The following is a 57,671-nucleotide window of genomic DNA, read 5'->3' as shown; positions in this document are numbered from 1 at the left end:
CTGGACGGAACGAAGACCAAGTCTAATCTGGGCGCCAACGCTATGCTGGGCGTCTCGTTGGCAGTAGCCAAAGCGGCAGCCAACTATCTGGACCAGCCCCTTTACCGCTATATCGGCGGAACGAATGCATACGTGCTGCCTGTCCCGATGATGAATATTATCAATGGCGGTTCACACTCCGACGCGCCGATCGCATTCCAGGAATTTATGATCCGTCCGGTGGGAGCTTGCTGCTTCCGCGAAGGTTTGCGTATGGGAGCCGAAGTGTTCCATGCCTTGAAGAAGGTGTTGCACGACCGCGGCCTGAGCACAGCCGTTGGTGATGAAGGAGGTTTTGCTCCTGCATTGGACGGCACGGAAGATGCCCTGAACTCCATTATGGCCGCTATCAAAGCCGCCGGATACGAACCGGGCAAGGACGTGACGATCGCGATGGACTGCGCCTCTTCCGAATTCTATCACGACGGCGTATATGACTATACGAAGTTCGAAGGCGACAAGGGCGCTAAACGTACGGCCCAACAGCAGGTGGCTTACCTCTCCGAACTGGTTGCCAAGTATCCGATCGACTCGATCGAGGACGGTATGGACGAAAACGACTGGGCAGGCTGGAAGATGCTGACGGAAGCGTTGGGTAGCAAATGCCAGTTGGTGGGCGACGACCTGTTCGTGACGAACGTTGAGTTCCTGAAGAAGGGTATCGAAGAAGGCTGTGCCAACTCTATCCTGATCAAGGTGAACCAGATCGGTACACTGACTGAGACTCTGGATGCTATCGAGATGGCACACCGCAACGGCTACACTTCTGTTACTTCCCACCGTTCCGGTGAGACGGAAGATGCAACGATCGCCGATATTGCCGTGGCTACCAACAGCGGACAGATCAAGACCGGTTCTCTGAGCCGCTCCGACCGTATGGCGAAATACAACCAGCTGCTCCGTATCGAAGAAGAGCTGGGCGACCTGGCTGTTTATGGCTATAAGACTTACAAGAAGTAACCGACGGAAAGAAGGTATATAATAACAAAAAGGCCTGCCAATCACTGGTGGGCCTTTTTTCATGTGTCAAAAAATTTTACCTAATCAGAGAGTGAATGTTTATTCGTTTCATCATCATTCGTCATCCGGGTCGTAATCGTATGGATGCAGTTCCCAGATGTCGTCGAACCGGTAAGTACCGCTTTTGCCCGTTGCTATAAAGCCTCTTGTCCCGTTGGAGAAAGAGACTGCTACTGTACGCGCCGACCCTTTGAAGGCATGTACCTCTTCCCACAGGTCGGTAGAAGGATTATACTTCCATGTGTCGTTTCGGACGTTTCCGCTTTCCCCGCAGGTCAGATAGCTGCGCCGTCGATAACGAAGGTGCTGGCGTTCATGCGTACAATACTATAATCGTCGTCATAGTCTTCATCCGAAGTGTTGGCTATGTCGCGAAGTTGTGTCCATTGTCCTGTCGACGGGTCGAACTTCCAGAAGTCGCTGATATATTCGCCGTTGTTGACGCCGCCGCATACATAGGCGATATTGTCGATCACGAAGCTGGAAGCGCCCATACGCTTGCTTCCCCCGATACTGATAATCTGTGTCCAGGTGTTGTTGGCAGGGTCGAAGGAGTAGAAGTCTTTCAGGTAGTTGCCGTCGTATCCGGCGCCGATATATCCTTTACCGGAGACTCCGAAGGAGACGGCGCTGTATCGTCCTACGCCTGGGAAGTCAGCCTTTTGTGTCCAGGTATTGGTTGCCGGATCGTATTCCCAGAAGTCGTTCAGCTTGTTTTCGCCGTCGTAGCCGGTACCGAAATAGCCTTTGCCGTCGATCGCGAAGGCGGTTGCGTTACTGCGGGCGGTGCCGGGGAAGCTGGCTTTCTGTGTCCAGGCGTCCGTTGTCATATCGTATTCCCACAGGTCGCCCAGTCGCGCATTGCTTTTGCTACCGTCATATCCGCAGACCAGGTATCCTTTATTGCCGATGGAGAAGCAGGAGGCTTCCCCGCGGGCAAGCCCGTCGAAGTCAGAGGTGCGTACCCAGTTACCGATCAGATCGTCGTCATCGTCGTCGCTGCAAGAAGAGACGAAGACGGGAAGCAGAGCTATCAAGAGAGCAAATAATCTTTTGTGTGTCATTCTTAAACGTGTTCTTTTGTTGTTTACGGTTGCAAAAGAACGAGGCTTTCCTTTCTCCCGCAAATGAAATCGGTGAACAGGCGTTCTTGTCCGGTGAACGGACGGATCGGGGAGGTAAATGCCTTTTTCACCTGCTGAAAGACATTGGCAGGCGAACAGCAGCCTTTTATTGAGAGAAACCGGCCGTTGGCAGGTTATTCTTGCAGGACAAAACCGGATTGAAGTTCTTTGCAAGCCGAAATATATCGTATATGTATGAATAAGATTCTGATTCCTTTTGGGCTGCTTCTGCTGTGCAGCGCTCTCTTTTCCTGTTATGACGAGAATAATAGTTACGGGGACAACTTGGTGGACAGTGTTTTTCGGAATGTGCTGGTGGACAGTTGTACCGTCACGGTGACTTCCACCATTATCGATTCGTTAGAGACGACCGGACAGGGACTTGCACTGGTGGGACAGTACACCCATTCGCTCTGGGGAACGGTCTCCGCCAGTGCCTATCTGCCTTATTCGTCTCCTTCCTATACGACGGAGGCGGACGAGGTTGTACGGTTGGATTCCCTTGTGCTGGCCCTCTCATACGGCGGCTATTCGATCGGCGACACGGCGCAACCGATGCGGCTTACTGTACACCGTCTTTTAGAGAAGGTCATCCTGAACGATAACGACTACCTTTATAACAACAGCTCTTTCGCTTATGATCCGGAGCCGATCGCCACCTGCACCTTCAAGCCGAAGCCGGGTGACAGCGAACGGTTGGAAATCCGTCTGCCGGACGACTTGGGCGAAGATATGCTCACAAGGTTGCACAGTCGCGACGACGGCCTGTCGGGCGACCGTTTCGAGGATTACTTCAAAGGGCTGGTCGTTGTTCCCGACCTCGACGTATGCCGGAATATCGTTTCCTTCAGTGTGGGCGACACGGCTTCCGCCCTGATTCTGCGCTATCGTATAGAAGATGCAATCGCGCAGGAAGCAGAGTGTGTGATCTATCCGAACACCGAGACGCAATTCTACCATGTCGACCACGACCGGACAGGGACGGCTATGGAAAGCCTGCCGCTTAAGAATCTCGAAGTCGCTTCCTCCGAACTGGATAACCGGGGCGTGCTCTTCGGAGGAATCGGCTGGTACAGCCGGCTTGGCTTTCCCCACCTGAACGAGATCCTGCAACAGGGCGAACGTATCTCGATCGAATCGGCCTATCTGAAGATCTATCCCGAACCGGGTTCCTGGTCTGAGTTCAACCCTCTTCCCGACAGCCTTTTCTTGTATATCGTAGACGAGAACAACGTGGTGACGGATGCCGTCACCGACTATTTAGGCACCGAAGTGCAGAGCGGGACGCTGGTCAAGGACGAGAGCTTCTCGGAGAACACGTATTACTACTTTGACGTCAGTACCTTCATGCAAGAGGAGTTAGGCGCTTTCGGGAAGTATAAGCACAGCCTGCAACTTGTCTTCGGCGAGGACGATTATACCCAGACATTCCGCAACCTGACTTTCAGCGACCAGGCGGGACGTTCTCCCATTGTCTTACAACTAACTTATAAAATATATGAGAGTTACTAAATACGGATGGCTGCTTGGCCTGCTGCTCCCCCTTTCTGCCGCAGCCCAGAATGTGATGACTTCCTCGCCCTATTCGATGTTCGGGATCGGGGAGATTACGACCGGGCTATATGGCTCCAATACGGCTATGGGAGGCGTTTCGACCGGTATGCGGGGGAAGATGCTTCTCAATATGGATAATCCTGCCGCCCTGACTGCCATCGATACGTGCCGCTTGCTGGCGGAAGTCTCTGCTTTTGCCAAGTGGGAAATGTATCGCTCGAAGGGAGACGACAACCAAGCTTTTACGGGCAACTTCTCACGCTTTGCGATGGCCGGGCGTATCATTCCCCGCTGGTATATGGCGGCGGGACTGACGCCTTACAGCTCGGTCGGCTATTATTTCCAGAGCACGCAGGAGCTGGAAGGTTCTCCCGGCTCTTACTATACGAGTGTGTTCTCCGGTGACGGCGGCCTTTCGAAGGTGTATCTCTCGAATGCTTTCCAGGTCTTGCCCTCGCTGTCGGTCGGTGTCAATCTGGGCTATATCTTCGGGAATATGACACAGGCGGAGACGCAGAGCACGATGGCGATCTCCCAAAAACTCTTCGGGCAGTCTTTTACGGCCGATTTCGGCGTGCAGTACTCCCGCCGTCTCGGCCGCGAACTGAACCTGACGCTCGGTGCTGTCTACGGCCTGCCCCAAACGATGAGCCTGGAGAAGACAAAGACGATGACGGATAATTCCACCTCCACCTCTTCCAATATGAAGAAGGTCAGCCAGACCTTGCCGCAGTATATCGGGGCAGGCGCTTCCGTGGAGTATAAAAAGATGACGTATGCACTCGACTATATGTACCGGCAGTACAGTTCGCTGACTTCGGCGGACACGCGTGTCACGTTCCACGATTCGCACGAACTGCGTGCCGGCGCCTGTTATTATCCGGATGGCTACAGCTCATCGAGCATCTGGCAAAGGATGGATTATAAGATCGGCCTCGGATTGTCGTCCCCTTATTATATGCATGTCAGAGGACAATCCGGTATGTCCTGGCGCGTCAGTGCCGGCCTCGGCTTCCCGCTGATGAACGGCCGCCTCCATACCGCCTTCTTCTACGACCGTGTCGACCTCAGCGGCAATGCGCTGAAGCGGGGCATAACCGGTTTCACGGTTACCTATACGCTGAGCGAGTTGTTCTATAAGGTTAAGTTGTAGAGGGATGTGTTGCCGGAAAAGAGCAAAAACATTAGAAGACTTGATAAATGAATTATAGTATCATATTAGGTAAACAAACTTATCCCTATCCATTAAGTCATTCCCCCTATTATATTATCCCTTTCATCGTAATCTATAAGTCGTCCGCTTGGCGTCGAACGATCGTTCGCTTGCCGCCGGACGATCGTTCACTGGGCGGCGGACGATCGTTCGCCACCAAGCGGACGACTTACGAATAGTAACCAACGGCCTAACATATACCGAAGAAAAGGCTAAAGGATAACGATCAAACGCTTAACAGCCGGTAGCCTTATTTGGAAGAAGTCCCGCTCTCCAGAATACTGACAATGGAGAAGAGCGTGAAACAGATGCCTCCCAATCCCGCCAACACACGTGCCGGCACGAAATAGTATCCGTGAACCGTCCCCATTTCGAACAGGAATGCCGCCAAGAAGAGGCAACCTAACGCCGTAAAGATAGGAATCAGCGGGATGCGGTTGGACAGCTTGAACTCATGCCGCCATATCTTCGACAACAGGATCACTTTGCTGGAAATACTGTAGCAGACCAGTCCCAATCCAATCATGATGTAGCCGGTCGAAGCGAGTCCCCTGTCGGCCGTACCCAATATCAGGATCAATCCCCAGATGACACACAGGCTTCCCATGATCAAGACCATCACCGGCCATATCCTTCGTTCGGAGGCGGAGAAGATGTTCCGTATCTGTCGGGCGATGGTGGCGACCAGCGTAATCAGGCAGGTACAAATCGAGGCGAGCCCGATCATGACGTGTCCCGCCACGAAATACTTCGGATGTAGTCCGCTCTTGGCAAGCAGCACGAACGCCCATACCCAGGCGACGACCGAGATGATGAGGGCAATGGAGATCAGCGTCAGCCCCTGCGTGCGTGTGAAGGCTTTGGGTGGTGGCTCGTGGTCGTTCTTCCGGGCGTTGACGGTTATCATTGTAAAGCGGGTGGATGAGGTCGCGGTTGTTGCCACACAGGCGGTGATAAGTCCGACGCCGCAGATGACATGCCCTGCCACAAACGAAGCCGTGTCCGTCGAAACATGCAGCAACCGGATTCCTCCGATAATCGTCAGGGCTGCCGACAGATAGCCCACTCCGGGAAGCACATATTTACTCACCGTCCCGAAAGTCCCGATTATCTGCCGTATGATGGTGGCGGCTGTCGAGAAAAGAGCAATGCAAATCATCCCTAACGAGAACACGACCGGACCGGCTAAAAAGCGGTTTGGGTCTGTCCCATACGACGTGATGAACAGCCCGTAACCGAAACAAAACAGGCCCATAAGCAGGGGAATAGCCCTGAACAGAACGCTAATACCGTAATTCATAGAATCATCTTTTTGAGTTTCCAGACAAACAACGCCTGCCGTAGCTTTGTTCCTGCTCTTTACATTTTATAAATACTTTTAGGGGTGGACGGTTTATGAATCCGATGCCTGTCCGTCCGCAAAGCGACAGGCATCGCATCCGGAACGGACAGGCATAACAAAAAAGCCGCCCGAAATGAATCGGACGGCTTTTTCGTATGGCAATCGAACCAGAGAGATTACACTCTTCTTTCTTTGATTCTTGCTTTCTTTCCGGTAAGAGCACGCAGATAATACAGCTTGGCGCGACGTACTTTACCAAATTTGTTTACAGTGATGCTTTCGATAAACGGAGATTCGATCGGGAAAATACGTTCTACACCTACGTTTTCAGACATCTTACGAACAGTGAAGCGTTTCTTGTCGCCGTGACCTGAGATGCGGATTACAACACCTCTGTACTGCTGGATACGTTCCTTGTTACCTTCTTTGATACGGTAAGCTACTGTAATAGTGTCACCACTCTTGAATGAAGGATATTCCTTCTTTGTAGCAAACGCTTCGTTTACAACCTTAATTAAATCCATTGTTTTATAGCTTTTTAATTGTATTTATTAATGAAACGCAATGTAACGGGCAACCTTGTCCCGACAGAGATTACGCAAAGCGGATGCAAAGTAACGAAATAATTATTTGATACGCAAAGAATCCGGATTGTTTATTTTAGATAAACTACAAGTATTGAGAGCACGTATGGTTGTTGGCTATGTTCTCTACTTCTGGTAAGAATAATACAACCATTAATCAAATAGGGCTTTGATACGGGGACGAAGGCGGTTGATTAATTCATCCGCAGTGATGGCGCGCTCCAAATCTATATCATAATCGACTTGGGATTGCATTCCTCTATGATTGTAGGAAACGATAGGTTCTTCCACTTTGAAGTGGCTTTCTTCCGGTTCTGGATATGTTTTATGTTCAGTCATTATGTGTTGTCTTTTAAGATGTCTCCAAAAGTACGGATTATAATCGGCATAGACAAATGAATCCGAATGGAAATCCAATTATGTTCGGATACAATTGGATTTCCGTTCGGAGTTATTATTCATTTCAACCACTTATCCGCAAACCGGATGTAATTCTCCCAGTCGAAATCCGTCACGTCGTGCACACCGGTACGGATGTGGTAGGCGACGCGGTCTCCGATCGAAGTGTTGACGGCCGGAAGGGTGGTTGTCTCCAGACCTTTCATGCCGTAGAGTTTGTAAACATCTCCGGCGTATGAGGTGGAAAGGAATTCTCCTTTCGGATCAGACCAGCGGTCGCCTTCGGCACTTGCCACATAAAGTGGGCGGGGAGCGATGAGGGCGAGCAGTTCGTGCTGGTCGATTGGCAGGTCGTTCTCTTTCTTATTATACAGGCGGAAGTTCTTGCAGAACCAGTGCGGGAATACGTTGTTGATGCGGTTGACCGTCTCGCCTACCTGCCGTCTGGACAAGGCTGCACCGCCACAACCGGATTCGTTGGCGACGACGATGGCAAAGCGCGTATCTAAAGCACCGGCCCAGAGTGAGGCTTTCCCCAAACGAGAATGGCCCATAAGGATCACTTTGGAGGCGTCCACCTGCCAATCTGTTTCCAGATAATCCATCACACGGCTGTTGCCCCAGGCCCAGGCGGCAATGGCCTGTCCGCCGTCTGCCGGGATATCATCGCCGGGTTTGTAGCCGAAGAGGGCGAGGATGCTTTCCGCATGCTTGTCTTTATCGTCGGGGAAGAAGTCGAAATAGTGGACGGTGGCAAGGCCGTAACCGGCATCGATAATCTTCTGCAATGGCCAGCGGGAGGCTTGGTTGCCCCGGGCTTCTTTGGAATATTGCGAAGAGATGATCTCCGGGTCTGCCGAGATTGTCTGGTTCCCCTGGAAGTTGAAGTGCAGGAAGACCGGGGCCTTGGTCTTGACATGATTCGGCAGGTACATCAGCAGCAGGGCTTTCCGTTCGACGCCGTTGCGGCTGAACGTGATCTCGATCTGTTTGCGGGTGGCACTGCCGTCGAGGGCGCTGTGGTTGTCGTCCAGCTTTTTATAGGAGACATCCACTTTGCCCTCAGGCATTTTACCATATACCTGTTCGGCAAAGATGGAAAGCAGTTCGGGACGCCTGGTCTGCTCCCATTGTTGCGAGGTGGTAACTTTCTGGCCGCTTGCTGTTTCCAGCAGGGCTGGCAGGGTGTACGGCGGAATCTTGCTTTCGTCGTAGTTGGCTTCTTCTGCATTCTGTGCGTGCAGGCCGAGCAGGCTGAATGCTAAAAGTAACAGGATGGATAATCTTTGCTTCATGGTATGATATATTAATTCTTAAATTGGCACATTAGCACATTATCCCATTGGCATATTATTTATATTTGCGAATAGGGCAATGGCGAAAGGAACAGGCTGGTGTTCCGGGTTGCCGTGTAGGCATATTCGGGCATATCTTTGATCCGTTGCCAGTCGGGATGCTTGCCGAACTTGTTCCAGGCTTCTGCGCGTGTCGGTTCGTCCTTGTACCAGGTGAGGTACATGATCGCCGGCATAATCGGTCCGGCCATTATCTCGCCGTAGCAGACGGAGTTGACGCCTACTTTGTCGAATATCTCGATCTCGTCGTTGTTGAACATGGCGATTTTCCGCTGGTTTGCCTCTTCGTTCGGGCTGTGGTAAGTGCGCAATTCCAGGAGCGTCCGGTTCTTGTCCGGCATCCGCATCACAGGGATTTTGTCGAATGCTTCACAGAGGTAGCTTTCGAAGTTGAAGTAGGCTGGCTTGGGAGCCGTCTGGTCGAAGAAAGGTTGGGCGGCTTTCCGGAACGTGGTGTCTTTCCATATATCCTTCTTTACCTTATAATAGGTGTCGATGTCGGGATAGACGAACAACAACAGGCGGCGTTCCTTTTCCTCTTTCTTGTAAGGGGCGAAAGCGCCGGCTTTGATATTCTTCCGATTATAGGCCGGGATCAATGTGTCACGGAAAAAGGCATCCAGACCGTCTCCGTCTCCTTCCAGTGTGTAGATGCGCCATTCGTAGATCTGCTTCTTTGAGGAAGCGGTTTTTTCTGTGGTCGCGGCTATTCCGTTGATTGCCGGGAGAGTGGCCAACAGGCCGGTCAGTTTCATAAAGTGTCTTCTCTGCATGGTTTGATAGAATTTGAATTAAAAAATAATTAGTAAACAGCCCAAAGGTAGGAAATATCAGGGTAAAATTCTTACTTTTGGTGTGCAATATTCTCGGGATTTGTTTAATATTTGATGAAGTAAGGAAGTTAAGATGAAGAAAATATATATCCTCCTGTTTAGTTGTGTCACGTTTTTATCCGCTCTGGCGCAGACGACACCGAACCTTTACCGGGCTGCGGACCAGGCGAAGATGAACCATTGGGTAGACTCTGTCTTTGATGCGATGAGCTACGACGAACGTATCGGACAGCTCTTTATGGTGATCGCCAATCCGAAGTCCGACACCCGCAATATGCAACGGCTGATGCGGTATGTCAATGAGGTCAAGATAGGCGGCATCCTGTTCCACAAAGGCGATCCGGTGACGCAGGCCGAGGTGACCAACCGTCTGCAAAAAGCCTCCCGCATCCCGATGCTTGTCTCGCTGGACGGCGAGTGGGGGCTATCGATGCGCCTCTCCGGTACGACACGTTTTCCGAAGAACATGATGTTGGGCGCAATCGAAGACAACAGCCTGATCACCGAATACGGGAAAGAGGTGGCCCGCCAATGCAAGGAGATGGGCATCCATATCAACTTCGCTCCGGATATGGATGTGAACAGCAATACCGATAACCCGGTGATCGGCCTGCGCTCTTTCGGCGAGAATCCGAATGCGGTTGCAGACAAGGGACTGGCTTATGCCCGCGGACTGGAAGGGCAGGGGATTATCTCCGTCTCCAAACATTTCCCCGGTCATGGCGATACGAACGAAGATTCCCATTACACCCTGCCTGCTGTCCACCACGACCGGGCGCGATTGGACAGTGTCGAACTGCTTCCTTTCAAACGTTATATCTACGATGGCTATGCCGGTGTGATGACCGGGCACTTGTATGTCCCGGCGCTGGATAAGGCTCGCAATAAACCTGTCTCCATGTCGCGTGCCGTCGTCACCGACCTGCTGCAAAAAGATTTAGGATTCCGGGGACTTTGCTTCACCGATGCGTTAGCGATGAAAGGCGCCTCCACCCGCAAATCCGATAACCCGTCCGTCATGGCTCTTCTTGCCGGAAACGATATCCTGTTGGCTCCTGCCGCTCCGATCAATGACTTTGCCGCCGTCAAGGAAGCGCTGGAAGAGGGCATTCTGGACAGGGAAGAGGTGGAAGCAAAGATCATCAAGATTTTGCAATACAAATATATCGCCGGACTGAACAACTACCGCCCCGTCGACACGAAAGGCCTGTCCGCCTGCCTGAACACGCCCCATGCCGCCTGGCTGGCGGCAAAGCTGAATGCCGAGGCGATCACGCTTATGAAGAATGAAGGAGACTTCGTGCCGCTGAAACAGTTGGACAAGAAGAAGATTGCCGCCCTCTCTATCGGAGATGACACCGGCAACGAGTTCCAGAATATGCTCTCCCGCTATGACTCGGTCGCTTGTTTCAGTATCGGCAGGAATGCGACGGCGCAGCAGGTGCAGAACGTGTATAGGAAACTGGAGAAATACGATGTGATTATCTGTGGCGTCCACACGGTGCGTATCCCGGAAAGCCTTGCCTTGCGCCAGTTGGCCGAGAAGAAAGAGCTGGTCTATGCCTTCTTCACCTTGCCCTATTTCTGTAAGGAATATAAAGCCTCCATTCTGAAAGCCAAAGCTGTGGTGATGGCTTACGAAGGGACGCCGCTCGCCCAGGAATACGCTGCGCAGGTAATCTTTGGCGGTATTGCAGCCAAAGGAAAACTTCCGGTCTCTATCCCGACCTTATACCAGGCCGGTACGGGTATCTTTACCGAAAAGACGCGCCTCGGTTATCATGAGCCGGAAGAGGTAGGCGCCAGTCCTGAGCGCCTCGATGTCATCGCCTCGATTGTGGAGGACGGACTGGAGCAGAAAGCCTTTCCTGGTTGCCAGGTCTTAGTTGCCAAAGACGGGATGATTATTTATGATAAATCGTTCGGCTATTTCAGTTACGACGGGAAACAGCCGGTTGAAGAAAACTCAGTTTACGACCTGGCCTCTTCCTCCAAAGCTGCCGGAACGCTTCTGGCAGTCATGAAGGCTTACGATGAAAAGAAGTTCACTCTGAACAATAAGATTTCCGATTTTGTCCCCGAACTGAAAGACTCCGACAAGAAGAATCTGCTTATTAAGGAACTGCTCTATCATCAGTCCGGCCTGACACCTACGATTAATTTCTACTTGAAAGCGATCGACAAGGACAGCTACAAAGGCAGCCTCTACAGCGGTGCAAAGAACGCTACACATCCCGTCCGCTTCGATGCCAAGACGTATGTCCGCAACGATTTCTCTTTCCTGCCTGACCTTGTTTCCAATAAGAAGAAACCGGGCTTTACGACAGAAGTTGCCCGGGGTATGTATCTGCACGATTCCTTTAAAGACACCATCATACAGGAAATAAAAGACTCCCGTTTGGGGGTGCGGGGCAAGTATAAATATAGTTGCATCAACTTCATCCTCCTGAAGATGATGGTTGAAAAGCAGACCGGGCAGCCGATGGATCGCCTGTTGCGCGACCGGTTCTTTAGTCGTCTCGGCGCCTGGCATACGACTTACAATCCGCTGCATGTCATGGACACGGCCTGCATTGTCCCGACGGAAAACGACCAGTTTGTTCGCCGCCAACTGCTTCGCGGTTATGTGCACGACGAGGCGGCAGCTTTCCAGGGAGGCGTTTCCGGAAATGCCGGGTTGTTCTCCAATGCGGACGATCTGGCGAAAGTCCTGCAACTCTACCTGAACCAAGGAACCTATGGCGGCGAGCAATACCTCTCCCCGGAGACCGTCCGCCTCTTCACGCAAAGCAAAAGTCCGACCTGCCGTCGCGGTCTCGGTTTCGACAAACCTGCTCCCGGTGCGGGCAAAGGTTCGCCATGCGGCAGTCTGGCGCCGGCCTCCGTCTACGGACATACCGGTTTTACCGGCACCTGCTTCTGGGTCGATCCGGACAATAACCTGCTCTATATCTTCCTGTCCAACCGCGTGAACCCGACACGGGCCAACAACAAACTAAGCTCGCTCGAAATACGGACGCGCATACAGGATGCTATCTATAAAGCAATCAATGGAGGGAAATAAAACAAAAGTCGTATCTTTGCCTCTCTATTACACGATAATTATTTACTAAAAACAGATATTGTATGCTATTCGGACACGGTGATGATTTCTATAATTCGCAGAACGAAGTAAAGATAAACTTCAGTTCAAACGTCTGGCATGGTGCTAACCTGGAAAAGCTCAAAGATCATTTGAATGAGCAGTTTGATAAACTGACACGCTATCCGGAACCGGATGCCGGCACCCTGAAGCGGTTACTGGCCCGCCGGTATGAGATGAAAGAGAATAATATTGTCGTAACAAACGGCTCGATCACGGCTTTCTACCTCCTGGCACAAGCCTGGAAGGGGGCGAAGTCGATGATTGCGATCCCCTCTTTCTCCGAATATGAAGATGCCTGCCGCCTGCACGGACATGAGATCAGCTTCTTCCCGACATCGGACGACCTGTCCGAACTCTCGCTTGAAGGACAGGACTTCTGCTGGATATGCAACCCGAACAATCCGGACGGCAAGCTGATACACCGTACCGAACTGCTGGCTCTGATCGCTGCCAACCGGCAAACTACTTTTATCATCGACCAGGCATACGTCGCCTTTACGACTGAAGATATGCTGAAGCCTTCGGATGTCAAGAATCATCCGAACCTGATCCTGGTGCAGTCCATCTCGAAAGCCTACAACATTCCGGGGCTGCGCATCGGTTACCTGATCGCCTCTCCCGAGAAGACGGAAGAGATTAATAAATACATCATTCCTTGGTCGGTCAATGCGATCGCTATCGAGGCAAGCAAATATATCCTGATCCACCCGGCACAGTTCACCTTGCCTATTCGCAAATGGCAGCGCGAGACAGCCGAACTAATCTATCAGCTGAATAAACTGGACGGTCTCGAAGTGCAACCCACTTCCACCACCTTCTTCCTGGTCCGCCTGAAGAAAGGTACTGCCGCTGCATTGAAACAGTATTTGTGGGAGAATCACGGCATACTGATCCGCGACGCTTCCAACTTCCGCGGCCTCGATGAAACCTATATCCGTGTCTCTACCCAGACCACTGCCGAGAACCAGGTGCTGGTCGATGCGGTAAAGGAATGGCTGGCGTTGATCCCGTAGAGATGCACGGCTGTGCATCTCTGCAACACAAATAAATGATGATATGAAAAACATTTGTCAATGTTCTGGTTGGTAAAGACGGACATCCGTCCGTCTCTACTTTTCCCACTCGATCATCTTCCTCTTTCTCTCGCTTCCCCAATGATATTCTCCGTATTCCCCGGTGGAACGTATGACTCTATGGCACGGTATAAACAAAGAGACCGGATTGGCTCCTACTGCCGAACCGACGGCGCGGCAGGCTTTCGGCTTTCCGATATGGTTGGCGATGGCGGAATAGGTGGTAAGTGTGCCGGCGGGAACCTTAAGCAATTCTTCCCAGACCTGTATCTGGAAATCAGTTCCCTTTACATGTAAAGGAATCGGGCCGGAGGCGCATTCTTCTTTCCCTTCTCCCGTCTCTTCCCGGTAAGTAGCATTTGGGAAAATCGCTTGTAATTCGCCTATGGCCTGCTTGCGGTCGTCATCGAAGGCGGCATAGCAAATTCCTTTTCCGGTATGGGCCAGCAGCATCTCTCCGAACTCTCCGCTGGTGTAACGGTAGCGGATGACGAGGTTTCTCCCTCCGTCTTTATATTCTTCAGGAGCCATTCTTTCGATGCGGAACGAGCAGCTGTTTAAATGTATGTAAGTCATAATGATATAGTTTGATTCTGCTTGCAAAGCTAACATTCTTCTTTAATTATGAATGATGAATTGTGAATTATTTGTAAGTTAGCAAGATTGGAAAAGTGCCCCGGCAGGAGGCTGGTTACCTTTGCGAAGTAAAACAGAAAAGAATATGCAACAAAGAACTACGACAAGAGAAGAGTATCTGAAACGGGTGAACCTGGTGGTTGAGTATATCAATAATCACTTAGGGGACGAGATTGACCTGAACCGGCTGGCCGAAATGTCGCATTTATCCCCGTATCATTTTCATCGGGTGATGAGTGCGTTCCTGGGAGAGCCGTTAGGGGCGTTCATTGTGCGGAAACGGATTGAGACTGCAGCTCATCTGCTTCGCTACACGGATATGTCCATTGGCGATATCGCTTACCGGATCGGATACGGTGCACCCTCCTCCCTGTCGAAAGCATTCAGGCAGTTCTATTCTATTTCACCTAACGAATACAGAAACAATAAAGAGTACACGATTATGAGACCAGAAAAGATATGGCCCGACCTGCAATTGGAGGCCGAAGTGAAGGAAATCCCTGCCCGCGATGTTATCTATATCCGCCTGATGGGAAACTACCAGTTGAATGACTACGGCGGAACGTGGATGAGGCTTTATGCCTTTGCCCGCGAACAGAACCTGCCGGTGAACGACCCTTGTCCGCTTTGCATCTATCACGATGACCCGAAGGTGACTTCCGAAGAGAAGCTCCGTACGGATGTCTGTATGGTGATGCCCGAAGCTATTCAGCCAAAGGGGGAAGTCGGAGCCAAACAGATTCCGGCAGGACGTTATGCCAGCTTCATTTATAAAGGCCCGTACGATAAACTGCAAGCCGTCTACGATACCATCTATGCCCGTAAGTTGCCGGAGATGGGTTGTACCCTGCGTGACGAACCGAGCTACGAACGCTACCTGAACGATCCGTGCACGACGGAGCCGGAAGATTTGCTGACAGAAATCTGCATTCCGATACAGTAGCCCTGTTAATCTTTCTTGATTTATCCTGATTCGCTGAGCCTTTTGCCGGGTTGGTTGTTTACATAGCATCTTTATTTAAACGCAGACGATTATGAAAATGACGAGCAGACATCTCAGCGATAAACTGACAACCGAAGAAAGGGACTTGCTCCCTTCTTCGGATTTTGGTATTCCCGAAACCCGTGAGTTCCCGATGCCCGATGCGGCCCACGTCCGGGCGGCAGAAGCCTATTTCAGGTATGCATCCGAAACGGACAAGCCTCTCCTGGCTTACCGGATTCTATTAAAAGCACAGGAGTATGGCGTAGAGGTTAAAAGTCCGACGGTCCTCGAATGGGCGGAGAAATATAAACCGTAATAATTCTGCCGCCGGAGGGATATTGTTACCGGAAAAGTTTTACATTTGCCCCGTGAACTGTAAAACGAATTGATTCAACTTATGAAACACCAACTCTGTATATAGCGTTTCCACACTGACATAACAGGCAAAGATACTTCCTGCCTGTTTGCACGCTATCCTATACATATACAGGGTACGAATTTCTATGCAATTATATTTATTCATTAGTCGGGATGCCTTCCCTTGAGGAGGTGTGTCCGGACGCATCCTTTAAGTTGAATTATGAACTTTTCTTATAAACAATCTGCTCATCAACTATCCGGTGATGATGAGCCTGCTGATGGAACAATTGATTAACATGACAGACGCCGTGTGTCTGGGACGGGTAGGCAAGGTTGAGCTTGGGGCTTCGGCCCTGGCGTGTATGTATTATCTGGCGATTTATATGCTGGGCTTTGGCTTCGGGTTGGGCATACAAGTACTTGTCGCACGGAAGAATGGCGAGGGACGGCTGTCTGAAACGGGCGAAGTGTTCTGGCAGGGACAGTATTTCCTGCTGGCGCTGGCATTGGCGTTATGCCTGCTGTCCGAATTTCTTTCTCCTTTCCTGCTTCGCCGGATGATTGCATCCGATGCTGTCTGGCAGGCGGTTGTCGATTATGTCCGGTGGCGTAACTACGGGCTGTTCTTTGCATTCCCGGTATTGGCGTTCCGTTCTTTCTTTGTCGGGATTACGAAGACGAAGGTGTTGATTGTGAACTCGGTGTTGATGGTGCTGGTGAATGTGGCGCTCAACTATATCCTTATCTTCGGTCGTTTCGGGTTTCCGGCATTGGGAATTTCGGGGGCGGCGATCGCCTCTTCGCTGGCGGAGGGATTCTCGCTGTTGTTCTTTAGTGTGTATGTCTGGAAGAAGGTGGACTGGAAGCGGTTCGGTCTGAAGCCTGTGTTTCGTTTCGACCTCTTGCGGCAGTTGTCCCGTTTGTCGGTGTGGACGATGGTGCGCTCTTTTGTTTGCGTGATTCCCTGGTTCTATTTCTTTGTGGTCATCGAACATTTGGGGGAGAGCCAGTTGGCGATTGCCAACATCATTCGGAATGTCTTTACCATATTCTTTGTTATCATGAACTCGTTTGCGACGACAACGAGTGCGCTGGTCAGTAACTTGATCGGGGCCGGAGAACGAGGACGGGTGATGTCGCTCTGCCGGAAAGTGATGTGGTTGAGCTATGGGATCGGGACGCCGTTTGTGTTGCTGGCTTTGCTCTTTCCCACTGTCGTATTGGGTATTTATACGAACGAGGCGTCTTTGGTTGACGGGGCTTTCTGGCCTTATCTGGTGATGTTGACGAATTATTTCCTGGCGATTCCCGGTTATATTTACTGCAATGCGGTGATCGGAACGGGGCATACCCGGACGGCTTTTGCTTTCCAGTTGGTTACGATTGCCGGCTATGTCGGGTATCTGTTACTATTGTCCGGCTTTCCGGGGATGCCGTTGGCGGTTTACTGGACTGCGGACCATGTGCATGTGTTATTGCTCTTTATCCTTTCTTATTCATATATAAGGAAGGAGTATAAACAATTCAATCTGAGTCGGGTTCTATATAAAGAAGATAATTAAAATGAACTTTTTATGGAATATCGGATAGAGAAAGACACGATGGGGGAGGTAAAAGTCCCCATCGATGCCTATTATGGCGCGCAGACACAGCGCAGTGTGGACAATTTCAAGATTGCCCGGGATATTAACCGCATGCCGATCGAGGTGATACGCGGGTTCGCTTACCTGAAGAAGGCGGCGGCTCTGGCAAACAAGGACGCGGGCGTTTTATCGGCTGAGAAGTGCGAACTGATCGGGCGTGTTTGCGACGAGATACTGGCGGGCAAGCTCGACGACCAGTTTCCGTTGGTCGTCTGGCAAACCGGTAGCGGCACGCAGACCAATATGAACGTGAACGAGGTGATTGCCAATCGGGCCCATGTCCTGAACGGCGGCAAACTGACGGATAAGGAAAAGGTGCTGCTTCCCAATGACGATGTGAACAAGTCGCAGTCTTCGAATGACACGTTTCCGACGGCTATGCATATCGCCGCCTATATCATGGTGAAAGAAGTCACCCTTCCCGGCCTGGAGAAACTGCTCAAGACGCTCCGGAAGAAAAGTCGCGACTTTATGCCTGTCGTCAAGATCGGACGTACGCACTTTATGGATGCGACCCCGCTGACATTGGGCCAGGAGTTCAGTGGTTATGCCTCCCAGTTGGAACATGGCATACGGGCGATTAAAAACGCTCTCCCGCATTTGGCGGAACTGGCGATCGGAGGGACGGCAGTCGGAACGGGTATCAATACGCCTCCTAACTTTGACGAATGCGTGTCGAAACGGGTTTCGGAGATGACGGGACAACCGTTTGTGAAGGCGCCGAATAAGTTCGAGGCGCTTGCTTCGCACGACGCGATCGTGGAGGTGCATGGCGCCTTGAAGCAGGTTGCTGTCAGCCTGATGAAGATTGCGAATGACATCCGTATGTTGAGTTCGGGACCGCGTGCCGGTATTGGTGAGATTCATCTGCCGGAGAACGAGCCGGGCTCTTCCATTATGCCGGGAAAAGTGAACCCTACGCAGTGCGAGGCCTTGACGATGATTGCCGCCCAGGTGATGGGAAACGATGTGGCAATCTCGGTCGGTGGTGCGAGCGGGCAGTTCGAACTGAATGTGTTCAAGCCGATGATTATTTATAACTTCCTGCACAGTGCCCGGCTGATAGGTGAAGGCTGTATCAGCTTTAACGACCGTTGTGCCGTCGGTATCGAACCGGTGAAGGAGAACATAAAGAAGCATCTCGACGATTCGCTGATGCTGGTCACCGCCCTGAACCCGAAGATCGGTTATTACAAAGCCGCCTCCATCGCCCAAAAAGCCTTCAAGGAGAATAAAACCTTGAAACAGGCTGCTGTCGAATTGGGACTGCTGACGGCCGAGGAATTTGACGAGTGGGTGGATCCGTCGAAGATGGTTGGTGTACTTGAGATATTCCCAGAGTGAGATAAATCATCATTTACAGGTTCAGTTTTTCTTACAACTGTATAAGTAGGGAGGAAGGTTTTGACTTGTCAAGATCGGCTATAAAATGGTATTGCAGTACTTCATAGGGTTATAGTGCCGTAAAGGAAGGAGCCACCCGGCAGATAGAATGAACGATGCGGGATGTGTGTTCCTTCCATACCTACCCGCTATTCATGTTACAGCCGTGAAACAAAAGAAATCCAACCGTAACATAGAAGGAAGACAGTTGTGACATGGAAAGAATACAGCCGTAACATGTAATAGAGGACCGGTGTTTACCCGTTATTGATTCACTATTTGGTAGATATGAAACATAAATGATCATTTACCTCTTATTCCCCTCTGTTATCACCTCCTTTATATTTTGCCTTAGTGAGTAAGCTACCTCCTTCGCATACCCGATCCGTAACAACAATGCCGGATATTCTTTATTAATAGGCAGCTCTTGCCGTATCTCCTCCGCTAACTCTTTCACCTCGCAAGGCTGGTTGAGGAAGGCGGCAGCGATGTTTTCCTGTGTGGCTGTCAGCAGGAAGCGTTGCAGGGTTCTGCCCAGGCTGATCCATTCTCCGACGGTGTTGTTGGGGATTGTGAAAAGAACTAAGTGGGAGGATGAGGCGATCTTCTTCCTGTCTCCTTTGTTCTGGGTGGAGCTGTTGAGGAATGAACCCATGATTGCTTTCGACAGGAATGCCGGCAGGTTTGGGGCGCCGAAGACGGCATAACTCAGTCCGTTGCGTGTCGCTTCCGAATGTTTTTTGTTGTAACGCATCCAGGCTTGCAGTTCCTCTTTGAAGGTCGGGTCGTTCATCTGGCTGTCGTTTCCTTTTAGGATAAGTGCTTTCAGGGCGTTAAACTCTTCGGAACCGTTCTTCCAAAGGTGAAAGTGGATGCCCGGTTCAGCAGCGATAGCGGTCAATGCTTCGAGGCTTTTCTCCGGGACTGCCTGCCCGTTGTAGACGCTCCGGTTTGTCTGCCGTTTCTCTATGGCCGGATAAAACGGGGAGGGAAGGACGTCTGCCGACTTCTCAAGGTTGATATGGATGGCGGCAGGTTGTTCGGCCGGTGCTTCTATGCTGGCTTCCGTCCGGTAACCGGCGGCCGAGGCTGCTATGCAAAGGTTCTCTGTGGCGCATCCTAAGCTGATGTATAACTCCCGGCGATTGTTGTCGACAACAGGAAGTTCTTTTGTCAGGTCCGGCAGGATTGTAATTTCTTTTTCGCCGATGCGGAAAAGCCAGGGCTGGGTGTTATGTCCCGAGGGCGCCCGGGTGGCAAGCTCTACGAGCTGAAGGTAGTCGGTGTTCATCATATTCATTTTTGAGACAAACGTAAAGAACTAAATGGTAACATCCAAATAATCCTTCTTCTCTTCAAAGATTATTCTTATTTTTGTTCCTGAAAGGAAACCGGCTGTCGCCTCCCGAAAATAGAAAATTATGGATGATAAAGTGCTCGAGAAACTGAAAGTGCTGGCGGAGTCGGCCAAGTACGATGTATCCTGCGCTTCCAGTGGAACGTCGCGTAAGAGTAAGAGCGGCGCGATAGGAAGTGCGGCGGGATGGGGCATTTGCCATAGCTTTGCTGAGGACGGCCGTTGCATCTCGCTCCTGAAGATTATGCTGACGAACTACTGCATCTTCGACTGTGCCTACTGCATCAACCGCCGCAGCAACGATATTCCCCGCGCTACGCTTTCGGTTACCGAGTTGGTGAATCTCACCATCGAGTTCTACCGCCGTAACTATATCGAAGGGCTTTTCCTGAGTTCGGGAGTGGTGCGCAATGCCGATTATACGATGGAACGCCTGGTGCGCGTTGTGAAAGACCTGCGGACGGTCTACCGTTTCAACGGCTATATCCATCTGAAAAGTATTCCCGGAGCCAGTCAGGAACTGGTGAACGAAGCCGGCCTCTACGCCGACCGTATGAGTGTGAACATCGAGATCCCGAACGAGAAAAGCCTCCGTTTGCTGGCTCCCGAAAAGGACTTTCAGAGCGTCTTCCAGCCGATGCGCTACATCCAGCAAGGTGTTTTGCAGAGTGCCGAAGAACGGAAGCGTTTCCGGCACGCCCCGCGTTTTGTACCGGCCGGACAGAGTACGCAGATGATCGTCGGTGCCACTTCTGATTCGGACAAAGACATCCTCCGCCTCTCGTCCGCCCTCTATCAGCGTCCGACAATGAAGCGCGTGTACTACTCCGGCTTTATCCCCGTCAACGAATACGACAACCGACTGCCGGCCCTGAAACAACCGCCGTTGGTGCGTGAGAACCGTCTTTATCAGGCGGACTGGCTACTCCGCTTCTATCAGTTCAAGGTGGATGAGATCGTGAACGATGCCTATCCCGACCTGGACTTAGAGGTCGACCCGAAGCTCGGCTGGGCGTTGCGTCATCCGGAACAGTTCCCGGTCGATATCAATAAAGCGGACTACGAGATGCTGCTCCGCGTGCCCGGTATCGGCGTGAAGTCGGCGAAACTGATCGTTGTCTCCCGCCGTTATTCCCGCCTGGGGACGGAACAGTTGAAGAAGATCGGTGTCGTGATGAAGAAAGCCCAGTATTTCATCACCTGCCACGAGCTGCCGATACGGACAATCAACGAAGTGTCGCCCGAAGCCGTCCGCCAACTCCTTGTCCGGAAAGCGGGACGGAAGAAGACGGACGATCGCCAGCTTATCCTTCAATTCCAGAATGAACCATGACAATCTTTGTGTACGATAAAACATTCGAAGGGTTGCTCACTGCTGTCTTCGATGCCTATTCCCGCCGCAGTTTCCCGGATCTGTTGCTGGCAGAGGGGGAGCCTTTTCCCTTGTTCTACGATGAGGCGGTGACAATCTATACGGATGATGCCAAGGTCGACCGCGTCTGGAAAGGGTTGCAAAAGAAGATATCTGCGACAGCCTTGTCCGTGATAACCGTCACGTGGCTGTCCGAATTGCCGGAGGCGGACCTGCTGCTTTTCCGCTATATCCGGAAAGCGATCGACGCTCCCCGTACGATCGAGCTCAACTTTGGCGATCCCGATGTATTGGAAGTCGCTAAAATCTGGAAGAAAGTGACGAACGAGCGCCTGCGTGTCATGCAGTTCCTGCGTTTCCAGAAGGCGGCAGACGGCACTTTCTTTGCTGCCGTCAAACCAATATACAACGTCCTGCCACTTACGCTCAGCCACCTGACGGACCGCTTTGCCGACCAGTGTTGGCTGATCTATGACCTGCAACGTGAGTACGGCTACTATTACGACTTGAAGGAAACGACGGAAGTGCGTTTTGAAGAAAAGGAAGCTCACCTGCTTTCCGGCCTGCTCAGCGAAGAACTCATGGATGCCGACGAAAAACTGTTCCAGCAGATGTGGAAAACCTACTTCAAATCCATCGCCATAAAGGAACGCCTTAACCCGAAGCTACACCGCCAACACATGCCCGCCCGCTTCTGGAAGTATATGCCGGAGAAGCTATAAGCAGTGTCCCTGCCGGATACAGTCCAGGGCAAATTCCAGCTGTGTGTCTCGTCCTTCCATGTAGTCCGATACCGTTTGCTTGACGATATAATTGGGCTCGATGCCTATTCCCTCCAGCGGAAAACCTTTGGGGGAAACGTCGGGACGGGCAGTCGGGATACGGGAGCTGGTGCCATGGGACGTCTTGAACGTCCGGGGATTGTTACCTGTGTCTCCGGCTGTCGGTTCACCAATCAAGAGGGCATTGCCGCTCTCCTTCATGTCGATAACGAAACTTTCGGCGGCGGAACAAGTGAAGGTGCTTGTCAATAAGAGGATCTTCCCTTGATAAGCATCTTCCATCGGAATCATCGGATGACGTCCCAGGCAGTGAGGCTGTTCTTTTCGTATCAGGTAACGGCAAAGGTCCCGTCCGTTACCGCTGTTCCCACCACCGTTTCGGCGGACGTCGACAATCAGGTAAGGCAGGTGTCTTACTTTCGGGTAATCTTCGGCGAAGTCCTCCATCACTCCGTTCATCATGGAGTTTATTTCCAGATATCCGATGCTGTCGTTCAGGATTTTCCAGGATGTTTTCCGCCGGTCGGCAACCGGAATGTTATCTTGGGGCTGCAAGACGAGTTGCAGATTAAGTGTGTCGGCTCCGCGGCAAACGGTGTAGGTCTTTACCGTGTCGGTGAAGCTTTTGAAGAGGCTGCGGGCTGTGAATAAACGTTTGTATTCCGGTGTCGAGGCCGATATATACTTCTCGTTCCGGTCCATCCACTCCTTGATCGGCGTCCCGTCGACAGCGATGATCCGGTCTTTATCGTTGAATCCTGACCGTTGCAGGTACATGTCCGGCTTATCCACGAAAAGTGTGTCGTCGATATAAGCCGGGAAAGCACTTGTCCGGTACTCTTTAAAGTAAACATAGGTATGTGCGACGCGTAAATCCGCGAAGTATTCCCACAGCGTTCTCCCATATTCTTCTCCGGTGGATAACTTCCCGATCCGTTCGGCATAGGAGGCGGAAAGGGCGTCGATATCGATATGCTTGGACTCGTAGAGGGAGTAGTTCCTTTTTACTATTTGGCTGATCTCGGCGAAGTCTTCTGAATACTGGTCAGGCGAAAGCGGCAGTTCGGACATATAATGCCTTTCTATTTCCACCTCGGAAGAATAGAAATACTTGGCGTAAACGATCAGTCCGATAAATGCCAGACCTATAAGGATGATAATAACTGCTACTATTCGACCGATGAGTTTTAGTGCTTTCATAAGATATTATATTGCATGAATTTCAGCAAATGTATAGATTTGTTCATTCCCCTGCAATAAACCGCGAATCTTTTCATTGCAGTCTGCGGATTTTGATACCTGGATGTTGCCGGGGAGCGATGCCTATTCCTTTCAAAAGCGATGCCGGCCTTTTCCGAAAGCGATGCCTACGTTTTTTTCAGAAGGCCGGCAGCTCTTTTTCCAGATATTCGGCAGTGACGGAACGCCTGCACGCGAGCATCTCCCGGGGAGTGCCGGAGTACAGCAGTTCACCGCCCATTTGTCCGCCTCCGGGACCTAACTCGATGACGTAGTCGGCGGCTTTCAGGACGTCCAGGTTGTGCTCTATCAGGAAGACGGAGTTGCCCTGTTCGACCATAGAATCGAAGAGGCCGATGATCTGGCGGATGTCTTTTACGTGAAGGCCGTCGGTGGGTTCGTCGAGGATAAATATCTTGCCGTTGCTGTCCAGGTAGGAGGCCAGCTTCACGCGCTGCAATTCTCCGCCGGAGAGGGTGGATAGGGCCTGGTTGAGGTGCAGGTAGCCCAGTCCGACTTGCATCAGGGGGCGTAGTTTCTGTTCGATCCCGGTCCCGGCAAAACGCAGGGAGGCTTTCCGTACAGTCAGGTCCATTACTTCGGCGATATTCAGTCCGTCTACCTTGTACTGCAGGGCTTCCGGTGAATAGCGCAAACCGCCGCAGGCTTCACAGACCGTTTCTATCGAATCCATAAAGGCCATGTCCGAGACAATGACGCCTTTCCCTCCGCATACCGGACAGCCTCCTTTGCCGTTAAAGGTGAACATGCTGAGTCCGGCTTTGCTCTTTCGGGCGAATAGTTTGCGTATGTCGTCGGCCACGCCGATGTAGGTGGCAGGGGTGGAGCGCAGGCTGATTCCGATATTCTTCTGGCTGATGTAGATGACCTCTTCTTCACAGGTGTTGCGAAAACATTCCATCAGGGAACTTTTCCCCGAACCGGCTACACCCGCTATGACGGCGAAGACACCTAAGGGGAAACGGACGGTCAGGTCTTTCAGGTTATGTTCCTTTGCGTGTTCGAGGGTAAACCAACCGGAAGGGGTGCGGTTTTCCGCTTTTAGCAGTGACTTTTCCGCGATCATCAGTCCGGTCTTCGTACCGCTTTTCAGCAGTCCTTCGTAACTGCCTTCATACAGGATGTTGCCGCCGTCCATACCGGAGCCGGGCCCCATGTCGACGATGTGGTCGGCTATCTGGATCATCTCTTTATGGTGTTCGACAAGGAGCACCGTGTTACCGTGGTCCCGCAGTTTCCGCACGGAGGCTTTCAACAGGCGGATGTCATGGCTATGCAGACCGACACTGGGCTCGTCGAGCACATACAGCATGTCGCATAAGGCGGAGTTGATATATTTGGCGATCTTGCAACGCTGCGCCTCGCCGCCGGAAAGGGTTCCCATATTGCGGTCGAGTGTAAGGTATCCCAAGCCGATTTCCTCGAGGGCGGACAGGCGGTTGGTGATGGCCTGTTTCAGGTCGCCGGCCAGCGGGTCGTCGATTTCCTGCAACCAGTTCAGGATGTCGGGAATAGCTAAGCGCGTGACTTCCGCAATATTCTTTCCTCCGATGCGGCAGGAGAGTACTGTCCGGTTCAGTCGTGTACCTTCGCAATCCGGGCAGATGCCCATTGTCACCATAGGTTCCAGCAGCTTTTGATGCAGCTTCCCTTCTTCGGAATTGATGATACTCCGGTACATACGGTTGACTAATCCTTCGTACTTGGCGGTACGCGGCCAGTCGGCCGGCGGGTTCTTGAGCCGGATTTGCGGGGAATAGAGAAACAGTTGCAGCTCTTCCGGCGTGTAATCCTTAATCTTTTTGTCCAGGTCGAACAGTCCGCTACAGGCATAACGGATCCACCTCCATCCGCCACGGTGGAAGGCCACGTAGTGGATCGTGTCTTCATCGTTCAGCGATTTGTTGAAGTCGACCAGCTTGTGGACGTCCAGTTCGCGCACCTCGCCCAATCCGTCGCAATGCGGGCATCGCCCCTGCGGATGATTGAAAGAGAAGGTGTCGGAGTATCCGACAAACGGTTTGCCGACCCGCGAGAACAGCAGGCGGAGCAGCGAATAGATGTCCGTATAGGTCCCGACCGTCGAACGGGCGTTCGGGGCGGGCTTCTTCTGGTCTATTACGATAGCTACTGGGAGATGCTCTATCCGGTCCACATGCGGCCGGCCGTATTTGGGCAGGTATTGCTGGACGAAACTGGGAAACGTCTCGTTCAGTTCCCGGCGTGAGCTGGCTGCGATCGTGTCCAATACTAAAGAAGATTTCCCGGAACCGGAAACCCCGGTGAAGATGGTGATCTGCTTCTTGGGTATTTCTAATGATATATGTTTGAGGTTGTTTTCGTAAGCGCCTGTAACTTTGATGTTTTCCATATCTGTTATTATACTTTCTCGTCCGCATCCAAAAGTAATCATATAATTCGGAACCGGAAGCGGACGGGCACAAAAAAGGCTGACGAATCATATTCATCAGCCTCCCCTGTATTTTTCGATTAATAGTTAAAACATTCCTTTTTCTAAATCAGCTGCCTTTACACGGAAGATGTATCCGTTGCGCGAGAAGACTAATTCGCCGTCTTCTTTCTTTTTCTGGTTTACTAATCGCTGGAAAGCGATGTTGGCACCTTTAACTATATTCTCTTCAAATTCTCTAACCTCTTGTTCACTCATGATGCTCAAGTTTTGTATAAATATCCGAATTATATATCTCTTTTTTATCACTCTTGAAGCCTTTAGCGATTACTTCCATCGGCGACATCGAGTTGTCTGCAATCATCCAATAGTCACAAATGGGGATATATAGTTCAAAGAGATTGTGTATACCCGCTTCATAACGCCTGCGGATAGTACTCTCCGGAATGTTATGCCCTCCGGCGGCCACTCTCATTTTAACCCGTTCCACTGCCAGATCCGGCGTATTCAGCCAGAAATACAACAATGTCACATAATACCCTTCCCTTTGTGCTTCCCTGATCAGGTTTGCGCCTGAACGGGTGGCCAGTGTAGTTTCCATCGCAAATGTTTCGCCTGCGGCGATTAGTTCCTTAATACGCTTATACATAATCCGACTGGCTTCTACGGCTACCGCGATACTATCAGAATTAAAAGGGGAAAGCCCCTTGGCAATCTCGTCGGAATTGACAAACTCCTTACATTTCAACATCTCTGGAAGAATTGTAAAGGAGGCGGTCGTTTTTCCTGCCCCGTTGCACCCCGATATCATGTATAAATATGGCACTACTTACTGTCTTTTGTTGGGGCAAATATAGAGAATAGTTTAATATGTTGGTTAATTTTATTCTCAAAAATAGTAAAAATGTGCAGAAAATGTACGCATAACCCTCCAGTTCGTTGTAAAAACAGGCGGTTTGGTGTAATTTAATGGCTTTGTCAATTGGCTGCAATATACCGTCATACCCATAAAAGATCGCTCATGATGCCGTCGGAAATGAAGATCCCTTCTTTCGAGAGGGTCAGGGTGTCGTTTTCGCGGATAAGCAGTCCCCGGCGCAGATAAACGGCGGCCTGGCGCTCGAGGTAGGCCTGTTTTTCTTCTCCGAACTGCTCCCGAATGTCGCTAAGGCGGATGCCCCACATGGTACGCAGTCCGGTAATGATGAAATCGTTGTACCGGGTGTTGAGGTCCAGCTTTTCTATCTCGACGTCGGGCGTACCTGCGGCGATCGCTTTCAGGTAGAGCGGGAGGGAAGATACATTCCACTGCCGGCTTTCCCCGTTATAGGAATGGGCGGAGGGGCCGATGCCCAGGTATTTCTTGCCTGTCCAGTAGGAACTGTTGTGTCGGGAGAAGCAGCCGGGCCGTGCGAAATTGGAAATCTCGTAATGGAGGTAGCCGGCTTCAGTCAGCTTATTTATTAATGTAGAGAAAAAGGATACGCTCAGTTCTTCTTCCACCGGGGTGACTTTTCCGGCTTCCAGCAGTTTGTAGAGGGCTGTCCCTTCTTCATATATTAAATGGTAAGCGGAGATGTGCGGGATGTCCAGCCGGATGGCTTCGTCCAGGTTGCTTTCCCATTCGTCCGGAGTCTGTCCCGGCAGGCCGTATATCAGGTCGATGCTGATATTCCGGATGCCGTTCTCTTTGCAGCGATCGACGGCACGGAGCGCCTGTTCGCGGTCGTGGCGGCGGTTCAGGAAGCGGAGGTCTTTCTCCTGAAAGCTTTGGACGCCCATGCTGACGCGGTTGAACGGAAGGTCACGGAGAGAGGCTACATATTCCGGTGTCATATCGTCCGGGTTGGCTTCGAGGGTGATTTCCCGGCAACTGGTCGTGTCGAACAGGCGGGCGGCTGCATCAAATATCCGTTTGAAGTCGCCGGCTTGGAGTTGCGAAGGCGTGCCGCCCCCGAAATAAATCGTTTCGAGCGGTTCCTGCCCGATGTATTCCTGCCGCAGCTCCATTTCCCGGATAACGGCATCGACATACGGCTCCCTGAACTTCATGTCCGTGTTGGAAAAGAAGTCGCAATACAGGCACCGTTTGGCGCAGAAGGGAATGTGAATGTATAAACCTGCCATCCTTTTAGATAATTGGTTGCAAATATAGGGATATTCCGGGTGCAGGGCAATACTAAAGTACTGATATAGTGTTTTTAGCTATCGAACTGCTAAACAACATAGTTCTCAAACACCGAGCCTCGAATTGCTTTTCTCCTTTACAATATCTAATTTGCGGTCCCGTGAATAAAGGGTTTGCGGGAGCAATCTTTATTGTTAAACACAAATTTATACCTTGATATCATGAAAGTATACCAAACAAACGAAATTAAGAACATCTCTATCTTGGGAAGTTCGGGCTCTGGGAAAACCACTCTCGCTGAAGCGATGCTTTACGAGGGTGGAGTTATAAAACGTCGCGGAAGTGTTGATTCCGGAAACACTGTGAGCGATTATTTCCCGGTTGAGAAGGAGTATGGTTACTCGGTGTTCTCGACCGTTTTCAGTGTAGAATGGCAGGATAGAAAGCTGAATTTTATTGATTGTCCGGGTTCGGATGATTTTGTCGGCGGGGCGGTTTCCGCTTTGAACGTGACAGATACCGCTCTGATGGTGCTGAACGCACAGTACGGAGTGGAAGTCGGAACAATCAACCAGTTCCGGTATACAGAACAATTCCATAAGCCGGTTATCTTCGTGGTGAATCAGTTGGATAACGACAAGGCTGATTATGACGGGACAATCTCTCAATTGCGTGACCAGTGGGGCGGCAAGATTGTTCCTATCCAGTATCCTGTATCTACGGGAGCATCTTTCAATGCAGTCGTAGACGTGCTGAAGATGAAGATGTATCGCTGGAAACCCGAAGGCGGTGTTCCTGAAGTACTGGACATCCCGGCGGAAGAAATGGATAAAGCGATGGAGCTTCATCGCGCATTGGTAGAGTCGGCCGCAGAGCACGACGATATGCTGATGGAGAAGTTCTTTGAAGAAGGTACATTGAGCGAAGACGATATGCGTGCCGGTATCCGTGCCGGATTGGTGATCCGTGGTATGTTCCCGGTCTTCTGTGTTTGTGCAGGCCGCGATATGTGCGTGCGCCGTACGCTCGAGTTCCTGGGTAATGTTGTTCCGTGTACGGATAAAATGCCGCGCCCGGTTACAACCGAAGGAGTGGAAGTAACACCGGATTCTAACGGCCCGACAAGCCTGTTCTTCTTCAAAACGACCGTAGAGCCGCATATCGGCAGTTCTTATTTTAAAGTGATATCAGGTAAAGTAAAAGCAGGAGACGATTTGCTGAACGCCGACCGTGGTTCGAAAGAACGTATCGCACAGTTGTTCTCGGTTGCCGGACAGACCCGTAACGAGGTGTCGGAAATGGTTGCCGGCGATATCGGAGCGACAGTGAAACTGAAAGAAGTACGCCGTGGCAATACCTTGAACGGCAAAGGATGTGACTATCGTTTCGACTTCATTAAATATCCCGAACCGAAGTTCCGTCGCGCTGTCAAGCCGGTGAATGAATCGGATGCGGAAAAGATGATGGAAATCCTGATGCGTATGCGTGAAGAAGACCCGACATGGGTAATCGAACAGTCCAAAGAACTGAAACAGACGATTATTTCCGGTCAGGGAGAATTCCACCTCCGCACATTGAAATGGAGAATCGAGAACAATGATAAATTGCCGATCGAGTTCTTCGAACCGAAGATCCCGTATCGTGAAACGATTACAAAAGCCGCCCGTGCAGACTACCGCCACAAGAAACAGTCCGGTGGTGCAGGCCAGTTCGGTGAAGTACATCTGATTGTCGAGCCTTATTACGAAGGCATGCCGGCACCGGATATGTATCGTTTCGGCGGACAAGAGTTTAAAATCAGCGTACGTGATACGCAAGTGGTAGATTTGGATTGGGGTGGAAAGTTAGTATTTATAAACAGTATCGTCGGTGGAGCCATCGACGCCCGTTTCCTCCCGGCTATCCTGAAAGGTATTATGGCCCGTATGGAGCAGGGCCCGTTGACTGGTTCGTATGCCCGTGACGTGCGCATCATCGTTTACGACGGAAAGATGCACCCGGTAGACAGTAATGAAATTTCCTTCATGCTGGCCGGCCGTAATGCTTTCAGCACTGCCTTTAAAGAAGCCGGTCCCAAGATTCTGGAACCCGTTTATGATGTAGAGGTTTCAGTGCCGGCTGATTATCTGGGCGACGTGATGAGTGATTTACAGGGACGTCGCGCCATTATCATGGGTATGAATAGCGAAAAAGGCTACGAAAAGCTGTTGGCTAAAGTGCCTTTGAAAGAGATGTCTACGTACTCGACATCCTTGAGTTCCATCACAGGTGGACGTGCTTCGTTTACGATGAAGTTCGCTAACTATGAACTGGTTCCGTCGGATGTTCAGGATAAGCTGTTGAAAGCTTACGAGGCAACTCAGGCAGAAGATTGATTTGGATTTTCTATAAATTGTATGAAGGCTGCCCCTGTGAAGGAGTGGCCTCATTGTTTTTTAATAGCTCTGTTGTAGTGCTGTAACAGGAAGTGGCTTTTTTTGTATCGTGTTAATAAAGACAACATGAAACTAAGAAAGTACTATCCAACTATTGTCCTGTCGGACATTCACCTGGGTTCCGAGCATTCCCGGACTACAGAAGTGACTAATTTCCTTAAACACGTCAATTGTGACCGCCTGATACTGAATGGAGACATCATCGACGGCTGGCAGCTCCAAAAGCCCGGACGCCGTTGGAAACAACAGCATACCGATTTCTTCAAAGTCCTGATGAAAATGATGGAGAAGCAGGGAACGGAGATCGTTTACGTTCGCGGCAACCATGACGACTTCCTGGATAACCTGGTTCCTTTCTCATTCTCGAATCTTATTATCGTAAAAGATTATATCCTGAACAGCCACGGAAAGCGTTACTTAGTGACGCACGGCGATATTTTCGATACGATCACGAGCAATATGCGCTGGTTAGCCATGCTCGGCGATATGGGTTATACGTTCCTGCTCTGGCTGAACCGGATATACAACCTGCGGAGGGAAAAGGCCGGAAAGCCTTACTTCTCGCTTTCGCAGCATGTCAAACACCGGGTGAAAAGCGCCGTCTCTTATATCTCCGACTTTGAGAAAGAACTGGTCAAGCTGGCTGAAGTGAAGAAGCTGGACGGTATTATTTGCGGACATATCCACCAGGCTGCAAACGTGTGGTACGGCAATATCCATTACCTGAATTCCGGCGACTGGGTCGAAAGCCTTACGGCTCTTGTCGAGAATGAGCAGGGAGAATGGAATATCGTTTCCTACAGCAAGGAGGAATATGGACAGGAAGAAACACAACCCTCTAACCTACTTTATGCCGAAGTGATATGAAGATACTATTTATCATACAAGGTGAAGGGCGCGGCCATTTGACACAAGCGCTTTCTCTTCGTCAGAAGTTAACAGGCGAAGGGCATCAGATTGTTGGCGTCCTGGTAGGCAAAAGCCCGGTCCGCCGCCTTCCCGACTTTTTCTTTGAAAAGATTGAAGCTCCCGTCTATCTGTTTGAAAGTCCCAACTTCTTGCCTTCCGCAAAGAATAAACAGGTCAATTTGGCTAAAAGTGTGACTTATAATGTGCTCCGGTCACATCGGTATATGTCCGGCATCCGCTATATCAACCGGATGATAAAAGAGACCGAAGCGGATGTCGTCGTAAACTTCTACGAGCTACTAACCGGACTGACTTATCTCTTCTTCCGTCCGAAAGCCCTGATGGTCTGCATCGCGCACCAGTATTTATTCCTGCATCCTGATTTCGTCTTCCCGAAAGAAAGCCGGTTGTCGCTTGCCTCGTTAAAGTTCTTTACCCGGATCACAGCTATCGGCGCGGCGAAGAAGCTGGCCCTGTCTTTCCGCAAGATGCGTGAAGTTCCGTCCGAAGGCATCGTCGTTGTCCCTCCTCTTTTGCGCAGGGAAGTTTTAGAAGTGACGCCGACAAACGGGGATTATTTGCATGGCTATCTGCTGAATAGCGGGTTTAGCGAAGAGATACGATCCTGGCACAAGGCGCATCCAGCCGTCAATTTGCATATATTCTGGGATAAAAGGGATGTCCGCCCCGAAGTAAAAGTGGATAACCACCTTTCTTTCCACCAATTAAACGACACCCTGTTTGTTCGTTATATGGCAGGCGCGAAAGCCTATGCCACGACCGCCGGTTTCGAGTCTGTCTGCGAAGCCATGTATTTAGGCAAACCTGTCCTGATGGTTCCGACGCATATTGAGCAGGCTTGCAACGCATTCGATGCCACCCGCGCCGGAGCAGGCGTCGTCTCAGAACAGTTCGACCTGAATGCTCTGCTCCGCCTTTCCCAAACTCATCAGCCGAATACCTCTTTTGCCCATTGGGTCAAACAGGCCGACTGGCTGATCTTGCGCGAATTCCGTGCAGATGTGCTTCTGGAAGAAACTCCCTCTTCCCTGTGGCATCGTCTCTCGACAGGCTGGATTTACCGGCTGGGTAAATCGTTGCCGATTTGACGATAAATCGTTTGCCCGCGCTGGCTGATCGTCCATTGTCCGTCGACGAGGCGCAGGTTCTTCGTGTCGTCGTCTTCTACGTTCCAGGCATATCCGCCGGCCGGAAGCGAGCGTCTGTCCAGTATCTCGTTCCTGTCACCGGAAGAGAAAAACAATTCTACTTTGGAAGAGTCCGGGCTGAAGACGATGAAAACGGACCGGTCGCCCTCGACCGCTTGCAGCCGTGTTCCCTTCTCGAAAATACGGATGCAATCCTGCAATACCTCGCTCCATTCATAGCCGGCCGAGCCGATGCAACCATGTTCGTCCCGGTCGCCGCCGACCTTGTTCCTCTCTTTAGGTACGACAACAATCTTTTGCGCACTCATCCCGAAGCTATATTTTCCCTGGAAATAGACAGTTGCCGTGTCGTCGAGCAAAATCCCGTCCGTTACTTCTCTTTTGGCGTCCAGTGTACTGAAAGACAGGGTGTCGCCTTCCCCTGAAACGATCGTCAGCGTGTTCATCGTAGCATCGGTAATGACACCTTTGACTTCCGATATTCCGGGTGAACAGGAAAAGGCAATACCCGCACAGAGAGCTATTGCGGCCCACTTTGATTTGTTCATATTACTTGTTCGCTTATTTGAAATAGTACAGGAAGATCGCAATGCCTTCTAATGCTTTCTTCGGCTGGTCCTTGATTTCGATGGCAAATTTAATTTCTGCCTTGGCAACCCCGCGGAGGTCGGATAACGTCTGGAGCTTGGCGGTCAGGCGGATGCTCTGGCCGGTCAGGACGGGCTGGCCGAACTTCATCTTGTCCATACCGTAATTAATCATCATCTTCAGGTTATTCACCTCGATAATCTGGTCCCACAAGTGCGGAAGAAGCGACAATGTCAGATAGCCATGCGCAATTGTGCTGTGAAACGGACTTTCCACTTTGGCGCGTTCTGCATCCACATGAATCCACTGGTGGTCCAGCGTCGCGTCGGCAAAAAGGTTGATACGTTCCTGTGTCAATTCGATATAATCGGATGTCCCGATCTGCTGGCCTACCAGCTTTTCAAAGTCTGCATACGAGTTGATAACTACTTTTCCCATTATTCTTTTGTTTAGTAAATTACAATCTTATCGGTTCTCTTGGGTGCCACTGCGGTAAGTTTTTACCGGCAGTAACAAAATGCTCTTGCAATTTTCGCGATAATTCCTGGAATAAACAAATATTTTGGCAAGATTGGATGACGCGCAGTCCATATAGATTGTCTATATTTGTTGAGCCAGGAAAGGGTGTTTAGGGAACCAAAAGAACCTCGTTCCCGCGCTTGACGCGGGATCGCATCAGAACCGGCCGTTTAAAGAATTGATTGATAGGGCTTGTGCCTTTGCGGCCCCGCGTCAAGCGCGGGGACAAGAATGTTTGGGGACAGGGCCGTAAACAGAGGCTTTAAGTATTAAAGTAGATAAACCATTAAAGTTAATTGTCATGGAAAAGAAGTTTTGTCAGAGTTGTGGTATGCCACTGCAAACCCCCGAAGAGATGGGGACGAATAGCGACGGGAGCAAGAACGACGAGTATTGCTGCTATTGCTATAAGGACGGTGCCTTCACTTCGGATTGCACGATGGATGAGATGATCATGCACTGCGCGGAGTTTGTAAGCGAGTTCAATAAAGGTTCAGGCCTTGCCCTCACAAAAGAACAGGCGATTGCAGGCATGAAAGAGTTCTTCCCGACTTTGAAGCGGTGGGCTGCGCAGTAAATTTGCGTGAGTAGGGATGAAAAATAGCATCCACTCGGACGTAATATAGATTTAGTTCCATATAATCCTTGTTCGACGAAGGTCGGACAGTTGTTTGACCCTCGTCGAACAGCTGTTTGACTCCCGTCGGACAGCTGTCCGACCCGGGTCGAACAAGGATTGCATGGACGCTTCCTGTAAACGGAAGCAGGGTGAGCAAAATCAGGAAGCAGGAAAAACAAAAAAACACAGCAGATGACGGCACAATACAGCCTATTTAAAAATCCCGGCGAAGAAGGAAAAAATGGAAAACCCACCTTGCACGCCCGTTTAGTGAACCAACGTATCATTCGCACGGAAGAACTGGCCGAATACATATCGGATAGCTGCTCTTTCAGTACGGCTGACGTGAAAGGAATGTTGGAAGCCTTGAAGAATCGCCTGGCAACCGGCTTGAAGCACGGAGCGATTATCGAGTTGGAAGGGCTCGGCACGTTTACGGTCTCGATGAAATGCCCGGCACTTATGGAGGAGAAGGACATCAAGCCGAAGCACGTACAGTTTAACAAAGTGGTGTTCCGTTGCGCCAAAGAGTTGCGTAGGGAATTGAAGCACATGGAAGTGGAGCGTTCCGGAGAGAAAAGCCGCCTGAAAGGTTTATCCGCCGACAAGCGGAAAGCGAATATCCTGAACTACCTGCAGGCGAACGAGACGATTTCGTCTTCATCCTGCCGCGGCTTGAACGGTTGTTCCAAATATATGGCCTTGAAAGACCTCGGGGAGTTGCGGGAAGAAGGAAAAATCGTACGGTTAGGCTATCGCTCGAACGCACAATACGGGCTGGCAAAACAGACAGAAAGCAGTACGGAAAATGGAGAATGAAGATAAAAACAAGAAGTTGCAGATCCGTAACAGCACGGCGGAGTTCCTGATATTCCAGCTTCAGAATAAAGAAGAAGGAGTGGAGGTGCTTTACCGGGATGAGATGCTTTGGTTGACGCAAGATGCTATATCGGTTCTATTTGATAAAGGACGTTCAACCATTGCTGAGCATTTGCAGAATGTATTTCAAAGCGGTGAATTGGAAGAAGATTCAGTTTGTCGGAAATTCCGACAAACTGCAACTGACGGGAAGCAGTATAACGTAAAGTTCTATAACTTGGATGCCGTCATCTCCGTCGGCTACCGCGTCAACTCTATCCGTGCCACCCAGTTCCGCCAATGGTGCACTTCCGTACTCCGCCAATTTGCCATTCGCGGCTATGTGGTAGATAAGAAACGGATGGAGAACGGTTCTTTTATCGGCGAAGATTACTTCGAGCATCTGCTGGCCGAAATCCGGGAGATCCGTTTGAGCGAACGGCGTTTCTATCAGAAGGTGACCGATATCTATGCGACCAGTATCGACTATAACAGGGATGCGCCGACCACCCGTATGTTCTTTAAGAAGGTACAGAACAAGATGCATTACGCCATTCACGGGCATACGGCGGCCGAGTTAATCATGTCGCGCGCAGACGCCGGCAAGGAGCACATGGGCTTGACTACGTGGGAAAACAGCCCGAATGGAAAGATTGTGAAGACCGATGTCAGCATAGCAAAGAACTATCTTCGGGAAAATGAGCTGGACGAAATGGGGCATCTGGTCAACGCCTTTCTTGACCTGGCGGAAAGCCGGGCGAAACGGCATATTCCCATGACGATGGAGGATTGGGCGACGCATATCGACCGCTTCCTGCAATTAGACGACCGGCAGCTTCTGACCGATGGTGGACATATCAGTGCGGAGGCGGCGAAGATGCATGCCGAAGCAGAGTTCGAGAAGTATCGTATCGTTCAGGATCGCCTGTTCGAATCGGACTTCGATAAGGAGATAAAAGGCTTGTTTGAAGACTGAAAGGTAATTACAGCCTTTTGCAACTTAACGCTGTTTATTTTGTTGATTTATATAGACAGAGTTAAATTGCAGTTTTATGGGGAAGACGAAGAAAGTTATAGGGTATATGCTGGGAGTCGCGTTGTTGCTGACTGCCGGGTTCTTCCTGCTGAACCTTCATCTGACCAAACGCCTTGAACGCTACCTGCGCAAGGAACTGATTCACCGGACGGCGGAGGCGACGGATGGCTTTTATACCCTTTCCTTCGATAATCTTTCCATCAGCTTCTTCAAAGGAGAGTTGAAGCTCGAAGGGGTGAAGCTGTTTCCCGAACCGGCAGTCTTCCGGAATTGGGAAAGGAAGGACAGTTTGCCTTCTGTCTATGTAATGGCACAGGTCGGCATGATTGACTTTAAAGGGGTGAACCTGACTTGGCGGTGGAGTTACAAACAGTTGCATTTCGATTCGTTTGAAATCCGCCAACCGGACATACAGGTGTTCAGCCCGTATTATTCGACGCGTACCGGGGTGAAGGTGAAGCAAGAGCCGGAAGCCAAGACTTTGTATGAGGTGATCTCTCCTTATATCAATGAATTGACGGTCCGTAGGCTCGATCTGGAAAATGCCAGCGTTTCCTATTCCGTTCAGAATCCCGCCTTACCTATAATATATGCATTGACGAATGTGAGTTTCCATGCGTATGGTTTCCGGCTGGATGAGAACTCGTCCGAAAGCGGGAAACTGCTTTATTGCGATAACTTCGACTTCATCACCAACCAGCCCCAGACGTTGCTGACGAACAATGACTTCCGCCTGCAAACGGAACGTATCTTGTTGAGCACGGAAGATTCGATTATCTCTATTTCCGATATCCGTCTTACCCCGCAAGGCGAATTGTGGGAGAAAAGCCGGCGGCGGCCGGACAGCTACCTGGATGCCCTGATCAGGCAGTCGAGGTGCGGGGAATCCAATTCCGGCGCGAAAATGCACTGAACTACCTGACTGCACGCTCCTTCGATATCGCTTCTTCGGATATACAGGCCTTTAATCTGGCTGGTGAAAGCCGTCCCGTGCAAACGGATTCCCTGGTAAATTCCCTGTCGCTATATGATGTGATCTCGCCGGTCCTGCATTCTGTTTCCATCGGGACGATCGGGATCGAGAAGGCGAAGCTGCAATATTCCCTTGCCGTAAAAGAGAAGGTTGAGGTTTATAAACTGGCAAACTTCGACTTTCATGCGTACGATTTCCGGGTGGACTCTGCCTCGGAAGCCCGGCATGGCCTCTGGTACTCGCGCAACTTTTCGTTCGAGGCGAATGATATCGAGGGCATGATGACAGCCCGTAATCATCGGTTTACGGTGAAACGCATGGCGCTGGATACGGAAAGTGGGGACTTTAATCTGGAACAGGTCCGTTTGCGTCCGCTGTCGATCCGGAGCCGTAACGATTATATGTCCGGCAGTATCGATACGGTTGGCATCCGCGGTTTGCTGTATGACAAAGGGATTAGTGCCCGGTTGTTGAAGGTCGATCGGCCGGATCTTCATTATGTGGTGGCTCCTTCTTCTCATAAGAAGGAAGTGAAAGCAGCGGCCCCTATGAATAGCCGGGTGGATGTGGAAGCAATTCTGAATCCGTTCCTGCGCTATCTTTCCGTTAAACGGGTGAGCCTGAATAACGGGAATGTGGCGGTGGAAGACAAGAGTGCTGCCGAGCCGGTCATTTACAAACTGAACGACTTTAACTTCTTTGCCACGGATATTTTAGTGGACCGGGAGACGGGGAAGGGCAAAGGGCTGTTCTTCGATTATCAGGACATGGGCTTTAGTTTCAGCAATTTTGACAATTACCTGCCGGGAAAAGAGTATCGTCTCTCGGTTCGGAAAGGACAGTTCTCTACCGTAAAAGGTGTTTTGCAATTGCAGGATATCAAATTGCTTCCGGAGGAAACGGGCAGGCAGAAGGGGAAAACATTCGTCCGCTTTTCGTCTCCCGAACTCCGTATAAGCGGGTTGAAACGCATACCGGAACGTCCGGACCGGAACATACGGCTGACTTCGTTTCAGGTGGATTCGCCCGATATCCGGGTGTTCAAACCGGATGGCGGCGGATTGTCGGCTTCGCTCAAACGTTTAGCGTTGGATGGCATTTCCTGGGACAGCACGTCGTTGAAGTTGGGGACAATCCGGTTGGATAGCCCGGTTGCGGATATCTATCCCGGCCGTTATCCGGATACCTTGTCCCGTAAGGCGAAGAAGGAACCGGTGGATTTATATGCGACGTTAGGAAAGATTGCCGGAGAGATATCTTTGGACAGGTTCAGCCTGACCGATGCGAATATACAGTATGCTTATTATGGTAAAAGCGATTCGTTGCAGCATCAGAAGCTGGACACCACAAATCTGCTTGTGGAAGGTTTGACGGTAGACAACCGCCGGCGTTCCTATAAACTGGATGATATCCGTTTTTCGACCCGTAACTTAGTGCTCCCGTTAGATAACGGTTTCTACACCTTGAAGCTGGGCGGTGTGGACTTGACTAAATCGAGTGCGCTTGTCGAGCATATCCGTCTTGTCTCTCCCTACCCGAAGATGGAGTTTGCCTATTTGCAGCCGCGTCATGCGGATTGGTTTGATGTGAGTGTCGGAAGCGTTTCCCTGACCGGTATCGACCTGCCTTCCTATTTCACGGATAAAGTGCTCCGGATCGACGATGTGCAAGTGTCGGACGCCGTGTTGCAGAACTTCAAGAACCAGCAGATTCCGGGACCCCGGCATATCGTTCCGATGATCTATTCCGGTCTCCAGAAGGCGCCTGTCAAACTGGATTTCAAACGGGTGGGAGTGAAGAACTTCTCTGTTGTTTATGAAGAGTTGGCAAAGAAGGGGAAGACGCCCGGCAAGCTCTTCTTTACGGATATGAACGGTACGTTTTCCGGCTTCACGAATCTTGTTTCCCGTCCGGACCAATACATCCGGCTGGATGCCAACGGCAAGCTGATGGGGCAGGGGGCGTTTACCGCGACATGGAAATTGCCTGTCGATTCGCTGAACGACCGCTTTCTGCTGAATGCCCGTCTGGATAGTTTTGACCTGACGGCTTTGAATGAGTTGATTGTCCCTTTGGCTTCGGCCGAGGTCCAGAGCGGGCATGTCCGGGAAATGACGTTCAGCACGGAAGCCTCCAGCAAAGGTGCAACCGTAGAGATGCTTTTCCTGTATAATGATTTGAAAGCAGCCCTGTTGAAAGAGAAAGACGGGGAACTGACGGACAAGAAGTTCCTGACAAGCCTTGTCAATCTTATTTTAAAACATGATAATCCGGATAAAACAAGGAAAGGTTATAACAATCCGCGTCATTCGAATGTTTCAATAATAAGAGATCCTTATCATTCCACCTTCAACTATTTGTGGCAGATATTGAGGCCGCCGCTGATCGAGTCGGTCGGTGTCTCCAAAAAGAAACAGGATGTGGCTAAACACGTCGCGACTTTCTTTACAAAGGTGAAGAATTTCTTCCGCGGTAAAAAGAAGGCGACGGAGAAAACCGTTCCGGAAGGGAATAAAGAAGATACTTTATCATTGGAATTTGAACCGGTAAATAATTAAAAATATGGATTACACAATTACTCATTATCCCGAAAAGAATCGTTTCGAAACGAAGTTGGATGGCGTAACGGCCTTTGTACAGTATCGTCTGTCCGGTGACAAACTGGATATTATCCACACAATCGTTCCCCCGGCCATTGAAGGCCGTGGAGTGGCTGCCGCTTTAGTGAAATACGCTTATGATTATGCAATCGAACACGGAATGAAGCCGTTGGCGACCTGTTCATATGCCGTTGCCTGGTTGCACCGCCATCCGGAGTATGCCAGATAGAAGAGGTCAGTCCTTTATCTCGACACCTAACATCCGCACTAAATCCAGTGCTTGCAGGGAAGAGACGGAAGCGCCCCGCAGTTCGCTACCGGCAAGGCTGCTGATCCGGATGCCGGATATTTCGGAATCCGACAGGTCGATACCTTTCAGGGAAGTCCGGTAGAACTCGGCTTCGATCAGGTTGCAGGCCTCAAAAGTGACACTTGTAAGTTGGCATCCTTCTATTCCGGCTCCCCGGAGGTTGCAGCGGATGAATTGTATATAGCGCAGCTTGCTCATCGAAAGATTCATATATTCTCCCCGGCATTCGTCAAACGTGATATGATTGAATATCCCGTCTGCCATATTGGTTCCCATTAGTTTGCACCCGAGAAACTCCACCCGGTGGAAGCCGCAGCCTGTAAAGTTGACGTTCGACAGGTCACAGTTCTTGAAAACCACGTCGCTGAACTGTGATTTCCTAAAGCTGCACTCCCCGAAACTACAGTTGGCAAAAACGCAGGACTGTACCGAAAGATTATCTTTCTTCAGCCCTTCTATGCGCAGGCTCTTGAAAGAATACTCGGTCAAATCTTCGTCGTTCTTCTTTAACGCTGCCTGTATGTCTATATCTTCGTGCAGCGTACTTGCCAAACGGGGTTGTGTAATTTTCATATGATGTCTGTTTTTTGAATGTCCGGGTAAAGATTTTTGAATGTTCCGGTAAAGATACTGACTACCGGGATAAATGAATAAAAAAAGAGGACATATCTTTCGATATATCCTCTTTTGTAGTCGGGATGAGAAGACTCGAACTTCCGACCTCCACGTCCCGAACGTGGCGCGCTAGCCAACTGTGCTACATCCCGTTTTTGATTACGGCTGCAAAGGTACAACTAATTTTTAAACGACAAATACTTTTGCTGTTTTTTTTCATTTCTGCCGTGATTTTTTTCGCCCCACCACCCAGTCTCCAATTTCTTTGAATATTTTTCATCAAATAATTTGGACTGTAACAAATAATGTTTACCTTTGCACCCGTTAAACAAAACAACGGTGCCATAGCTCAGTTGGTAGAGCAAAGGACTGAAAATCCTTGTGTCCCCGGTTCGATTCCTGGTGGCACCACTTTTAAAAGACTTCAAATTTGGTAAATCCCTGAAAATTAAATCTTTCAGGGATTTTCTTTTTCTCCTAATCCGCATATTTTTGGCAAAATTACGCACTTCCGTAGTGTTAAATCGTGGACAATTTTAGTCTCGAAAAAAGTGCCCACGATTTGTGCTGTAAGTCGTTGATTGTATTATCGTTTGATATCAGATATAGAAGATTCACGCTGTGAGTATTCTATTCTGCATTCTTTTTTAGCCATTCCAGCCTACGATGGTCAGGTAGATGTTTTACCCTGAAGTGTTCAAAGGTAACATTAAATCCTTTTCCGTCCGGACAAGCCGCCATCAGTCCTACTTGCACAGGCGTATTGTCCTGCAACCAAGCATTGCGCATAAGCGTGTATTCCTTATCATCGAACGAATAGAAGATTTCCACAGCATCCAATCGTCTGATGGCCTTTATCCATACATATGGAACAGCTTTTTCTAATGTAATTACGCTCCAATCCGATGTTTTATGGGTAACAACGGTACTCAAATTGAATTTACCGTCTACGAACTCGATGCCTGCTTTGATGTAGTTCTCATGGTTAATACGAAGCATTAAACCTGCTTGGTCGAAACGTACTTTATAATCTCCTGTAACCTTAACTTTTACTTCAAATTCTCCTCCATAGGTGGTGTAATAGAAAGGCGCATCATCAACAGTAAAACCATAATGAGAAATCCGCCAATAGTCACTTTGAGGTGTGACAAACATAGAAAGAGATTTGTCACTGATTTTCCATTGCTCTGGCTCATTGAACCATTGCATTTTTTCTAATGACTGTGCCATACAAAGTTGTGATGACATAAGAATTGCTAAGAAAAGAAACGACTTTTTCATTTTACTTTTTATCATAATTAAAAATGAATCAATAACCGATTGTGAAACGTTCCTGATGATGTTTTTCCAGTTCCAACTCGTCCACCATTGCCATAGCATAGTCTTCTACAGAAATGAAACTTTCACCCTTTTCATCTACAATCAGGTCGTCTTTCCCTAAGCGGAACTTACCAGTGCGTACACCGGCTGTCAAATTACCAAGATTTGCCGCCGGAGAGAAGAATACCCAATCAAGCTCTTTTTCATTGACTAATGTTTCAAGAAAGAACTTCGCCATAGACTTAACACCGGGCAACCACGCATCCGGCAAAGTTCCCGTGTCAACCAAACGCAGACCGGGTTTAACAAACAGACTACCTGCGCCACCCACAACCAGAAAGCGTTTTACACCCGATGCTTTCACCTCATCCAAAATCTTTGGATAGACACGTAGTGTGTCCTCATACATATTCGGATTTGACCACCCCGGATTATATGCACTTATAATCGCATCCTTACCTTTTAATGTCTCAATCATTGCGGAAGTATTTTCCACATCAATTTCTTTAATCTCCAAATTTGGAGAACTTACTTTCATTTTGGCGGCATTGCGTACAATAGCCGTTACATAATGCCCTCTGTTCAACAATTCATTCAGAATTGCGTTACCTACAAAACCACTTGCACCGATTAATGCTACATTCTTCATGACAAATATTTTTTTTAATGAATACGACGTTGTTCTTTGATGATGCAAAGTTCTATACTTTAAAAAACAAATACAAGTAGATACTGAACTCTCATATACTTACCATACAGAAACTAATACTGAACCTGAATGAATTACATTTTCTACTTTAACCTACTTTGACACAATAAATAAGGTGTATTTGCATCTAATTAGTTTTTAAGTTACTTTTGTATAGCAATTAAAGCACAATACCTTATGGAAGCAGATAAATTAAAAGATGAAATATTCATTCAGAATTGCCCGATAAGAAACATTTTTTCCCGCATTAGTGATAAATGGTCGATATTGACTATATTCACATTGGAACAAATTCCCGTCATGAGATTTGGAGAACTCCAAAGAACAATACCCGACATCTCACAAAAGATGCTAACTGTAACATTACGTACCTTGGAACAAGATGGCATTGTAAAACGTCAAGTCTATGCACAAATCCCTCCAAAAGTGGAATACTCTTTAACCCCACGAGGATTGTCATTATTACCCCATTTGAACTCTCTTATCTATTGGGCTAAAGACCAAATGGATAGTATAATGAAAGACCGCAAACGAAATGAATCGAAAGACTAACCATAATACTACACCATGTTCGTTGTTCAATATCTACACAGATGCAGACAACGAGCGATAAAAGACTTCTGCACGGAAGCAAAGCTAAGTTTATCGACTTAAAAGCGGTTCCGTATCGGATAGACAAGCCATCGCTTCTCATATTGACAAAGCATTTATTGTCCAAAGTCTGGATAGCAGCTTCAATGTACGCAGAATCGAACGCTTTATGCTGCAACTCTCACCGGAGAATATTCAACCCGTAGGGAGATGGTGCTATTGCCGGATTCAGGAGTACTGATTGATACGCCAGGGGTAAAGCTATTCGGCGTTACCAATGACAATACGGATAATTTGTCGGAAATCTTGGATATATCCGATTATGAGGGAAAATGCAGAGATATAAAGGTAAAGCAACTGTCATATACGATATTAAAGGCCTGCATTATCTATATAATCAGGAAAAGTTCCGCTCTTCTCAGGCAACTGTTTCTGTCACGATAGACGACAACCGGCCTTAACCTCCGGGCTATGCCTATGAATAGAACTAATTCAGAGTAGATCAGTAATATTGGAGGCATAAAAAGAATGGAAGATATGATGTAATTGTGTCATACTGCTAAAGAATGACATACTAAAACTATTTTATCTCCCGTTAATTCTTTACATTTGCCACAAAATTACAGTGATTATGACAGAATGCAAGGATGAACACATATTAAGTTCCATTGATTACCCGGAGGATTTGCGGAAATTGTCCCCCGATAAACTGGAAGAGGTATGTGCAGAGTTGCGTCAATATATAATAGATATACTCTCTGAAACCCCCGGACATTTGGGGGCAAGCCTCGGTACAGTCGAACTGACAGTTGCTTTACATTATGTATTTAATACCCCTTACGATCGTATTGTTTGGGACGTGGGGCATCAAGCTTATGGCCATAAAATACTGACCGGCCGGCGGGAAGCATTTCATACTTTACGGAAGTTTAAAGGCATCAGCGGTTTCCCCAATCCGCAGGAAAGCCCGTATGATGCGTTTATTGCCGGCCATGCCTCAAACTCTATTTCAGCAGCAATGGGTATGTCGGTCGCTTCGGCATTGAAAAATGAAGCGAACAGGCATGTGATTGCCGTAATCGGTGATGGAGCCATGACGGGCGGATTGGCATTTGAGGGGCTGAACAATGCGTCGGCCAATCCGAACAACCTGTTGATTATCCTTAATGATAACGACATGGCGATAGATCGCGCTGTCGGTGGCTTGAGCCAATATTTAGTTGATATTACGACCAGCCAGGCATATAATAAGATGCGCTATGACGTCTATCGCGGCTTGCGCAAGATGAAGCTGATCAATAATGACCGGCGGGAGAATATCCTGCGTTTTAACAATAGTCTGAAGGCATTGCTTACACAGCAGCATAATTTGTTCGAGGGATTCAGCATCCGCTACTTTGGTCCTATTGACGGGCATGATGTCGGGTATCTGACTAAGGTTCTGAATGACATAAAGGATATGCAAGGCCCCAAGCTGTTGCATATCAAAACAAAGAAAGGCAAAGGCTTCAGACCTGCCGAAGAATCGGCAACGGAATGGCATGCCCCCGGCCTTTTTAATAAAGAAACGGGTGAGCGTATTATCGTCCACAAGCTGAATGAGCCCCAACTCTATCAGGATGTCTTCGGGCATACCCTCGTCGAGCTGGCGGAACAGGACGAACGGATCGTCGGGATCACTCCCGCCATGCCAACCGGTTGTTCTATGACCTATATGATGAAAGCATTCCCCAAACGTGCGTTTGATGTCGGCATTGCGGAAGGCCATGCGGTGACTTTCTCTGCCGGGCTTGCCAAAGAGGGAATGATTCCTTTCTGTAACATCTATTCCTCTTTCATGCAGCGGGCTTACGACATGGTGATACACGACGTTGCCTTGCAGAACCTGCATATGGTGATTTGTCTGGATCGTGCCGGTCTGGTCGGTGAAGACGGAGCCACCCATCACGGGGTGTTTGACCTGGCCTATTTGCGTCCGGTTCCGAACCTGATTATATCGTCTCCGCTGAACGAGCTGGATTTGCGGAACCTGATGTACACCGGATATAAGGAAAACAACGGCCCGTTCGTGATCCGTTATCCCCGGGGGAAAGGCGAGATGGCCGACTGGAGGAATGAAATGCACGTCCTGCCGATCGGGAAAGGGAAGAAGCTCCGCGATGGGGATGATATTGCAATCCTTTCGCTCGGCCCTATCGGAAACGAAGTGATAAAGGCAATAAAGATGGTTGAGGGTGAAGGTCTGTCGGTCGCCCACTACGATATGATATATTTGAAACCGATAGACGAAGACCTGTTGCATGAAGTTGGCAAGAAGTTCGATCGTATCATTACCGTCGAGAACGGTGTGGTCAAAGGCGGACTTGGCAGTGCTGTCCTGGAGTTTATGGCGGATAACGGCTATACTCCGCGAGTAAAAAGAATCGGTGTGCCGGATGAATTTATCGAACATGGCCCGATACCCGAACAGTACAAACTATGTGGCATGGATGCCCAAAGCATCACTGATGAAATAAAGAAGATGGTTATCAGGGGGAAGGCAACTCCCCATACATTAATCACTATATAAAATGAAAATTATTATAGCCGGAGCCGGTGAAGTAGGAACCCACCTGGCAAAGATGTTATCACAGGAAAAGCAGGATATTATCCTGATGGACCCGAATGAGGAACGTTTGAATTTCACAAATTCAAGCATGGAGATCCTGCCTATGGTTGGGAATCCGACTTCTATCCGGGACCTGGAAGAAGCCGGTATCAGAAAGGCCGACCTGTTCGTAAGCGTCACTCCGGAAGAAACGACCAATGTAGCAGCCAGTATCCTGGCCTCCAAATTAGGCGCTCGTAAGACGTTGACGCGCATCAATAACTACGAATACCTCTTACCCAAGAATAAGGAACTGTTTGAAAAGATGGGGATCAACTCCATGATCTATCCCGAGATGCTGGCAGCCAGGGAGATTGTGACAGCCGTAAAACGTCCCTGGACCCGTCAGTATTGGGAGCTGTTCGGAGGCGCATTGATCCTGCTCGGCGTGAAAGTGCGCGACAATTCCCGGCTTGTGAACAAGCATCTATATGAATTGCTGAACGAACAGAAGCTCTATCATATTGTTGCCATCAAGCGGCAGAACGAAACAATCATTCCGCGTGGTACCGACCGGATAGAATCCGGCGATATCGTTTTCTTTACCACGACTAAAAGTCATATAGAAGATGTCCGTTTGCACGCAGGTAAGCGGGACCCGGAAGTGAAGAAAGTGATCATCATGGGAGGGAGCCGTATCGCCATCCGCACCAGCCAGTATTTGCCGAACAATATCCGCGTGAAAGTGATCGAAACGAACAAGGACAAGAGCCACCGCATAGCAGAGGTCGTCCCCGGAAACGTACTGATCATAAACGGAGACGGGCGCGATACCGACCTGCTGATGCAGGAAGGCATCAAAGATGCGCAGGCCTTCATCGCACTGACGGAAAACTCGAGTACAAATATCCTGGCCTGTCTCGCCGCCAAACGTGCCGGCGTGTTCAAGACGATTGCCAAGATTGAAAATATAGATTATATACCACTGGCAGAGAGTATGGATATCGGTTCGGTTATCAACAAGAAGTTGATTGCCGCCAGCTATATTTACCAGTTCCTGCTGGATGCGGACGTGTCGAACGTGAAATGCCTAACCTTTGCCAATGCTGATGTGGCAGAACTCGTTGCCCGTCCCGATTCCAAAATCACCCGCAAACAGGTCAAGGACCTGAACTTGCCGAAAGATATGACGTTAGGAGGACTGATCCGTGACGGCGAGCCGATGATGATTAAAGGTGATACGCAGATCCAGGCCTACGACCACGTCGTCGTCTTCTGCTTAGATACGGCAATGCGCAAATTGGAGGATTACTTTAATTGATATGCTGAACATCCGTTTTATAATCAAGATGCTGGGGATGATGTTTATCCTCGAGACATTGTTTATGCTGGCAGCTACGGCAGTCGCTTTCCTGTATAAAGGCAGTGACTTCTATCCGCTACTGCAATCGAGCGGTATCATGTTCGGGACGGGAGTCCTTTTCACCCTGATCGGCCTGAAAGCCAACGAGCATACCGCCGGACGCCGCGAAGGGATGCTGACCGTCAGCCTGACATGGGCTCTTTTCTCCCTATTGGGGATGCTGCCCTTCTATCTGGGCGGCTATATCGACAACATCACGGATGCCTACTTTGAAACCATGTCCGGTTTCACCACGACGGGCTCTACCATACTGACCGACATCGAGACGCTCCCCCACGGCATTCTTTTCTGGCGAAGCCTCACCCAGTGGCAGGGTGGTATCGGAATGATTGTCTTTACCGTAGCCCTGATGCCTATCATCGGTGGGGGAGCTACGCAGATGTTCAATGCCGAGACTCCGGGTATCACACACGAACGCTTCCGACCACGCGTGACGCAGGTCGCCAAACGTCTTTGGGGTGTTTATCTTTTCCTGACGATTGTTCTGATCGGTATGCTGTGGGCAGGTCCCATGAACTTGTACGATGCTGTCAACCACGCGCTCACTTGTATCTCGACGGGTGGATATTCGACCAAGAATGCCAGTATTGCCTATTGGGATTCCGCCTACATCGAATATGTCATAACTGCCTCATGTTTATCGGGGCAACCAATATCACGTTGATCTACTTCTTCTTCAACGGCAACCCAAAGCGGTTGTTTAAAGACGAGGAGATGCGTTGGTTCTTTTGGTTCGTATTGATCATTACGGCTATGACGACAGCCTGGATCATGTACCGGGGGATCGTGGATGATTTCGGCACAGCTTTCCGGGAATCCATCTTCCAGGTTGTGACGCTTGTTTCCACTTGCGGTTTTGCAACGGCGGACTATATCCCTGGGGGCCGTTCTTCTGGTTGTTGGCACTCGTCCTGATGGTGGTCTGCGGCTGTGCAGGCTCTACCTGCGGCGGGTTGAAGATGGGGCGTTTCGTAATCCTTGCCAAAAATCTGTTCAATGAGTTTAAGAAACAAACCCATCCCCATGCGATTATCCCGGTGCGGATGAACGGACATGCGATTTCCGGTGATATCGTCCACCGGGTTCTGGCTTTTGCTTTTGCCTATATCGCTTTGATCTTCGTCAGTTGCATGGTGCTGATGCTCGACGGAATGGGGTTTGAGGAGACCATCGGGGCGACGATTTCCTCTATCAGCAATGTCGGTCCGGGACTTGGTAGCCTGGGGCCTGTCGGCAACTATGCAGATGTCCCGACGGTATCGAAATGGTTCCTGTCGTTCCTGATGATGGTCGGGAGGTTGGAGATATTCACGGTGCTGACGATTCTGTTGCCGGGGTTCTGGAAACAATAGTCGGATATCGGTCTGTTTGCATAGGCATTCTGTCTAAAACCGATAAGCATCGGATAATAAACGAATAGGCATTGGTTTCTTAACCGGTGCCTATTCGTTTTTATTTCGGAGAAGCAGGTCTGAATTTTATTTAGGAGATATATACGCTTTTGCGTATTTTTGCGTTATAATAGGTGCGAATCATTAATAAGATGTGAGATAAGATGATAGAATATATCAAGGGGGAAATAGTGGAACTGACACCGGCCCGGATCGTGGTGGAATGCGCGGGGATCGGTTACGAACTCAATATTTCCCTGAATACATATAGCTTTTACAACGGGAAACAGACGGGGAAGATTTACGTGTACGAGGTGATACGTGAAGACGCCCACCTGCTCTTCGGCTTTGCCGGACGGGAGGAAAGGGAGCTGTTTCTGATGCTTACCAGCGTTTCGGGGGTAGGTCCTAATACGGCGCGGATGATCCTGTCGTCGCTCTCGCCGGCCGAACTGGTGCGGGTGATAGCCGACAAGAACGAGACGGCCCTGACAGGTGTGAAAGGTATCGGGCTGAAGACGGCCCAACGTATCCTTGTCGACCTCAAAAACAAGGTGAAACCTATCGAAGGGATGGGGGGCGCAAAAGGCTCCACGTCTACTCTGGCCGGCAGTGCCGTCTCGGAAGAGGCTGTTGCTGCATTGGTGATGTTGGGTTTCCAGAAGACTGCTTCGCAAAAGGCTGTCAATACGATCCTGAAAGGCTCGCCTGCATTGGCTGTTGAACAAGTAATTAAAACTGCATTACGAATGCTTTAGGAAATAGCCACTCTGTCATGGCGGGCTTGCCCCGCCATCCCATCCTAATAACAGGAAATCAGTATAGGATGAGGTTGCGGGTCAAGCCCGCAATGACACGACGGGGCATAGATGATTATTGGGTCAACCCATTATCAATTAAAAATGAGAAGGACACTAAAATATATACTCTGGATAACAATTCTACTGTTTGGCGTGGGGCTGTATTCGTTGAATGCGGACTTCAATGCCTACACGGCTTCGTTGCCGGAGGTGGAGCCGCTTGCAGCGCCGGATGATACGGTGCCGAAGGTGCAGACCCGTTTCCCGGTAGCTAAGACCATCCCCGAAGAATACGAGGAGATCGGCAAGCAGTCGCCCGCCGACCTGAAGACGCCGGACAATGTCAAGACGACCATCGAATATGACCTGAAGACCGGAACTTACGTGGTCCGTACCCGCTTGGGAGATGCCGACCTGACCACTCCTTTCTCGCTGACACCGGAGGAATACCAGGACTACAGTTTCCAGAAATCCCTACAGTCTTACTACCGCCAGAAGAACGAAGAAGAGTTCCAGAAGGCAGCCGAGAAGCAGTTCAACCTGACCGATATGCAGTTTGGTATCGGCGCGGCCGAGCGTATCTTCGGTCCGGGCGGTGTGAGAGTAAGGACGCAGGGTTCGGCCGAGGTCGAGATGGGCTGAAACAGAGTAAGACCAAGAACCCGTCACTGCCGGAAAGGGCGCGTAACCGTACCTTCTTCAACTTCGACGAGAGCGTGCAACTCAATGTGCAGGCTTCGGTCGGCAGCAAGGTGAACTTCGATATGAACTATAACACCGAAACCTCTTTCGACTTCGACTCGAAGAAGCTGAAGCTGCCTATACCGGTGAGGAAGATGAGATTATCAAATCCCTCGAGGCCGGTAATGTCAGCATGACGACCAGCAACTCGTTGATCAATGGTGGGGCGGCGCTGTTCGGTATGAAAGCCGACCTTCAGTTCGGGAAGCTGCGGGTTAACACCTTGTTTGCCCAGCAGGAATCGGAATCCAAAACGGTCAGTTCCAAAGGGGGCGTGCAGACGAAGCCTTTCGAGCTGACGATCGACCAGTACGATGAGAACCGCCACTTCTTCCTCTCGCACTACTTCCGCGACCGGTATGACGAGGCGGTCAGAAGCCTGCCGTCCGTATCTTCGCCTGTCAAGATCAGCAAGGTGGAGGTCTGGATTACCAACAAACGGAGCAATTACGACCAGTCGCGTAACATCGTCGCTTTCTCCGACTTGGCTGAACACAAACATATTTATAATACATCCTTAGTTAGCAGTAGCGGTGCTTTGGCCATACCTTATAACAACAGCAATACATTATACGGTACCTTGAACCAGCAGTTTACCGGTGCCCGCGACATCAGTACCGTGAACCAGGCGATCAGCGGCACCTTTGTGAACGGTACCGAATATGAGAAAGTCGAGAGTGCCCGCCTGTTGGACGCATCGGAATATACGGTGAACACGCAATTGGGATACATCTCGCTGAAAACACAATTGCAGGCGGATGAGGTGTTGGGTGTGGCTTACAACTTTACCTATTCGGACGGGCAGACCTACCAGGTCGGTGAGTTCTCGACGGATAATCCCGCTTCGACAAACTCCTGCCTGTATGTGAAGTTGTTGAAGGGAACAGCCATGTCGCCCGGCTTGCCGTTCTGGGATCTGATGATGAAGAACGTCTATTCGTTAGGGGCTTATTCGGTGCAGAAGGAGAAGTTTAAACTGAACATCATGTACCAGAGCGATACGACCGGTACATACGTGAACTACTTGCCGGAGGGGGCGATTGCCAACCAAATCCTGCTCAGGGTCCTGAACCTGGATAACCTCGACTCGAACAATGAACGCCATCCGGATGGTATCTTCGACTTTGTAGACGGCTACACTGTCTTGTCGGAGAATGGGAAGATCATCTTCCCCAGTGTGGAGCCGTTCGGTTCTTACCTGAGGAAGCAGATTAATAATGATGCGATTGCCGATAAATATGTTTTCCAGGAACTGTACGACTCGACGCTTACCGTCGCCCGCCAGATTGCCGAAAAGAACAAGTTCCGCCTGGAAGGTGAGTATAAGGCTTCTTCGGGGGCGGAGATACAGTTGGGGGCATCCAATGTGGCGCGCGGTTCCGTGAAGGTGACGGCGGGAGGAGCTATCCTGACGGAGAATGTGGATTATACGGTAGACTATACATCGGGTGTCGTCACCATCCTGAACGAGAGTATTATTTCGTCCGGAACGCCGGTCAGTGTGTCGTTGGAGAACCAGACGGCCTATAATATGCAGCGCAAGACGATGATGGGGTTGGACCTGAACTACCAGTTCAGCCCGAACCTGATGCTGGGTGCAACCATCATGCATATGTCCGAAATGCCGCTTACCACCAAGACGGCAATGGGGGATGAAGCCATCAAGAATACGCTGTGGGGTGTGAATATGGCCTATAAGGGGGAAAGCCAGTGGTTGACCAATATGTTCGACAAACTGCCGTTGCTGAACCTGAGCAAGCCGAGCCAGATAGCCTTCAATGCAGAGTTTGCGCACCTGATAGCCGGCCATTATGAGAATAAGAATACGGGCGGCTATTCCTATCTGGATGATTTCGAGTCGACGCAGAGCAATTTCGATTTGTCGGACCCTTATCCCTGGCAGCTGTCGAGTGTCCCTTATGACGACGCAACGCCGATGAAGTTCCCGGAGGCGGGTCTGGTCAATAATATCGACTACGGGAAAAGCCGTGCCCTGTTGGCCTGGTACACGATCGACGGGCTGTTCACACGCCAGAATTCATCTTTGCGTCCGAAGCATATCACCCGGGATGATATCTCCGACCATTATGTGCGTGCCATACAGACGGAAGAGTTGTTCCCCGAACGGCAGCAGACCATCAGCGAGAGCAATACGCTGAACGTCCTGAACCTTGCCTATTACCCACAGGAACGTGGCCCGTATAACCTGGATGCCGATAACATCAATCCGGACGGTACGTTGCAGAACCCGGAAAAGCGGTTCGGAGGTATGATGCGTAAGATAGACCAGAGTGACTTCGAGACGGCTAACGTGGAGTATATTGAGTTCTGGATGCTTGATCCGTTTATCAAGAATCGCCAGTCGTCAGGAGGTGAGTTATACTTCAACCTCGGTGAGATATCAGAAGATATATTGAAGGATGAAAAGAAATTTTTTGAGAACGGGCTTCCTATCGACGGTGATACGACCAAAGTTGATTTTACTGTTTGGGGTAAGGTACCTAAACAGCAGAGTACGGTTTATGCATTCGATAATACGGCGGGTGCGCGTCAGTTACAGGATGTCGGCTTGAACGGTCTGTCGTCGGAGGAAGAGAAGGAATATCCGACTTATCAGGAGTATTTGAATAAGTTGCGCCAGAAGTTGAGTCCGGCTGTACTCGATACGATGGAGAACCACGATGTGTTGGGACTGTCTCCGTTCTCCGATCCTGCCGGCGATAAGTTCCATTACTTCCGTGGGTCGGATTATGACCAAAATGATGTCGATATCTTAACCCGCTACAAACGCTATAACGGTACGGAAGGTAACTCGAAAGATATCAATGATTCGCCGGAGCGTTACAGCACATCTTCCAAAACCATACCGGATGTGGAAGATATCAACCAGGATAATACGCTGAATGAAAACGAGAAGTATTTCGAGTATAAAGTGGCTATTACTCCTAAAGATACAGTGGTAGGTTCTAACTTCATTGCAGACAAGCGTACGAGCACGGTTCGTCTGGCGAATAATAAGCAAGAGACTGTTACCTGGTACCAGTTTAAGATACCTATCAAGAAATACCAACGTCGTGTCGGTGCGATCAACGACTTCAAGACGATCCGTTTCATGCGTATGTATATGACCGGATTCCGGGAATCCGTCGTGTTGCGTTTCGGTACGTTGCAGTTGGTTCGCGGTGAATGGCGTAGCTATGAGCAAGACTTGTCCGACCCTAAAATGCCGCCGGCTGTCAAAGGTACACTGGAAGTTTCGACTGTCAATATAGAGGAAAATAGCGACCGCGACCCGGTAAACTACGTCCTGCCTCCGGGTATTACTCGCGTATTAGACCCGAGCCAGCCGCAAATCCGCCAGGAGAACGAACAGGCTCTTTCCTTGAAAGTAACGGATTTAGCAGCAATGGATGCACGTGCCGTCTATAAGAATACGAACTACGACCTGCGTCAGTATAAACGCTTGCAACTGTTTACGCATGCCGAGGCTCCGAAGATGGATCTATACGACTTGGCGAGCGGTGACTTGTCTGTCTTTATCCGTTTGGGATCGGACTATAAGAACAACTATTACGAGTATGAAGTCCCGTTGAAATTGACTCCGCATGGGGAGTATAACAATAATAATACGACACACCAGGAGATTGTTTGGCCGACAGAGAACACGTTGAACTTCCAGTTGGAGGTGTTGACAAACCTGAAGCTGGAACGTAACCGGCAGAAACGTTCGGGCGAGAATGGCGTGAATTTCCAAACTGAATTTACCGGCAGGGACGGAACTAATATGATCCGTGTCAAAGGTAACCCCAGTCTTGCCGAAGTAAAGACGATTATGATCGGTGTCCGCAATAACTCGAAAGATATCAAGAGCGGGGAAGTCTGGGTGAACGAATTACGCCTGACGGACTTCAATGAAGAAGGCGGATGGGCTGCCAATGCCAACCTGAATGTCGCGTTGTCCGACCTGGGTACGGTGAACGTGGGCGGGCGTATCGAGACGTCCGGTTTCGGTGCCCTCGACCAGTCGCTGAACGAACGCCGGATGGAAGACTTCAAGCAGTATAACGTCGCCACTTCCATCGAGCTGGGTAAACTGTTCCCGGAAAAGGCACAGGTCAGCATTCCGTTCTATTATGCTTATTCAAAGGAAACATACGATCCGAAGTATAATCCGTTGGATCAGGATATAAAATTGAAGGATGCCATCGACAGGGCGGACACGAAAGCTGAGAAAGATTCGATCCGCAGTTATTCGCAGGATAAGACTGTGATCAAAAGCGTATCTTTCAATAATGTGCGTGTGAATATCAAGAGCAAGAACCCGATGCCTTACGATCCGGCGAACTTTACGCTCGGATATTCGTACAGCATCAACGACAAGAAGAATCCGGAGACGGAGTATGAGACGACAAAAGACTACCGGGCGAACTTCGCATACAGCTATGTCCCGTATATGAAGCCGATCAAGCCGTTCGACAAGATGTTGAAGAAGAACAACGGCTATACCCGCTATGCCAAGCAGTTAGCGTTGAACCTGGCGCCGTCTATCAATTTCCAGACGGCGATGATGCGTAACTACTATGAGATCAAGCTGCGCGACCTGACAGGGGCGGCTACGGGTGTCACGAACGATATCCCGGTCACGTTCAGCCAGAACTTCTATTGGGACCGTGCGTTCAGTCTGAACTGGGCGTTTACCAATAACCTGAACATCTCGTTCAGCTCCGGTACGAATGCCCGTATCGAAGAACCGTATGTACAGGTAAACAAAGAGCTTAATCCGGACGATTACCAATTGTGGAAAGATTCCGTAAAGAAGAGTATTGCCGACCTCGGAACTCCGATGAAGTACGACCAGCAGTTTATGGTGACCTGGCAGCTGCCGTTGCAAATGATTCCGGTACTCGACTGGACAAACGCTTCTTTAAGCTACAACGCAACCTACAACTGGGATCGTGGCGCTACGGTGAGCGAAGGTTTCGAGTTGGGTAACACGATCAAGAACCAGCGTCAGTTCGACCTGCAGGCGAATCTGAACCTGCTGTCGCTTTACAACAAAAACAAGTATCTGAAGAAGGTAAACCAGAAGTTCAATAATACCCGTAACACCACGGCGAAAAAGCCGGAGAAGAAGAAAAAGCCGAAGCTGGAGAAGGAAATAACCCTGAATCCGGACAGCGGTACGGTTGTGGAACACGGAATGTTTACGAAGAAGGTCCAGATCACAGCCCGTGGTGCGGACGGACGCGTTTACAGGATCAAATACAAACCGCTCAACTTTGCACAGGTAATGATTCTGAACCAGGATACGGCGCATCTTAAACTGACGATCATACCGGGGCCTGCGCCTACGGAAGACTTCCTTTATAAGGCGGTTGAACATAGCGCCCGGTTCCTGATGATGGTACGGCGTTTCAATATCCAGTTTACCAACTCGGCCGGTATGATGTTGCCCGGTTTCCGTCCGGAGATCGGTGACATATTCGGGCAGGGGCATTCTTCATTCGGTCTTACACCGGGACTTGGATTTGCCTTTGGTAGCGTCCGCCGCAGTTATATCGATGAGGCGGCCGATAGGGGCTGGTTGGTAGATAATACGGAAAGTAACCTCAGCTCTGCCGTTATGACCAGCACGAAGAATCTGAACATACGGGCGAACCTTGAACCGATAACCGGTTTGAAGATCGACCTGAACGCCCTTCGCAACGATACCCGCAATACGGAAATACAATATATGTATGCCGGTATGCCGGAAATTATGGGAGGTAACTTCACCATGACGACTATCGCGTTGGGGAGTGCTTTCGGTGGCAGTGGCAATGCGATGAACAACTATTCCTCCAAAGCATTCGACAAGTTCGTGGCGAACCGTGAAATTATTGCGCAGCGGCTGGAGAATATGTATTCCTCCATGAGATATCCGAATGCCGGCTTTATTGCGGAGAAAGGTATGGGAGGGATGCCATACAACCCGGGAGAAGACAATGTGAACGGTGTGAATCCGAACTCGGCAGATGTCCTGATCCCTGCATTCCTGGCGGCTTATACGGGGAAAGACCCGAAGAAGGTGGGACTGTCTCCTTTCCCGTCCCTGAAGAGTATGCTGCCGAACTGGCGTGTGACATACGACGGATTAGTCCGCATACCGGCTGTCAAGAAATATTTCAAGAGCGTGACGTTGAGCCATCAGTATCGTTGTTCCTATACGGTCGGCGCTTTCACCTCTTTCCTGAACTGGGTGGATGCCGGACAGGACGGATTGGGATATATACAGTCGATCCTGAATGATAACCCGACGCCGTCGTCTCCTTATTCGATCTCGTCTGTCAGCATCACGGAAGCATTCAGTCCGCTGTTGGGAGCCGATGCGACTTTGCTGAATAATGTCACGGTCCGTGCCGACTATTCGACGACCCGCAATCTGAGCTTGAATACGACCTCTTACCAGTTGGTAGAAGCCCTTTCCAATAAAATAACGATTGGTTTGGGGTATAAGTTAGCCGAGTTCAACAAGGTGTTGAAGATGAAGAAGACACGCGACTTCAGCAACGACCTGACTGTCCGCCTGGACTTCTCGTACAACAAGATGCAGTCGTTGATCCGGAAAATCGATACGCAGTTGACGCAGGCTACCAGCGGTAACATCGCCAAGACAGTGTCGTTCTCTGCCGATTACGGTCTGAGTCGGGCATTGACGATCCGTGCTTTCTACGATATCCAGATCAACGAACCTCTGATCTCGAGCGCTTCCTATCCGACGTCCAACTCGAACTACGGAATCAGCCTGCGGTTCTCGCTTGCCCAGTAAGTGAGAACCGCCCAAAAGCGTGTATCATTTATGGTTCTTAAATACGTCCCATCTAACTCTCAATTCTTAACTTTCAACTTTCAACTATTTAGGGGGGGCTTATTGTATAAAACGCTTTTTTCTGACATAAAAGAGGTCCGAAATTAAACGAATGTTAATCCACTTTTCCGCCGCCAGAAAAGAGCTTTTTCCCCTTTTTCGAGAGCTTATTGCCGGGAAGTCAACCTTTATTTCATTTTCCCGGCACTTTATCGCCCTGAAGACGGTCGTCATACCCTATGAAGACGGTCGCCATTCAAATGAAGACGGTCGCGACGGCGATGAAGACGGTCGTCGTGGCGACAAGGCTTTAAAACTTCCTTTGCATATTTGGAACGCCCTCCGTCTTCGTTTTGCTACAGGCGATTCTCCGGGAGTTAAGGTTTATCACTTTGCCGGTGTTTCCGTTTTTCGGCAATCAAATTGCACGCTTTCCGGAACGGACTGCGCACCTCATCTCTTCAGTTGTCAGTCGAACAGGCTAAAACCTTGAAAAAAGTCAATTCAAAATCGATCAACTTTTCGGACGAAATAGAAAAACATCCCGGGATGGGGGTTATTGTAATTATTTAAATTTGTAGGAGGTTCAAAACTTGCCAAATATGAAACAAACAGGCCTCGTAGGGGCGTCGCG

At 49.8% G+C, this 57,671-nt stretch carries 43 protein-coding genes, 2 tRNA genes and 4 pseudogenes (1 of these 49 running past the window's edge); 30 read left to right on the top strand and 19 right to left on the bottom strand.

The window, feature by feature from the left end:
* Window positions 1–999: the 3' portion of a phosphopyruvate hydratase gene (gene eno, locus DW083_RS15120; protein ID WP_122332937.1), read on the top strand. 285 nt of this gene lie to the left of the window's left edge; only the last 999 of its 1,284 coding nucleotides appear in the window; the start codon falls outside the window, past its left edge; it ends in the stop codon at window positions 997–999.
* A gap of 114 nt (window positions 1,000–1,113) precedes the next feature.
* Here the strand turns inward: eno and DW083_RS15115 are convergent.
* Window positions 1,114–2,123 (bottom strand): annotated as a pseudogene (locus tag DW083_RS15115) (Kelch repeat-containing protein).
* Window positions 2,124–2,378: 255 nt separating this feature from the next.
* Between DW083_RS15115 and DW083_RS15110 the strand changes: the two are divergent.
* From DW083_RS15110 to DW083_RS22020, 3 genes are read left to right on the top strand one after another with little or no spacing between them, the layout of a single operon-like run.
* Window positions 2,379–3,695, top strand: coding sequence for a DUF4270 family protein (locus DW083_RS15110; RefSeq protein ID WP_122332949.1), 1,317 nt, complete (start codon window positions 2,379–2,381; stop codon window positions 3,693–3,695).
* On the top strand, window positions 3,682–4,890 hold the full coding sequence (locus DW083_RS15105) for a hypothetical protein (protein WP_122332936.1): 1,209 nt from the start codon (window positions 3,682–3,684) through the stop codon (window positions 4,888–4,890). Before DW083_RS15110 ends, DW083_RS15105 begins: the two co-directional genes overlap by 14 nt.
* Window positions 4,891–4,937: 47 nt before the next feature.
* On the top strand, window positions 4,938–5,129 hold the full coding sequence (locus DW083_RS22020) for a hypothetical protein (RefSeq protein WP_147382146.1): 192 nt from the start codon (window positions 4,938–4,940) through the stop codon (window positions 5,127–5,129).
* Window positions 5,130–5,200: 71 nt separating this feature from the next.
* Here DW083_RS22020 and DW083_RS15100 read toward each other — a convergent pair whose 3' ends face one another.
* From DW083_RS15100 to DW083_RS15080, 5 genes are all read right to left on the bottom strand, one after another.
* Window positions 5,201–6,250 (bottom strand): DUF2776 domain-containing protein, encoded by a 1,050-nt coding sequence (locus DW083_RS15100; RefSeq protein ID WP_122332935.1) that lies wholly within the window; start codon window positions 6,248–6,250, stop codon window positions 5,201–5,203.
* A 218-nt stretch (window positions 6,251–6,468) separates the two neighbouring features.
* Window positions 6,469–6,816 (bottom strand): 50S ribosomal protein L19, encoded by a 348-nt coding sequence (rplS, locus tag DW083_RS15095; RefSeq protein WP_115498015.1) that lies wholly within the window; start codon window positions 6,814–6,816, stop codon window positions 6,469–6,471.
* 213 nt (window positions 6,817–7,029) lie between these two features.
* A complete protein-coding gene (locus DW083_RS15090; RefSeq protein ID WP_122332934.1) occupies window positions 7,030–7,215 on the bottom strand; it encodes a hypothetical protein in 186 nt (61 codons plus the stop codon).
* 119 nt (window positions 7,216–7,334) lie between these two features.
* Window positions 7,335–8,570, bottom strand: coding sequence for an acetylxylan esterase (locus tag DW083_RS15085; protein WP_122332933.1), 1,236 nt, complete (start codon window positions 8,568–8,570; stop codon window positions 7,335–7,337).
* A 59-nt stretch (window positions 8,571–8,629) separates the two neighbouring features.
* The gene (locus DW083_RS15080) at window positions 8,630–9,403 is read right to left on the bottom strand and encodes an NIPSNAP family protein (RefSeq protein WP_115498019.1); all 774 of its coding nucleotides are present in this window, start codon (window positions 9,401–9,403) and stop codon (window positions 8,630–8,632) included.
* A gap of 133 nt (window positions 9,404–9,536) precedes the next feature.
* Here DW083_RS15080 and DW083_RS15075 point away from each other — a divergent pair, with 133 nt between their 5' ends.
* Both DW083_RS15075 and DW083_RS15070 read left to right on the top strand, forming a co-directional pair.
* Window positions 9,537–12,527 (top strand): glycoside hydrolase family 3 N-terminal domain-containing protein, encoded by a 2,991-nt coding sequence (locus DW083_RS15075; RefSeq protein ID WP_122332932.1) that lies wholly within the window; start codon window positions 9,537–9,539, stop codon window positions 12,525–12,527.
* A 62-nt stretch (window positions 12,528–12,589) separates the two neighbouring features.
* Window positions 12,590–13,621: an aminotransferase class I/II-fold pyridoxal phosphate-dependent enzyme gene (locus tag DW083_RS15070; RefSeq protein WP_122332931.1), complete on the top strand. Its 1,032-nt coding sequence runs from the start codon at window positions 12,590–12,592 to the stop codon at window positions 13,619–13,621.
* A 96-nt stretch (window positions 13,622–13,717) separates the two neighbouring features.
* Here the strand turns inward: DW083_RS15070 and DW083_RS15065 are convergent, their stop codons facing one another.
* A complete protein-coding gene (locus tag DW083_RS15065) occupies window positions 13,718–14,257 on the bottom strand; it encodes a methylated-DNA--[protein]-cysteine S-methyltransferase (protein ID WP_122332948.1) in 540 nt (179 codons plus the stop codon).
* 145 nt (window positions 14,258–14,402) lie between these two features.
* Here DW083_RS15065 and DW083_RS15060 point away from each other — a divergent pair, with 145 nt between their 5' ends.
* The 4 genes from DW083_RS15060 (at window position 14,403) to fumC (ending at window position 18,649) form a co-directional block, all read left to right on the top strand.
* Window positions 14,403–15,260, top strand: a complete 858-nt coding sequence (locus tag DW083_RS15060) for a GyrI-like domain-containing protein (RefSeq protein ID WP_122332930.1) — start codon at window positions 14,403–14,405, stop codon at window positions 15,258–15,260.
* Window positions 15,261–15,351: 91 nt separating this feature from the next.
* Complete coding sequence (locus DW083_RS15055) at window positions 15,352–15,618, top strand: hypothetical protein (RefSeq protein WP_370039215.1); 267 nt, start codon at window positions 15,352–15,354, stop codon at window positions 15,616–15,618.
* A 322-nt stretch (window positions 15,619–15,940) separates the two neighbouring features.
* The gene (locus DW083_RS15045; RefSeq protein ID WP_370039213.1) at window positions 15,941–17,224 is read left to right on the top strand and encodes an MATE family efflux transporter; all 1,284 of its coding nucleotides are present in this window, start codon (window positions 15,941–15,943) and stop codon (window positions 17,222–17,224) included.
* Window positions 17,225–17,236: 12 nt separating this feature from the next.
* The gene (gene fumC, locus DW083_RS15040) at window positions 17,237–18,649 is read left to right on the top strand and encodes a class II fumarate hydratase (protein WP_122332927.1); all 1,413 of its coding nucleotides are present in this window, start codon (window positions 17,237–17,239) and stop codon (window positions 18,647–18,649) included.
* Window positions 18,650–18,995: 346 nt separating this feature from the next.
* Here fumC and DW083_RS15035 read toward each other — a convergent pair whose 3' ends face one another.
* A complete protein-coding gene (locus DW083_RS15035) occupies window positions 18,996–19,988 on the bottom strand; it encodes a nitroreductase (protein ID WP_122332926.1) in 993 nt (330 codons plus the stop codon).
* Window positions 19,989–20,109: 121 nt separating this feature from the next.
* Between DW083_RS15035 and DW083_RS15030 the strand changes: the two genes are divergently transcribed.
* A complete protein-coding gene (locus tag DW083_RS15030) occupies window positions 20,110–21,378 on the top strand; it encodes a putative DNA modification/repair radical SAM protein (protein WP_122332925.1) in 1,269 nt (422 codons plus the stop codon).
* Complete coding sequence (locus DW083_RS15025) at window positions 21,375–22,139, top strand: TIGR03915 family putative DNA repair protein (RefSeq protein WP_122332924.1); 765 nt, start codon at window positions 21,375–21,377, stop codon at window positions 22,137–22,139. Before DW083_RS15030 ends, DW083_RS15025 begins: the two co-directional genes overlap by 4 nt.
* On the opposite strand, the gene DW083_RS15020 is transcribed toward DW083_RS15025, so the two are convergent.
* The 5 genes from DW083_RS15020 to hemW form a co-directional block, all read right to left on the bottom strand.
* Complete coding sequence (locus DW083_RS15020) at window positions 22,134–23,399, bottom strand: S41 family peptidase (protein WP_122332923.1); 1,266 nt, start codon at window positions 23,397–23,399, stop codon at window positions 22,134–22,136. The two genes, DW083_RS15025 and DW083_RS15020, sit on opposite strands and share 6 nt — an antisense overlap.
* 178 nt (window positions 23,400–23,577) lie before the next feature.
* Window positions 23,578–25,830 (bottom strand): excinuclease ABC subunit UvrA, encoded by a 2,253-nt coding sequence (locus DW083_RS15015; RefSeq protein WP_199659185.1) that lies wholly within the window; start codon window positions 25,828–25,830, stop codon window positions 23,578–23,580.
* Window positions 25,831–25,956: 126 nt separating this feature from the next.
* Window positions 25,957–26,127 carry a hypothetical protein gene (locus tag DW083_RS22300; RefSeq protein WP_005637232.1) on the bottom strand — a complete coding sequence of 57 codons (171 nt, stop codon included), beginning with the start codon at window positions 26,125–26,127 and terminating at the stop codon, window positions 25,957–25,959.
* Window positions 26,120–26,680 carry an AAA family ATPase gene (locus tag DW083_RS15010; RefSeq protein WP_115498034.1) on the bottom strand — a complete coding sequence of 187 codons (561 nt, stop codon included), beginning with the start codon at window positions 26,678–26,680 and terminating at the stop codon, window positions 26,120–26,122. The genes DW083_RS22300 and DW083_RS15010 overlap by 8 nt, the downstream gene beginning before the upstream one ends.
* 188 nt (window positions 26,681–26,868) lie before the next feature.
* Entirely contained in the window at window positions 26,869–27,996 is a 1,128-nt protein-coding gene (gene hemW / locus DW083_RS15000; protein WP_122332922.1) for a radical SAM family heme chaperone HemW, read from the bottom strand.
* Window positions 27,997–28,218: 222 nt separating this feature from the next.
* Between hemW and DW083_RS14995 the strand changes: the two genes are divergently transcribed.
* The 3 genes from DW083_RS14995 (at window position 28,219) to DW083_RS14985 (ending at window position 32,450) form a co-directional block, all read left to right on the top strand.
* Window positions 28,219–30,372 (top strand): translation factor GTPase family protein, encoded by a 2,154-nt coding sequence (locus DW083_RS14995; RefSeq protein ID WP_122332921.1) that lies wholly within the window; start codon window positions 28,219–28,221, stop codon window positions 30,370–30,372.
* Between the two features lie 126 nt (window positions 30,373–30,498).
* Window positions 30,499–31,299 (top strand): UDP-2,3-diacylglucosamine diphosphatase, encoded by an 801-nt coding sequence (locus DW083_RS14990; protein ID WP_122332920.1) that lies wholly within the window; start codon window positions 30,499–30,501, stop codon window positions 31,297–31,299.
* On the top strand, window positions 31,296–32,450 hold the full coding sequence (locus DW083_RS14985; RefSeq protein ID WP_122332919.1) for a glycosyltransferase family protein: 1,155 nt from the start codon (window positions 31,296–31,298) through the stop codon (window positions 32,448–32,450). The genes DW083_RS14990 and DW083_RS14985 overlap by 4 nt, the downstream gene beginning before the upstream one ends.
* Here the strand turns inward: DW083_RS14985 and DW083_RS14980 are convergent.
* Together DW083_RS14980 and DW083_RS14975 are read right to left on the bottom strand one after the other, a co-directional pair.
* Window positions 32,420–33,058 (bottom strand): hypothetical protein, encoded by a 639-nt coding sequence (locus tag DW083_RS14980; RefSeq protein ID WP_122332918.1) that lies wholly within the window; start codon window positions 33,056–33,058, stop codon window positions 32,420–32,422. The genes DW083_RS14985 and DW083_RS14980 overlap by 31 nt on opposite strands.
* 13 nt (window positions 33,059–33,071) lie before the next feature.
* Window positions 33,072–33,536, bottom strand: coding sequence for a MaoC family dehydratase (locus DW083_RS14975; RefSeq protein ID WP_115498041.1), 465 nt, complete (start codon window positions 33,534–33,536; stop codon window positions 33,072–33,074).
* 382 nt (window positions 33,537–33,918) lie between these two features.
* On the opposite strand from DW083_RS14975, the gene DW083_RS14970 reads away from it, so the two are divergent.
* From DW083_RS14970 to DW083_RS14950, 6 genes are all read left to right on the top strand, one after another.
* Window positions 33,919–34,194 carry a zinc ribbon domain-containing protein gene (locus DW083_RS14970; protein WP_115498042.1) on the top strand — a complete coding sequence of 92 codons (276 nt, stop codon included), beginning with the start codon at window positions 33,919–33,921 and terminating at the stop codon, window positions 34,192–34,194.
* A gap of 234 nt (window positions 34,195–34,428) precedes the next feature.
* Complete coding sequence (locus tag DW083_RS14965; protein ID WP_122332917.1) at window positions 34,429–35,055, top strand: HU family DNA-binding protein; 627 nt, start codon at window positions 34,429–34,431, stop codon at window positions 35,053–35,055.
* Window positions 35,045–36,070, top strand: a complete 1,026-nt coding sequence (locus DW083_RS14960) for a virulence RhuM family protein (protein ID WP_122332916.1) — start codon at window positions 35,045–35,047, stop codon at window positions 36,068–36,070. Before DW083_RS14965 ends, DW083_RS14960 begins: the two co-directional genes overlap by 11 nt.
* A 76-nt stretch (window positions 36,071–36,146) precedes the next feature.
* Window positions 36,147–37,043 carry a hypothetical protein gene (locus DW083_RS22975; protein ID WP_233552229.1) on the top strand — a complete coding sequence of 299 codons (897 nt, stop codon included), beginning with the start codon at window positions 36,147–36,149 and terminating at the stop codon, window positions 37,041–37,043.
* A complete protein-coding gene (locus tag DW083_RS14955; RefSeq protein WP_233552228.1) occupies window positions 36,947–39,661 on the top strand; it encodes a DUF748 domain-containing protein in 2,715 nt (904 codons plus the stop codon). Before DW083_RS22975 ends, DW083_RS14955 begins: the two co-directional genes overlap by 97 nt.
* Before the next feature lie 4 nt (window positions 39,662–39,665).
* Window positions 39,666–39,932, top strand: a complete 267-nt coding sequence (locus tag DW083_RS14950; protein WP_122332915.1) for a GNAT family N-acetyltransferase — start codon at window positions 39,666–39,668, stop codon at window positions 39,930–39,932.
* A 6-nt stretch (window positions 39,933–39,938) separates the two neighbouring features.
* Here the strand turns inward: DW083_RS14950 and DW083_RS14945 are convergent, their stop codons facing one another.
* Window positions 39,939–40,586: a pentapeptide repeat-containing protein gene (locus DW083_RS14945; protein WP_122332914.1), complete on the bottom strand. Its 648-nt coding sequence runs from the start codon at window positions 40,584–40,586 to the stop codon at window positions 39,939–39,941.
* A gap of 120 nt (window positions 40,587–40,706) precedes the next feature.
* Window positions 40,707–40,780, bottom strand: a tRNA-Pro gene (locus tag DW083_RS14940).
* 186 nt (window positions 40,781–40,966) lie between these two features.
* Between DW083_RS14940 and DW083_RS14935 the strand changes: the two genes are divergently transcribed.
* A tRNA-Phe gene (locus DW083_RS14935) sits at window positions 40,967–41,039 on the top strand.
* A gap of 219 nt (window positions 41,040–41,258) precedes the next feature.
* On the opposite strand, the gene DW083_RS14930 is transcribed toward DW083_RS14935, so the two are convergent.
* Both DW083_RS14930 and DW083_RS14925 read right to left on the bottom strand, forming a co-directional pair.
* Complete coding sequence (locus DW083_RS14930) at window positions 41,259–41,909, bottom strand: DUF1349 domain-containing protein (RefSeq protein WP_122332913.1); 651 nt, start codon at window positions 41,907–41,909, stop codon at window positions 41,259–41,261.
* A 28-nt stretch (window positions 41,910–41,937) separates the two neighbouring features.
* Entirely contained in the window at window positions 41,938–42,597 is a 660-nt protein-coding gene (locus DW083_RS14925; RefSeq protein WP_122332912.1) for an NAD(P)-dependent oxidoreductase, read from the bottom strand.
* Between the two features lie 237 nt (window positions 42,598–42,834).
* Here DW083_RS14925 and DW083_RS14920 point away from each other — a divergent pair, with 237 nt between their 5' ends.
* The 8 genes and pseudogenes from DW083_RS14920 to DW083_RS14885 all read left to right on the top strand — a co-directional run bounded on the left by DW083_RS14920 (window position 42,835) and on the right by DW083_RS14885 (window position 57,530).
* Window positions 42,835–43,209 (top strand): helix-turn-helix domain-containing protein, encoded by a 375-nt coding sequence (locus DW083_RS14920; RefSeq protein WP_122332911.1) that lies wholly within the window; start codon window positions 42,835–42,837, stop codon window positions 43,207–43,209.
* 88 nt (window positions 43,210–43,297) lie between these two features.
* Window positions 43,298–43,587: pseudogene (locus tag DW083_RS22970) on the top strand (hypothetical protein); the annotation flags it as partial.
* Window positions 43,588–43,879: 292 nt separating this feature from the next.
* Entirely contained in the window at window positions 43,880–45,817 is a 1,938-nt protein-coding gene (gene dxs, locus DW083_RS14910; RefSeq protein WP_122332910.1) for a 1-deoxy-D-xylulose-5-phosphate synthase, read from the top strand.
* A 1-nt stretch (window position 45,818) separates the two neighbouring features.
* Window positions 45,819–47,156: a Trk system potassium transporter TrkA gene (gene trkA / locus DW083_RS14905; RefSeq protein WP_115498083.1), complete on the top strand. Its 1,338-nt coding sequence runs from the start codon at window positions 45,819–45,821 to the stop codon at window positions 47,154–47,156.
* Window position 47,157: 1 nt separating this feature from the next.
* Window positions 47,158–48,610 (top strand): annotated as a pseudogene (locus tag DW083_RS14900) (TrkH family potassium uptake protein).
* Window positions 48,611–48,813: 203 nt separating this feature from the next.
* On the top strand, window positions 48,814–49,407 hold the full coding sequence (ruvA, locus tag DW083_RS14895) for a Holliday junction branch migration protein RuvA (RefSeq protein WP_122332909.1): 594 nt from the start codon (window positions 48,814–48,816) through the stop codon (window positions 49,405–49,407).
* Window positions 49,408–49,551: 144 nt separating this feature from the next.
* A pseudogene (gene sprA / locus DW083_RS14890) lies at window positions 49,552–56,998 on the top strand (cell surface protein SprA).
* 151 nt (window positions 56,999–57,149) lie between these two features.
* The gene (locus tag DW083_RS14885; protein ID WP_122332908.1) at window positions 57,150–57,530 is read left to right on the top strand and encodes a hypothetical protein; all 381 of its coding nucleotides are present in this window, start codon (window positions 57,150–57,152) and stop codon (window positions 57,528–57,530) included.
* Window positions 57,531–57,671: the final 141 nt, after the last annotated feature.

This window comes from Parabacteroides sp. AF48-14 (assembly GCF_003477465.1).
Lineage (GTDB): Bacteria > Bacteroidota > Bacteroidia > Bacteroidales > Tannerellaceae > Parabacteroides > Parabacteroides acidifaciens.
Note: the sequence above shows the minus strand (reverse complement) of the source record. Positions and strands in the feature narration are given on the sequence as shown.

Bases quoted from the DNA above. Each gene is read 5' to 3' on its own strand.
- DW083_RS15110 (WP_122332949.1), top strand. From the start codon at position 2,379: ATGAATAAGATTCTGATTCCTTTTGGGCTGCTTCTGCTGTGCAGCGCT.
- DW083_RS15105 (WP_122332936.1), top strand. From the start codon at position 3,682: ATGAGAGTTACTAAATACGGATGGCTGCTTGGCCTGCTGCTCCCCCTT.
- DW083_RS22020 (WP_147382146.1), top strand. From the start codon at position 4,938: ATGAATTATAGTATCATATTAGGTAAACAAACTTATCCCTATCCATTA.
- DW083_RS15100 (WP_122332935.1), bottom strand. From the start codon at position 6,250: ATGAATTACGGTATTAGCGTTCTGTTCAGGGCTATTCCCCTGCTTATG.
- rplS (WP_115498015.1), bottom strand. From the start codon at position 6,816: ATGGATTTAATTAAGGTTGTAAACGAAGCGTTTGCTACAAAGAAGGAA.
- DW083_RS15090 (WP_122332934.1), bottom strand. From the start codon at position 7,215: ATGACTGAACATAAAACATATCCAGAACCGGAAGAAAGCCACTTCAAA.
- DW083_RS15085 (WP_122332933.1), bottom strand. From the start codon at position 8,570: ATGAAGCAAAGATTATCCATCCTGTTACTTTTAGCATTCAGCCTGCTC.
- DW083_RS15080 (WP_115498019.1), bottom strand. From the start codon at position 9,403: ATGCAGAGAAGACACTTTATGAAACTGACCGGCCTGTTGGCCACTCTC.
- DW083_RS15075 (WP_122332932.1), top strand. From the start codon at position 9,537: ATGAAGAAAATATATATCCTCCTGTTTAGTTGTGTCACGTTTTTATCC.
- DW083_RS15070 (WP_122332931.1), top strand. From the start codon at position 12,590: ATGCTATTCGGACACGGTGATGATTTCTATAATTCGCAGAACGAAGTA.
- DW083_RS15065 (WP_122332948.1), bottom strand. From the start codon at position 14,257: ATGACTTACATACATTTAAACAGCTGCTCGTTCCGCATCGAAAGAATG.
- DW083_RS15060 (WP_122332930.1), top strand. From the start codon at position 14,403: ATGCAACAAAGAACTACGACAAGAGAAGAGTATCTGAAACGGGTGAAC.
- DW083_RS15055 (WP_370039215.1), top strand. From the start codon at position 15,352: ATGAAAATGACGAGCAGACATCTCAGCGATAAACTGACAACCGAAGAA.
- DW083_RS15045 (WP_370039213.1), top strand. From the start codon at position 15,941: ATGGAACAATTGATTAACATGACAGACGCCGTGTGTCTGGGACGGGTA.
- fumC (WP_122332927.1), top strand. From the start codon at position 17,237: ATGGAATATCGGATAGAGAAAGACACGATGGGGGAGGTAAAAGTCCCC.
- DW083_RS15035 (WP_122332926.1), bottom strand. From the start codon at position 19,988: ATGAATATGATGAACACCGACTACCTTCAGCTCGTAGAGCTTGCCACC.
- DW083_RS15030 (WP_122332925.1), top strand. From the start codon at position 20,110: ATGGATGATAAAGTGCTCGAGAAACTGAAAGTGCTGGCGGAGTCGGCC.
- DW083_RS15025 (WP_122332924.1), top strand. From the start codon at position 21,375: ATGACAATCTTTGTGTACGATAAAACATTCGAAGGGTTGCTCACTGCT.
- DW083_RS15020 (WP_122332923.1), bottom strand. From the start codon at position 23,399: ATGAAAGCACTAAAACTCATCGGTCGAATAGTAGCAGTTATTATCATC.
- DW083_RS15015 (WP_199659185.1), bottom strand. From the start codon at position 25,830: ATGGAAAACATCAAAGTTACAGGCGCTTACGAAAACAACCTCAAACAT.
- DW083_RS22300 (WP_005637232.1), bottom strand. From the start codon at position 26,127: ATGAGTGAACAAGAGGTTAGAGAATTTGAAGAGAATATAGTTAAAGGT.
- DW083_RS15010 (WP_115498034.1), bottom strand. From the start codon at position 26,680: ATGATATCGGGGTGCAACGGGGCAGGAAAAACGACCGCCTCCTTTACA.
- hemW (WP_122332922.1), bottom strand. From the start codon at position 27,996: ATGGCAGGTTTATACATTCACATTCCCTTCTGCGCCAAACGGTGCCTG.
- DW083_RS14995 (WP_122332921.1), top strand. From the start codon at position 28,219: ATGAAAGTATACCAAACAAACGAAATTAAGAACATCTCTATCTTGGGA.
- DW083_RS14990 (WP_122332920.1), top strand. From the start codon at position 30,499: ATGAAACTAAGAAAGTACTATCCAACTATTGTCCTGTCGGACATTCAC.
- DW083_RS14985 (WP_122332919.1), top strand. From the start codon at position 31,296: ATGAAGATACTATTTATCATACAAGGTGAAGGGCGCGGCCATTTGACA.
- DW083_RS14980 (WP_122332918.1), bottom strand. From the start codon at position 33,058: ATGAACAAATCAAAGTGGGCCGCAATAGCTCTCTGTGCGGGTATTGCC.
- DW083_RS14975 (WP_115498041.1), bottom strand. From the start codon at position 33,536: ATGGGAAAAGTAGTTATCAACTCGTATGCAGACTTTGAAAAGCTGGTA.
- DW083_RS14970 (WP_115498042.1), top strand. From the start codon at position 33,919: ATGGAAAAGAAGTTTTGTCAGAGTTGTGGTATGCCACTGCAAACCCCC.
- DW083_RS14965 (WP_122332917.1), top strand. From the start codon at position 34,429: ATGACGGCACAATACAGCCTATTTAAAAATCCCGGCGAAGAAGGAAAA.
- DW083_RS14960 (WP_122332916.1), top strand. From the start codon at position 35,045: ATGGAGAATGAAGATAAAAACAAGAAGTTGCAGATCCGTAACAGCACG.
- DW083_RS22975 (WP_233552229.1), top strand. From the start codon at position 36,147: ATGGGGAAGACGAAGAAAGTTATAGGGTATATGCTGGGAGTCGCGTTG.
- DW083_RS14950 (WP_122332915.1), top strand. From the start codon at position 39,666: ATGGATTACACAATTACTCATTATCCCGAAAAGAATCGTTTCGAAACG.
- DW083_RS14945 (WP_122332914.1), bottom strand. From the start codon at position 40,586: ATGAAAATTACACAACCCCGTTTGGCAAGTACGCTGCACGAAGATATA.
- DW083_RS14930 (WP_122332913.1), bottom strand. From the start codon at position 41,909: ATGAAAAAGTCGTTTCTTTTCTTAGCAATTCTTATGTCATCACAACTT.
- DW083_RS14925 (WP_122332912.1), bottom strand. From the start codon at position 42,597: ATGAAGAATGTAGCATTAATCGGTGCAAGTGGTTTTGTAGGTAACGCA.
- DW083_RS14920 (WP_122332911.1), top strand. From the start codon at position 42,835: ATGGAAGCAGATAAATTAAAAGATGAAATATTCATTCAGAATTGCCCG.
- dxs (WP_122332910.1), top strand. From the start codon at position 43,880: ATGACAGAATGCAAGGATGAACACATATTAAGTTCCATTGATTACCCG.
- trkA (WP_115498083.1), top strand. From the start codon at position 45,819: ATGAAAATTATTATAGCCGGAGCCGGTGAAGTAGGAACCCACCTGGCA.
- ruvA (WP_122332909.1), top strand. From the start codon at position 48,814: ATGATAGAATATATCAAGGGGGAAATAGTGGAACTGACACCGGCCCGG.
- DW083_RS14885 (WP_122332908.1), top strand. From the start codon at position 57,150: ATGTTAATCCACTTTTCCGCCGCCAGAAAAGAGCTTTTTCCCCTTTTT.